Below are 54,311 nucleotides of genomic sequence, written 5' to 3' on the forward strand. Positions count from 1 at the left end.
GCCCGGAATGCGACGGCGATCTCACGGTGCTTCGTGTCATCGGCGGCCGCGCCGGCTGCGAGTACTGGACCATGCGCTGCACCGATTGCGGCGGGATCCATCTCGACATCCTCGAGCCGCGCCTGACGGTCGTGGACGGCGACGGGCCGCTGCCGGCGGCGTGAGGGCGGACAAAGCGCGTGATCAATTGCGGCATCGTTGACATCGACGCCGCGCGATCGATGCTGCGCGAAAATTTGCGAACGGCGCGCCCCGACCGGAGGAGATCAACCTCTCGAGACAATGCTTCCAGAGATTGCAAAGGCTCCAGCGATTCGCTAAAGTTGAGGAATTTCCAGAACGATTGATGCTCCCGGAGGCGACCATGCCGGAGTTTTTTCAGAGCATTCATTTCAACGTCGCGGCTGAGACGGACGAGAGTCTCAAAGGGATCGGCTCCAGGCCGCTGGTCATGCGTGCCGGCCCCGCTCGCGCAGGCGCCCCAACTGCCTTCGACAGCGATGAAGCCGCAGCGCGCTTCTATCTGAGCAACATCTTCGCACGCGATACGAGAGGCAGTGTGCGCGGTCTGACGGCGCCGCAGAACCCGCAGATCGTTCCCGATCTGCAGCTTCGCGATTCCCAGCAATCGCCGTTCAAGAACACGTCCATCGTCAGATTCGTCCAGACGAAATCGTCGATTCCGGTGTTCGGCTCGCGCGCCATCGTCGAACTGGACGACAAGCGCGAGCTGCTCGCCATCGACGCCGAACTCGCGGACGTCGAGGGTGTCGCGTCGATCGCCAATCTGTCGCCGCGGCAGGCGCTGGAGAACATCGCGGAGAAGGCGGCCGTAAAGATCGAGAAACTCGATCGTGTTGCGCCGCCGACGCTGACCTTTTTTCGCGACGAAGACAAAAACAACTGGCATCTCGCGTACTATTTCCTGAACGTTCCCGCGGCGCCACCGACGTTTTTCAAGGGGATAAAATCGTATGGCGGTCACCGATCCATCGCTGCGAGCTCGCCCGAGCTGAATTATCTGATCGACGCGCATGACGGCGCGACACTGATGTACTGGAGCTCGTCGCCGACCCTGGTACGCTGCAAAGGCGAAGATGAAGACGGCCATCTGCGGGAATTTTACGGAGAGCAGGGCCCCGAGGGCACGTTCGTGCTCCTCGACACCTTGCGGCGCGTCAGAACCGTCGATCTGCGCGGCCAGAGCATTCACACCAGCGCCCTGCCGATTAATGCGGTTGCCAACGCCGCGACGGTCTTCGAGAACTGCGAAGCCGCGATCTCCGCCCACTACAATGCGTCGCTCGTTTGCGACTTCCTCAGAACCGTCCTGAGACGCGACGGAATCGACGGCAAGGGAATGGAGCTGGTGTCGTACATCAACTGCACCTCGCCCGCCGACGAACCGCCGCCGGAATGGCACAACGCGGCCTGGTGGAAGCAGCGCATGTGGTATGGCCAGACCAAGGACGGCAGCGGCAAATTGAGGAGCTTCGCGCGGCACCTCGACATCATCGCTCACGAGCTGGCGCACGGCCTCACGGAGTTCACGTCGGATCTGGCTTACTTCCGACAATCCGGCGCGCTGAACGAATCGTTCAGCGACATCTTCGGCATCATCATCAGCAACTGGGATCCGGCCCAGCCCTACAGTGGCGGCGATACCGCGACCTGGACATGGCAGATCGGCCCCGGACTTGGCGACAAAGGCCTCCCGCTCAGAGATTTTGCGGATCCGACCCGCACCGGTGATCCGGCCCATATGGACAATTACGACAACACCACCGATGACAATGGCGGGGTCCACGCCAACAGCAACATCCACAACAAGGCGGCCTACAATTTTCTTGTCGCCAAGGATGCGCAAGGAGCCGGCCTGTTCACGCCACTCGACGTCGCCATCCTCTATTATCAGACGCTCATGCGTCTCGATAAGCTCGCCACGTTCAAACAGACCCTGGATACGCTGCTCAACATCGCCGGTGTTTACTTCGCGGGCGATCCACAGCGCCGCGCGAAGCTGGCCGCTGTGTCTGAAGCCTATTCCGCCGTGGGGATTACTTGAGGGGGAACAGCTTGAACGAGTTGAAACCGGTCAAAATGATCCAAGCCTTGGCGCTGTTCGACGAGAAGACTGCCGGCGACTGCGGCCTGGCGCTGTGGGCCGCGTTTCACGAGGTCGAAGAGTTCTACAAGCGCGCCGGTGCAAGAATCGACTATCAGCGGTACTTCATTGCACCAGTCATGCCCGCCGCTCCGTTTCTTTGGAACATTGCGCATCTCGTCGGAAGATTCATCCCGGGCGGGCAGTTGCAACGCGCGATGGACGTCCTGAGTTCAGACCAGACTCGTCCGCTCAAACTCGACGACCAGCTGGCCTGGGGCACGCGCGGGCGCACCTACGATCAGTCCCAGCTTGCGTTGGCCGTTCGGAACCTGATCGGCCCGGTTGGATCCGACTATCATCTGATGATCGTCACCGACCGGCTCATCACACCGCCTCCAAAATGGCGATACATCATCTGGGAAACGCTCGAGATGGTCAACGCGTCGGTCATCTCGGCCACGCCGCTCGATCCCGACTACTGGCGCGACAAGGATCCGGACCGCGTCTTGACGGTCAAGAAGCGTGCGAGAGCCGCCGTGCTCAACATCACCGGCGGCCTGATCGGTCTCAAGCACTGCGACAACCCTGCTTGTTTCCTGTTCGACGACGTCGATTCAGTGACGGTTCTCGACGAGATGAAGTGCATCGGTCCCGAGCACAATCTGAATGCACTCGATGGATATGGCTTCAACGACCGCCAAAAGGACCCGACCATCATCGAGCCCCCCGCACTTCAACCTGTAGCAAAACGAGTTCTCTGATGCCGAGCGGATTTGCCATCGCCTGGGAGGCCGGCGCCAGTGCGCAAGTAGAACTCTTCAGTCCGGACCTGGATGGTGCGGCAGCCGACAACGACTACCGTTTCAAGTTCTCGCCCCCGATGCGGCGGACGCTGCGTCCACCGATAACGGGACTGCAATTGGGCGATCGCGAACTCGGGCCGATCGTCGACAGGCTCAACAAATTGGGAGAGGCGCTGGACGCGCGGCGACAACCCGACGGCACTGCAGCGGCACCGGCCGCCGCCGGCAACGCCATTCTGGCGAAGGCGCAGGAGGCCGGCACCCTGCTTCACACCCTGATCATCCCATCCGATGTTCAAATGGAGTTGGGCTCGGACAACCTGTTCCTGGAAATTGGCATCGACGAGGCACTGCTTGAATTCCCCTGGGAGCTTCTGCACGACGGGACTGATTTTTTCGGACTGACACATTCGATCGGCCGCTTCGTCAACGTCAGCAAGGCAACGATCCCTAGCCAAAACCGGCCGGAGCCGATCGGCATCAAGCCGCTTTCGATTTTGCTGATCAGCGTGCCGACGCCGCAACCCCGCCAGACGGCAACCGGAAATCTGATCTATCAGACGCTGCCGGGTGCGGTCCAGGAGACGGACGAGATAACGAGGGCCATCACCGCGCTTGGCAGCGACGCCGAACTCGACGTGCTCTCGGGGCGAGGCGCAACATGGACCGCAGTGGCCATGGCCCTGAAGAGCAAGCGCTATCACATCGTTCACTACAGCGGCCACGCCTACTTCGACAATCAGAAGCCCATGAACAGCAGCCTCGTCCTCGACGACGAGGACATGGCGACCGGCGCCATCAAGCAATTCTGCAAGCAGCCGCCTGTGCTGTTCTTCATCAATGGTTGCGAATCGGGAGTCGGTCGCGGCACCGGGAGCGCATGGAAGAACCGCTATGACATTTTTGGATTAGCCCGCGCCTTTCTCGACACCGGCGCCTATCTGCTCGGTAGCCGCCACCAGGTGGGCGACGGCGGCGCCGCAATGTTCGCCAAATCCTTTTACGCGCAAGTGCTGAACGAGAAGCCGATTGGGACCGCCGTGCGCGAAGCGCGGAGGGCCTGCAAGACCGCGGGCGATTTTGTCTGGGCCTCGTATGTCTATTACGGCGACCCCCGGATCAGATTCTGCAAAGTTGGCAATCCGCGGCCGGGCGGCTGACCTCGACCGGACTGGGGCGACCCGGCGCTGCTGCCAACCTGCTGTCAGCAGTCTGGTCCGGAACGTGCCTTCGCCCTTTTCTGAAGGGCGGACTCGTCCCATATTCGCCTCATGGCGAAGAAACCTGCATCCTCCGAAAAATCCGGCAAATCCCCCAAATCCAAGGCACATCGACCCGATGTGCAGCCGATTGGCCCGGCGCTGGCCGAGCTGCTGAACCCCGCGATCAATCGCGGCGATGCCGGGCTTGGATCGGGCACCGGGCTGCAGCCGCCGCCGGACAATTCACGCGACCGCCGCGCCGGAGGCGAGGCCGCCGCACATCGGGCGCGCGCCTCGACGCCGAAGGATTTCCCGGCCGACCGCCCAGCCGGGCTGGAGGAAGCGCCGCAAGCCAATTACGGCACCGCTGCCACGATCCCGACGCTCGATCCGGAACTGGCGCGGCAGCTCGGCCTGCCCACCGAGGAGGACGATGCCGAGGCGCTGGCGCGGCCGCCGCGCAGCAAGATGGAGGCGCTCGGCGTCAAGGCCACGGCCGACGCGCTGGAATCGCTGATCCGCGAGGGCCGGCCCGAGTTCCGGAAGGACGACGGCTCCACGAAGGTGTGGACCCCGCACCGGCCGCCGCGCCCCGAGAAGTCCGAAGGCGGCGTGCGCTTCGAGATCAAGTCGGAATACCAGCCGCGCGGCGACCAGCCGACCGCGATCGCCGAGCTGGTCGAGGGCATCCAGCGCAACGACCGCACCCAGGTGCTGCTCGGCGTCACCGGCTCGGGCAAGACCTACACCATGGCGCAGGTCATCGAGAAGACGCAGCGCCCCGCCATCATCCTGGCGCCGAACAAGACGCTGGCCGCCCAGCTCTATGGCGAGTTCAAGAATTTCTTCCCCAACAACGCCGTCGAGTATTTCGTCTCGTATTACGACTATTACCAGCCCGAAGCCTACGTCCCGCGCACCGACACCTATATCGAGAAGGATTCCTCGATCAACGAGCAGATCGACCGCATGCGCCACTCGGCCACGCGCGCGCTGCTCGAACGCGACGATGTCATCATCGTCGCGTCGGTGTCCTGCATCTACGGTATCGGCTCGGTCGAGACCTACACCGCGATGACCTTCGCGCTGAAGAAGGGCGAGCGCATCGACCAGCGCCAATTGATCGCCGACCTCGTCGCGCTCCAGTACAAGCGCACCCAGGCCGACTTCACCCGCGGCACTTTTCGCGTGCGCGGCGATGTGATCGATATTTTCCCGGCGCACTATGAAGACCGCGCCTGGCGCGTGAATTTGTTCGGCGACACCATCGAGAACATCGAGGAGTTCGATCCGCTCACCGGCCACAAGCAGGACGAGCTCGAATTCATCAAGATGTACGCCAACTCGCACTATGTGACGCCGCGCCCGACGCTGGTGCAGGCGATCAAGTCGATCAAGTCCGAGCTGAAGCAGCGGCTCGACCAGCTCAACAACCAGGGGCGCCTGCTGGAGGCGCAACGGCTGGAGCAGCGCACCACGTTCGATCTCGAGATGATGGAAGCGACGGGAAGCTGCGCCGGCATCGAGAATTATTCGCGCTATCTCACGGGGCGCCTGCCCGGCGAGCCGCCGCCGACGCTGTTCGAATACGTGCCCGACAACGCGCTGGTGTTCGCCGACGAAAGCCACGTCACCGTGCCGCAGATCGGCGGCATGTTCCGCGGCGACTTCCGCCGCAAGGCGACGCTGGCCGAATACGGCTTCCGCCTGCCCTCCTGCATGGACAACCGCCCGCTCCGCTTCGAGGAATGGGACATGATGCGGCCGCAGACAGTCGCGGTGTCGGCGACGCCGAGCGGCTGGGAGCTGAACGAGAGCGGCGGCGTGTTCGTCGAGCAGGTCATCAGGCCGACCGGCTTGATCGATCCGCCCGTCGACATCCGCCCCGCCCGCACCCAGGTCGACGATCTCGTCGGCGAGGTGCGCGCCACGGCGCAGGCCGGCTATCGCTCGCTGATCACGGTGCTGACCAAGCGCATGGCGGAGGACCTCACCGAATACCTGCACGAGCAAGGCATTCGCGTCCGCTACATGCACAGCGATATCGACACGATCGAGCGGATCGAGATCATCCGCGACCTTCGCTTGGGCGCGTTCGACGCGCTGGTCGGCATCAACCTGTTGCGCGAGGGCCTCGACATTCCCGAATGCGCGCTGGTCGCGATCCTCGATGCCGACAAGGAAGGCTTTTTGCGCAGCGAGACCTCGCTGATCCAGACCATCGGCCGCGCCGCGCGCAATGTCGACGGCAAGGTGATCCTCTATGCCGACCAGATGACCGGCTCCATGGAGCGCGCCATCGCGGAGACCAACCGCCGCCGCGAAAAGCAGGTCGAATACAACACCGCCAACGGCATCACGCCTGAAAGCGTGAAGAAGCATATCGGCGACATCCTCAACTCGGTCTACGAGCGCGACCACGTGCTGGTCGAGGTCGGCGGCCACGACATGACCGACGACGTCATCTCGATCGGCCACAATTTCGAGGCCGTGCTCTCCGACCTCGAAACACGCATGCGCGAGGCCGCCGCCGATCTGAACTTCGAGGAGGCCGCGCGCCTGCGCGACGAGGTCAAGCGCCTGCGCGCCACCGAACTCGCCGTGGTCGACGACCCCACCGCCAAGCAGCGCATTGTGGCCGGCAAGGCCGGCGCCTATGCCGGCACCAGGAAATACGGCGATGCCGCCAATCTGCCCGTCAGTGCGATGAAGAGAAAGACGGTGAGCTCCGCGCTGAAAGCCAGCGGCGGCGGCAGCGGCTCGAAGGTGCACAAGCCGCATCTCGACGAGATGCACGGCCCGGAATCGCTGCCCTACCGCGAGAGCCCGAACCTGCCGGCAAAGCCGTTCGGCAGCACGAGCCGGATCATCCAACCGACGGATTCCAGGCAGTCGGGCCCGGAGTTCGGGCCGGCGCCGAAGTCGACGGGCGGCGCGCCGGGGCGGCGGGGTGGGCGGAAGAAGAGGTAGGCGGCGCTAGCAATTCGGGCGAGTTTCGTTAACCTGACACCATGAAACTCGGCTTCCAAGAAGCGCAACTATCTTATACCAGCGGTTCGCAAAGCGCCCGCGCATGGACCGAAGCTTGGGTCAAAGCATGGGCCTACTGCCCGCACTGCGGCAACGCGAAGATGTCGCAGTTTCCGAATAACAGTCCGGTTGCCGATTTCCTCTGTGTGGGCTGCAACGAGGAATTTGAACTCAAGAGCCAGAAAGGTAAATTCGGACCGAAGGTATCGGATGGCGCCTACAAGGCGAAGTGCGAGCGGCTTGCTGCGAGCAACAATCCAAACCTCCTGCTCATGAACTACGACCGTGTGTCGCTTGCGGTCGTAAATCTCTTTATCGTGCCAAAGCATTTCTTCGTTCCCGAGATCATCCAGGAGCGAAAGCCGCTAGCGGCGACGGCGCGGCGCGCGGGCTGGATCGGGTCGAACATCCTGCTCGGCAAGGTGCCGGAATCCGGTAAGATTCACATCGTACAGAACGGGGTAGTCCGGCCGAAGGAGCTGGTGCTGGGCGAATGGCAGAAGACTCTTTTTCTGCGAAGCAAATCTCTTGAGGCTCGAGGTTGGCTGCTGGACGTGCTGAAATGCGTTGAGTCACTCGGCAAGCGCGAGTTCACGCTCGAGGAAGCGTATGCCTTCGACCGACATCTCGGCGATCTTTATCCGGGTAATCAGAACATCAGGCCGAAGATTCGCCAGCAACTTCAGTATTTGCGCGACCGAGGATTTATTGAGTTCGTTTCTCGCGGCAGTTACCGTTTGAAATAGTGAGGTTCGATTTGGCCTGGTTTTTGAATTTCTACCGGTGCGACCGATGCAGGAAGGTATGGACGAATGAATGGTCGTGCACCTGCGACGACGAATGCCCGCACTGCGGTTTTCGCGATATGACTCCGTTCAACAGCGAAGACCTCACGGAGTTGATCGTTGAGGAGGGCGGCAGGTTCGTTGTGTTGCGCTCATCCGAGGAAGCGGAGGACGATCCCAGCTACGAGGAGCTTGGCTGCTTTACCACGCGCGACACGGCGAAAGAATTTCTCCGCTCTCATCAAACGAATTGATTGGCGACAAGTCCGTGGCTATGGATTCCGGGCTCGCCGCTTTGCAGCGCCCCGGAATGACGAGGGAGAGATTTCCCCTCACCCCACACTCGCCGTCACCACGGCCATCACCGACAGCAGCAGCACGATTGCGACCAGTTGGAGCGAAGCGATCGGGTGGGTTCGCCATTCCGTGATCTTGTCCGAAAGCGACAAACTGCCATCGAAGAATGCCGGTTCGTAGAGCGTCTTGAACAGCGCCGGGACGCTCGGCCCCAGTGTGACCGCGACGATCGCGTGAACCAGCGTGGCGAAGGCGACGAAGATGGCGACGCCGGGGTCGCCGACGAGGTCGTGGTTGCCGCACAGCTTGAGCAGCAACGCGGCTGTGGCGAAGGTCGGGAAGCTCTGCAGGATCGCGGTCAGCGCAAAGCCTTCGAGCGCGTTGCGCGGGCGGGACTTTCTCGCGGCGGCGGTGACGGCCATGGCACGTCTCCCTGATGACATGCCGAAGACATTAACGGCAGGGGGGAGACGTCTGATGTGAGATGGCTCACGCCCCATTCCTCCGCGACCGGAACAAGAGGCGTGATGGATTCCGGGTTCGCGCTTCGCGCGCCCCGGAATGACAATGAGCTACAGCTTGCCCTGCCCGTTCGCCTGGCTCTGCTGTTGCTGCTGCTTGTCCTGCTCGTTGGCGCGATGGCGGCCGTAGAGGCAGCCGGCGGCGGCGCCGAGCATGCCGTGATGGCCGGCATAATGGCCGGCGACGCCGCCGACGATGGCGCCCTTGATGCAGCCCTTGGCGTCGGCGGCGGAGGTTGCTCCGAGCATGAGAAGCGCGGCAGTGACGGCGAGAAGCGGGGATTTCATGGATGTCTCCTGCGGTGTCAGCGTCTTAACGACGAGGAGGCGGCCGGGTTCCCGCGCTCGCCACATGGTGAGAGACGTCAGCCGTCATGCGCGCGGCGCCAGATCGTCCGCCCGATTTCGTGCATGCCAAGGTCAGCGCAACCCGGCCTTGCAGGACATGAACCGCCATGCATTGAGGCGCGACCATTTGGCGAATATCCCTGTGTTTCTGCGGATTGATGGACCCGCGCGCCGCGCGATAGCGTTCGTCATCCATGGCCAATGAGGGCGGGAGCGGCATGAGCGTCGAGTCGTTGAACAGGCAACGCACGCTGCATCTGCTCGAGGCTTTTGCACGCGGCGACCTCGAGGCCGCGCTGGCGTGCTGCACCGACGACGTCGACTTCCTCACCCACGCGCCGATCGACGTGCTGCCGCATATGGGCCCGCGCCATGGCAAGGCCGAGCTGCGCGAGCTCTGGCAGACGGTGTGGTCGCGCTACTCCGAGATCCGCTACAAGGCGCCGCACATCGTCGCCGACGGCGACGAGGTCGCGACCTATCTGCACAGCTATTTCACCAAGCGCAGCAATGGCCGCATCGTGCAGTTCGACATGGCGGTGTTCTTCAGCTTCAGGGGCGGACTGGTGGCGCAGATCCGCGAGATCATCGATTCCTACGATCTGGTGCAACAGGTGCTGGAGCGGGAGATCGGGCCCCTGATCGTCGGGGCGGGGGTGGACGAGCAGTAGGGTATCTCCCAAGCGTCGTCCTGGCGAAGGCCAGGACGACACTGAGGATTTGGCGCTGCCGCTGCCCGCGCCCATCCTGGGAACGGCGCGGGGCCGGACCCGGTAAGATTACGGGGTTCTATTGTAAATCTCACACTTTGCGCTCACTTGTGCATTGCAAAAACGTGATTTGAGTTTTTCCAGAAATCCCGTATTTGTTCGTACACAAATGAATTGAGCGGCCCCTCGGCACCTTACTGTGCATGGGGTTGTTTTCCGTTTTTACGCTTCAGTTTCAGGACTGCCCAAAATGACAGAGCACAGCCTCTGGCGTTTCTCGCGCGCGTTGCACCGTGCGATCAACGACCGGCATTTCGAGGATATCGAGACCCTGATCGACGAGGACATCGAATGGGCGATCTACGGCCCGATCGACATGTTTCCGTTCCTGGGTGCGCGTCAGGGCAAGGCAGCCGTGCTGCAGGTCATCCGCCAGCTCGCCGACAATTTCCACGTCCGCCGCTTCGAGCGCGAGAGCATCATGCTGGGTGTCGATTCGGCTTCCTCGATGCTGCGCTATTCGCTCACGGCGCTCGATTCCGACAAGCCGATCTCCTTACGCGTCGCGCAGTTCGCCCAGTTCAGGGCTGACCGGCTGATCAGCATGCGCGTGCTGGTCGACACGTTCGATCTGGTCGAGCAGGCGCTCGGCCGCGCCATTCATCTGCCAAGGATGACCAGCGTCGGCTGAGGGGGACACCAGCGGGCTCCCGCGAGTTCGGGACCGGTCGATTGATGCTCCCATGACACGTGCCGGCCTCCAGCCCCGCCGGTCGCCGTCATGGAGATGCTCGTCACCGGGCGCGCGCCATCTGCGCGCGGCCCGTTGGTTCGTCATTCTGCAGACCCGGCTGCTTCCAAACTGTCGCGGCATGCGCCATAATTTCGCAAAGTTGGGGCCGCATCTACTGCCCGAACTGGGCTCGCGGGCAAGGCAATGGAATTCACGACAGGTTTCGGCTGGACCAGGCTGCCGCTGGCGGCCGCGTTCATTTTGGGTTCGGTGCTGACGGCCGCAGCGCAGATCATTCCGCCCTTCTCCCCGCCCCCCGCCGCAACCACGCCTGACGACGACGAGGCCGAGGTCGCCGAGGCTCCCGACGTCAACGACGCCGACGTGCTCAAGGGCATCGACGTCGACAAGCTCGACTGGAGCCAGCTCGCGATCGACGCGGGCACGCTCAACGACCTCATCGCTGCCAAGAAGCGCGCGCAGGCCGCTGCCGTCAACGGCATGAACTGGTCGTCCAATGCCAACGCGAATGGCTCCTCTGCCGTCACCGTGAAGCAGTCGGTGTCCTCGTTCTGGGACACCCGGATCGGCGCCGACATGACGGTGGCGAAGGAGCCGACCACGATGTCGGAGCTGCTGGCGGAGAAGGCCGAAAATGGCGGCAACCTGCCGCAATCCTCCGGCAGCGCCTGGGCCGCCGCGACCGCGCCGGGCGCAGGCGCGATCTGGGACAAGACTGCGGTCGAGGCCCGCGTCGATCCCGGCAGCGAGCAGAGCAAGCTCGGGGCGTCGCTGACCAAGTCGGTGCCGCTGTCGGGCGACACGTCGCTGACGCTGCAGAACGGCTACAGCGTCAACCAGCAGGGCACCACGGCGCTGCCCGGCGTCGGCGGCCACATCACCCGCAATTACGAGACCGACCAGTCCGCCAAGGTCACGATCACCGACACCGGCACCAGCGTCTCGGCCGGACAGACCCTGTCGACCACCGATGACAAATGGCTGCGCAAGGTCGGCGCCGAGCAGAAGCTGTTCGACAACGTCACCGTCTCCGGCTCGGTCGGCGAAACCTCGCAAGGCGCGATCAACAAGAGCGTGACGGCCGGCTTCAAGAAGAGCTGGTGAGCCTTGTTCAGACTTCCCTAACCATACGCCACGGCAAAGCCCCCGAATGGTCCGCCCTTGCCGCATCTCGGCCCCGTTGCGGTCAAAATCCGACGCACAGATGCATCGGCCTGACACACATCGTCGTGCGGGGGACACTCGCGCTGCGCTCAACGCGAACAGGGGTAATAACGATGAACGCCATGCGTCCGGAAAAGACCGAGACCACCGAGACCGAGACGGTCGACAGCAATCTCGCCGCCGTGACCGAAGTCGAAGCCGGCATCCGCGATTTCGTCCGCAACGACATCGCCTATCTGCGCCGGCCGGCCTCCGCCACGACCACGGATTCGCCGCCGCTCGATCCGAGCGCGGAAGCCACCGTCACCAACGTCAACTCGCTGATCCAGCGCGTCGCCGGCACCTCGCTCGCCGAGATCGAGAATCTGATCTCCGAGCTCGAGAGCCTGCGCGACCTGCTCCATGCCGAAGGCCAGCGCGTCCAGCGCGAGATCTCGGGCTATGCCCAGCTCAGCCAGGCCGCGATGAAGTCGACCCGCATGATCGCCGACAACGTCGCCCAGTGGAAGCGCGCCGCCGACGGCCTGCGGAATAGCTGAGCATTCGAACGAAGCACACCGCCCGCCGCGTCCTGGAAGGGACGCGGCGGTTTTGATTCTGTCGCCACAGCCTCGATGTCATCGCCCGACTTGATCGGGCGATCCAGTATTCGAGAGGCGGCAGTGATAGGATTGAGGCGCCGCGGCGTACTGGATGCCCCGGTCAAGCCGGGCATGACAGCGGTGGGTGTGGCCGCTAGACTAAGGCATGACAGCGCAGGAAGCGGCACGGCCGGAGCGACGCCTTGAACCCGCCGCCCATCCCCGCCGACCAATGCCAGGCGCCCGTGCCGCTGACGGCCGGGCCTTGGGGATGTCTCAGATGGAAAGCATTCGGCCCGATACCACGGACCCGATCCCGCTGCGGCCCGCGCCGAGCCAATTCGGGACCATCATGTTGCGCTTTGTCGGGCTGCTTGCAGTCGCGATCGCGATTTTGGCGTTCGTCTATAGCCGCTGAGGCCGGCGGCCGCGCGCGGAGGCCACTTCGTGGCCCCGCGAAGTCAACAGGCTCTTAACGGCTGGCGTCGACCGTCGAGGCTTCTAGGGTGTAGGCGCCGTCGGCGTAACTCTTCACCACGATACCGGCCACCAGCATCACGGCCAGCGTCGCGGTAGCGAAGATAAATCCGACCAATTTCAGTGCGCCGCGGTCTGCCATCGTTCTCGTCCCCTGTCCTCTGCCCGGTTTGTTCAAATAGACAGCGACAGGTTCATAATTGGTTAGCAACTCGATGGTTCCGCATGCTGCTTCGCAGGGACCAGCCATCTCGGGGAGGCTTATGGCAGTCACCCCGAATCGCGTCCATAGCGCGCGGGCAACACTCGCGCGCTGATTTCGCCGTTCATCCTGGAACTGGCCTAAGCGCTCTTCCGCATCGGCACGAAGGCGCTGGCGGTGATGGAATAGACCTCCTCGCCGCGCTGGTTGGTGCCGGTGGTGCGGGCAGTCAGGATGCCCCAGCCCGGTCGCGAGGCGGAGCTGCGCTTGTCGATGACGATGTTGGAATAGCTGATGGTGTCGCCGGCGAGCACCGGCTTGATCCAGCGCAGGTCGCGAAAGCCCGGCGACGGCCCCCATACCGCGACCTCCTCGCCGCGCTCAACGGCTTCGCGCGCCAGGCGCTGGCCGTCGGCGACAAGCAGGCTCATACAGGCCGAACCGACATGCCAGCCGGAGGCGGCGAGCCCGCCGAACAGCGAGTTCTTGCCCTCGTCCTCGTCGAGGTGAAAGCGCTGCGGATCGAACTTCGCGGCGAAGGTCTTGATCGACTCCGCCGTGAAATCATAGCTGCCGATGTCGCGGCGCTGTCCGATCTCGATCTCTTCGAAGAACCGCATCAGACCGCTCCCGCGCGCCGCTCGATCAGGATCGGCGAGGTCATTTCGCCCAGCGCTTCGCCCTTGGCGTTGCGCACCGTGCATTTGAACTTGACGATGCCGAGGTGCGGCCGGCTCTTCGAGGTGCGCGCCTCGACCACGTCGACATCGAGCATGAGGTCGTCTCCCGGCCTCAGCGGCGAGAGCCAACGTACCTCGTCGACCCCCGGAGATCCCAGCGAGGCGGCGCGGGTAATGAAGCCGTCGGCCATCATCCGCATCATCAGCGAGCAGAGGTGCCAGCCCGAGCCCGACAGGCCACGCAGCATGCTCTTGCTCGCGGCCTCCTCGTCCAGATGCATCGGCTGCGGATCGAACTCGGCGGCAAACGCCAAGATCTCGTCGCGGGTGACATGGCGCGGGCCGAACGTTCCGTAGCGGCCGGGAGGGAAATCTTCGAAGGTCAGGGTCATCTTGGAAAAGCTTTGCGGGAAGGACAGATTGTGGCCGCACTTTGCGGCAATCTCAACCCGCCGGCCCGCATGGCTCGTGCTACATTCGGCGAGTCGGCCTGCCCTCATTGTCGGATCGGCGCGGCCGGGGGCACCATCTGCCCGGGGGAGAGAGATGTTTTCATTCAGCGATCTGTTTCAGTGGGACCGCTTCATCACGCCGACGATCATCAAGACCTTCTACTGGCTGGTGATCGGCGTGATCTGCCTGTTCGGCCTCTCCGGAATCTTCGCCGGCCTCACCGCGATGGCCATCAGCCCGTTTGCCGGTTTCCTGGTCGTGCTGGAATCGATTGCAGGCGTGGTCGTCGGCGTCGTGTTCTCGCGCATCGCCGCGGAATTGATCCTGATCGTGTTCCGCATCAACGAGCATCTCGGCGCGATCAGGGATCAGGGCGGCGGGATTCGGTGATAGCTCTCGTGTCCCGGACGCGGCGCGGCATGAAATGACGCGACGCAGAGCCGGGACCCATGGATCCGCGACCAAGATTCCCGGGCCCCGGCTCTGCAGCGCACCGCAAGGCCTGCGCTGCGTCCGGGGCACGAAATCGCGCTAGGTATCAAACCCAACATGGGCCGCCACTGAGACGGGCGCACCAGCCGCGACGTCGTTCTTCACCGCGTATTTACGTGCGGATGCGAGGCTCGGCGCGAGAGGCGGGCCGCCGCAAGGGTCAGGAGCGAATGTCGTGGGCAAGATCGAGAACCCGGTGCTGCGGGCCGGTGCGCTCCTGTTCTTCGCCTGTGTGCGCGCCTGGCTGACGGTGCGGTACGGCCGCCGGCTCCAACTCGGACCCGGGATCGTGTTCAAGGGTTGGCTGGTGCTCGGTCGCGGCGTCCGGGTGTCGATCGGTGCGAACTGCCGGATCGGCAAGCGCGTGCTCATCACCGGGCATGGTCAGGTGACGGTCGGCAATGACACCTTGCTCAACGGCTGCTGGATCGGCTGCGCGCAGCAGGTCGACATCGGGTCGTCTTGCCTGATCAGCGACTGCGACATCGTCGACACGGACTTTCACAATCTTCCCCCGCGGCTTCGGCACGCGCCTGCGGTTGGGCGGGCCGTCGCCCCGGTGCACATCGGGGACAATGTGTGGGTGGGTGCGCGCTCGATCGTGCTCAAGGGAGTGACGATCGGCGACCACTCGGTCGTGGGCGCCGGAGCGGTGGTGCGTGAGGACGTCGCCTCGCGCGTGGTCGTCGCCGGGAATCCGGCTGTTGTCGTCAAGCATTTCCGCGACGACGAATAAGCAGGCGCGGACGCGGTGGGGCGCGCGGTCAGGCGGCGGAGTGCGGTGAGGTTCGTCATTCCGGGGCGCGCGCAGCGCGAACCCGGAATCTATCGAGCGCCAGAGTGAATCGTGCAATGGATTCCGGGCTCGCGCCAGGAGGCGCGCCCCGGAATGACAGCAAGCTCTTACGTATTGAACCTGAAATGCATCACGTCGCCGTCGGCGACGACGTATTCCTTGCCTTCGAGCCGCAGCTTGCCGGCATCGCGGGCGCCGGCTTCGCCGCCCAGCGCGACGTAGTCGTCATACGCAATCGTCTCGGCGCGGATGAAGCCCTTTTCGAAATCGGTGTGGATCACGCCGGCCGCGCCGGGCGCCTTGGTGCCGCGATGGATGGTCCAGGCGCGCGCTTCCTTCGGTCCTACCGTGAAATAGGTGATGAGCTCGAGCAGCCGGTAGCCGGCGCGGATCAGACGATCGAGACCCGCTTCTTCCAGACCCAGCGTCTCCAGGAAGTCGGCACGCTCCTCACGCGAGATCGTCGCGATCTCGGATTCGATTTTTGCCGAGATGACGACGGCAACCGCGCCCTCCTTGGCCGCCTGCTCTTCGACCGCCTTGGAGAAGGCATTGCCTGATGCAGCCGAGCCCTCCTCGACGTTGCAGACGTAGAGGACCGGCTTCGACGACAGCAGGCCGAGCATCGAGAACGCCCGTTCCTCTTCGGCCTTGCGCTCGACCAGGCGCGCAGGCTTGCCGTCGCGCAGCAGCACCAGCGTGCGGTTGACGAGGTCGAGCTGCTCCTTGGCGTCCTTGTCGTTGCCCTTGGCCTTCTTGGTCAGATTGTCGACGCGTTTCTCGAGGCTGTCGAGGTCGGCGAGCATCAGTTCGGTCTCGATGGTCTCGATGTCGGCAAGCGGCGCGATCTTGCCCTCGACATGGGTGATGTCGGAATCCTCGAAGCAGCGCACGACATGCACGATGGCGTCGACCTCGCGAATGTTGGCGAGGAACTGGTTGCCGAGGCCTTCGCCCTTGGAAGCGCCGCGCACGAGGCCGGCGATGTCGACGAAGGTCAGCCGGGTCGGGATGATCTGCGCCGATTTGGCGATCGCCGCCAGCTTGTCGAGCCGCGGATCGGGCACCGCGACCTCGCCGACATTGGGCTCGATGGTGCAGAACGGATAGTTCGCGGCTTGCGCCGCGGCCGTCTCGGTCAGCGCGTTGAACAAGGTCGACTTGCCGACATTGGGCAATCCGACGATTCCGCATTTGAATCCCATCGTGTCCTCTAACGCAGTGCGTAGGGTGGGTTAGCCGTGCAGATGCCGAAGCGCATCTGCTCGGCGTAACCCACCAATTTTTCTGGTCGTGGCATGGTGGGTTACGCCTTGCACCTTCGCTTGTCGAAGCTTCGGCGGACGTGGTCCGGCTAACCCACCCTACTCCTTGTCGTCCTTGGTCAAAAATCCCTTCGCCTGCATCGCCAGATGCACTCTGTTGGCGAAGGTCGCGTCCGTGCCCTTGGCGATCAGTGCGGCATGCTCGGCCACCGCCTCGCAGAGCGTCGTCACCCAGTCGTTGTCGGCCTTGGCGAAGTCCGACAGCACGTGGCCATGCACGAGCTCCTTGACGCCGGGATGACCGATACCGAGCCTGACACGGCGGTACTCGTTGCCGATATGCGCCGAGATCGAGCGCAGGCCGTTGTGGCCGGCGATGCCGCCGCCGATCTTCACCCGCACCTTGCCCGGCGGCAGTTCGAGCTCGTCGTGAAACACCGTGGTATCAGCAGGCGCGATCTTGAAGAAGCTCGCCGCATCCTGAACGCTGCGGCCGGAGTCGTTCATGTAGGTCGTCGGCTTGAGCAGGATCACGCGCTCCGGTCCGAGCGAGCCTTCCGACGTCTCGCCCTGAAAGCGACGGCGCCATGGTGAAAAACCATGACGCCGCGCGATCTCGTCCACGGCCATGAAGCCGATATTGTGCCGGTTACGTGCGTATTTCGCGCCGGGATTGCCGAGCCCAACAAAGAGTCGCATGACGCGGCGCGCCCCTCGGCCGGCACGCGATCAAAGACCGCGCGCCAGCTGTTCTGAAGGATTACTTCTTCTTGTCGCCGCCGGCCGGAGCCTTGGCAGCAGCGGCCGGAGCAGCAGCACCCGCAGCCGGAGCCGCACCAGCAGCCGGAGCAGCAGCGCCCGCGGCCGGAGCCGCGCCACCGGCAGCCGCCGCAGCTGCGGCCTTCTGCTCTTCAGCGTAGCCTGACGGCGGCACGATGGTGACGAGGGTCGCGTCCTCGCGGGTCAGCGCCTTGACGCCGGCCGGAAGCTTGACGTCCGCCAGATGCAAGGAGTGACCGATTTCCAGCGAGCCGACATCGGCCTCGATGTACTGCGGAATGCTCTCGACACCGCATTCGAGTTCGATGGCGTGGGCGACGATGTTGACCGTGCCGCCGCGCTTCACGCCCGGGGACGTTTCCGCCTTCACGACATGCAGCGGGACGCTGATGCGGATGGTGGCGCCTTCGCCGAGGCGCATGAAATCGACGTGGATCGGGAAGTCCTTGACCGGGTCGAGGTGGTAGTCGCGCGGAATCACGCGGTGCTTCTTGCCCTCGAGATCGATGTCGACCAGCGTGGTCAGGAACCGGCCGGCGAGGATGCGCTGGCGCAGTTCACGATCTTCGATCGAGATCGTGACGGGGGGCTGGTTGTTGCCATAGATCACTCCGGGCACGCGCCCGGCGCGACGCTCAGCCCGGGCGGCCCCCTTGCCGCTCTTCGGACGCGCGGTCGCCTTCAATTCCTTGACGGTCGTCGCCATAGTCTAAGTCCTTGTTTTTGCAAAAGTTAATGGGCCGCAGCGCGGCCCATGGCATGGTTCGCAGCAAGCCTCCAGGGGTGCGGGGGCCGCGAACGTGGCGGGCTTTTACCCGGAAGATGCGGAAATGACAAGGAGAATGGGCTGTTGGCCGCCAGCGGGGTCCTACCCGGCTCTACCCGCCCAGCTTGGCCTCCAGCGCCGCGATGCGCGCCTTCAGGGCTTCGTTCTCCTCGCGCGCCAGGCGGGCCATGTCCTTCACCGCCTCGAACTCCTCGCGCTTGACCAGGTCCATGTCGCGCAGGAATTTTTCGGCCTGGTTGCGCAGCACCGTATCGAACTCCCGCTTGGCGCCCTGGGCAGCTCCGGCGGCGTCGTTCATCAAGCGGCCGATCTCGTCGAAAAACCGGTTGGTGGTCTGGGTCATGTCGGTCTCCTGATCGGTCTCTTGTCAGCCTACGATAAACTTTACGCGAACGCGCAAAAAGACAATGGCAATCCGCGGTGACGGGTTCAAGGGCCGCAGCAGCGGTATCCTTGTCATGCCGCGGTTTCCTTGCAATCGTATTCAACGTCCCTGCATAACCGGGAATCACAAGGCGGAACGCAAGACATGATCGAGCAGCAGATCGCTATTCCCACCAAGGACGGTCACACCGCGACCTTCATCGTCCATCCCGAGCGCGGCGGGCCGTTCCCGGTCATCCTGTTCTACATGGACGCGCCGGCGATCCGCGAGGAGCTGCGCGACATGGCGCGCCGGCTCTCGACCTCGGGCTATTACGTGATGCTGCCGAACCTCTATTACCGCTCCGGCGTCATGGAGCTCGGCGCGCTGCCGGCCGACCCGAATTCGCCGGAGCGCAAGCGCATGTTCCAGCTCATGGCCTCGCTCAACATTCCCATGATCATGGACGACACGCGCGCGCTGCTCACCTATGCCGAGGGCCAGACGGCCGCGAATACGAAAGTCATCGGCGCTGTCGGCTACTGCATGAGCGGCCGCTACGCCGTCAACGCCGCCACGCATTTCCCTGACAGCGTCAAGGCCGCCGCGTCGATTTACGGAACGCATCTGGCAACCAACGAGGACAACAGCCCGCATCTCGCCGCCGGCAAGACCCGGGCCGAGCTCTATTTCGCCTGTGCCGAGAGCGACATCTACGCTCCGCCGGAGGTCATTGCCAAAGTGGCCGACAGCATGAAGGGCGCAAAGGCCGAGGTCGAGATCTATCCCGGCACCCATCACGGCTTCGCCTTCCCCAGGCGTCCGGTCTATGACCGCGACGCCGCCGAGCGGCATTGGGAGCGGCTGCTCGCGCTCTATCGCCGCAATCTCGTGTGAATCTAGAAGGCCTTGATGCTTTTCCTGCTGATCGACTTCCCCAAGTTCAAGCCCATTGCCTTCGAGATCGGTCCGTTCGCGATCCGCTGGTACGCGCTCGGCTACATCTGTGGGATCACGTTTGGCTGGTTCTATGCGCGCTCGCTGTTGAAGAAGCAGCGCCTGTGGGGCGGGCCGGCGCCGATCTCGCTGGTGCAGATCGACGACTTCATCCTGTGGGTGACGCTCGGCATCATCGTCGGCGGACGCACCGGTTACGTGCTGTTCTACAATCTACCCTTCTTCGTCGAGCATCCGGCTGCCATCTTCAAATTGTGGGAAGGCGGCATGTCCTTCCACGGCGGCTTCCTCGGCTGTGTCGTGGCGGTGATGTGGTTCGCCCGAAAGAATGGCATCTCGATCCTGTCGCTCGGCGACATCACTTGCGGCGTTGCGCCGATCGGGATTTTCCTGGTGCGGCTGACCAACTTCATCAATGGCGAGCTGTGGGGCCGCCCAGCCGACCCCGGCCTGCCCTGGGCCATGATTTTCCCGACCGGCGGTGACGTGCCGCGCCATCCGAGCCAGCTTTATGAAGCCGGCATGGAGGGCCTCCTGCTGTTCATCGTGCTCGCGGTGATGATCCGGATGGGTGCCTTGAAGCGGCCGGGGCTGATCCTCGGCAGCTTCATCCTGATCTACGGCCTGACGCGGATCATCGGCGAGCATTTCCGGGAGCCGGACGTCCAACTCGGCTACCTCTGGGGCGGATTAACCATGGGCATGCTGTTGTCGATCCCGATGCTTATTGTCGGCGGCGTACTTATTGTACTGGCGGTGCGGCGCGGTGCGCCGCAGCCGGTCAAGACTGTTCAATAATTCATTTCGAGAAAGCACGCCGTGACTGACCAGTCGCTACTCAACGAGATCAAGGCGCTGATCAAATCCTCAGGCCCCATGCCGGTCTGGCGATACATGGAGACGTGCCTGATGCATCCGCGCTACGGCTATTACGTCTCGCGCGATCCGCTCGGGCGCGAGGGCGACTTCACCACCTCGCCCGAAGTCAGCCAGATGTTCGGCGAGCTCTTGGGGTTATGGACCGCCTCGGTCTGGAAGCAGATGGGCTCGCCGCAATCCCTGCGCCTGATCGAGCTCGGTCCCGGCCGCGGCACCATGATGGCGGACGCATTGCGCGCGCTTCGCGTGCTGCCGCCGCTCTATCAGGGGCTCAGCATTCATCTGGTCGAGGTCAATCCGGTGCTGCGCGAGCGGCAAAGTGCGACATTGTCGAGCGTGCGCAACAGCATCACCTGGCACGACAGCATCGACGACGTGCCTGATGGTCCGAGCGTCATCCTCGCCAACGAATATTTCGACGTGTTGCCGATCCACCAGATGGTGAAGCGCGAAAGCGGCTGGCACGAGCGCGTGATCGAGATCGATCCCAACGGCAAGCTTCAGTTCGGCGCGGCATCCGAGCCGACACCGCGCTTCGACGTGCTGCTGCCGCCTTTGGTGCGGGCGGCGCCTGTCGGTGCGGTGTTCGAATGGCGGCCCGATACCGAGATCATGAAGCTCGCCACCCGCGTGCGCGACCAGGACGGCGCCGCGCTGATCATCGATTACGGCCATCTGCGCAGCGATGCCGGGGACACCTTCCAGGCCATCGCGCGCCACACCTTCACCGATCCCTTGAAGGCGCCGGGCCAGGCCGACGTCACCGCCCATGTCGACTTCCAGGCGCTGGCGCGGGCAGCCGAAGACGTCGGCGCCCGTGTGCACGGGCCGGTGACGCAGGGCGATTTCCTCAAACGCGTCGGCATCGACACCCGCGCGGCCGCGCTGATGCAGAAGGCGACGCCCGAAGTTGCCACCGACATTTCCGTGGCGCTGAAGCGGCTGACCGACTCGGGGCGCAGCGGCATGGGGTCGATGTTCAAGGTGCTCGGCATCTCCGAACCAAGATTGACCGGCCTCGCCGGCCTCAGCGATCTCGAACAGGCCGGAGGCAATTGATGACCCTGACTTCGTCACTGCTGTCGGCAGTGCCCGGCCTGCGCCATTGCTTCTTCACGCGCGAAGGCGGCGTCTCCAGCGGCATCTATTCCGCGCTGAACGGTGGGCTCGGCTCCAACGACGATCAGGCCCTCGTCGCCGAGAACCGCCGTCGCATGGCCGAGCATGTCGGGGTCGCGGCCGACCGTTTCCTCAGCCTGCACCAGATCCACTCGCCCGACGTGCTCATCGCCGACGCGCCGTGGCCGAGCGGCCCGCGGCCGAAGGGCGATGCGATGGTCACCAAAATGCCGGGCATTGCGCTCGGCGTCTCCACAGCCGATTGCGGTCCGGTGCTGTTCGTCGATCCCAATGCGCGAATCATCGGCGGCGCCCATGCCGGCTGGAAAGGTGCGCTGACGGGCGTGCTGGAATCCACTGTCACGGCGATGGAGACGCTCGGGGCCACACGCAGCGGCATCATCGCCGCGATCGGGCCCTTGATCCGCCAGGACAGCTATGAGGTCGGCAACGAGTTCGTGGCGCGCTTCATCGAGGCCGACGCGGAAAATGCGATGTTCTTCATTCCATCGGCGCGCGAGGGCCATGCGATGTTCGACCTGGCCGGCTTCATCCGCAGGCGCCTTGAAGCCGCCGGCATTCTGATGATCGACGACCTTGGTCTGGACACCTACGCCGACGAACGCTTCTTCAGCTATCGCCGCTCCGTGCATCGCAAAGAGCCGGACTATGGGCGGCACATCCATGCGATCGCGCTGGAAGCGTGAACACAACAGAAACCCCGTGTCATTCCGGGGCGATGCGAGGCGTCGGACCCGGAAGGACAGCGGTGATCTGTGTCGTCCCTGCCCTAGACCTTAATCGATTTTAACGATATCGCTGCCCTCAATGAGGGAAGCGTCATCCAACTTGCGCCGTGCGGGCTCGCGCGTGCTGGCGGTCATGCTGCTTGCGGCAGCGACCGCGCTCGCCGGCTGCGCCGGCGGCAACGCGCCCGCCAATTCCTATGCGATGGCAACGCCGAGCGCAGGCTCCGGGGCGACGGTCGCTTTCGAATCCATCGACGGACCGCCGCCGCAGGTGTTCGACCGCATGGTCGGCGTGCTCGACAGCGAATCCAAACTGCGCAGCCTCTCGATCGTTTCCCGCGAGGGGACGGCTGCCTACCGCGTGCGCAGCTATCTCTCCGCCCAAGTGGTGCGCGGCAAGACTGTGATCGCCTGGGTCTGGGACGTCTACGACGCCAACCAGCAGCGGGCGCTGCGCCTCTCCGGTGAGGAACCGACCGCAGCCAAGGGCGGCAAGGATGCGACCCGTGATCCTTGGGCCGCCGCCGATGACCTCGTGCTGCGCAGGATTGCCCAGGCCGGATTCAGCGGACTTTCCAATATGATCAATGGGACTCCGGATGCGCCTGGCTCGGTTCCGAGTCTGCGCGGCCCCGCGGTCGCCAGCGTGACGCCTGAGGCTCCGGCAGGCCAAATGCCGGCCACGGCGCTTGGCTACGCCCAGCAATAACCACCGCGAAACCACGGGCCCAACTATTGGCCAAGCCGTTGGCCCGACTCAGGATTTTCAGAGGGAAAACGTAGCATCCCGGGTTGCCATTGCAGCCTCTCGCCTGATATTTCCTCGCCCGTCGTAACCGTGCTGCCAGTGGGTATTCTCAGATGTTGAACGTCGTATCCAGCAAAGCGCGGGAGGAAGCGTCCATGTCGGCCAAGAACGGCTCCATCAAGCTAGTCGCCGGCAACTCCAATCCGGCCCTCGCCCAGGCCATCGCGCAGGGCCTCAACGTGCCGCTGACCAAAGCGGTGGTCCGGCGCTTCGCCGACATGGAGATCTTCGTCGAGGTCCAGGAGAACATCCGCGGCTCGGATGCCTTCATCATCCAGTCGACCTCGTTTCCGGCGAACGACAATCTGATGGAGCTGCTGATCATCACCGACGCGCTGCGCCGCTCATCGGCACGCCGCATCACCGCAGTGATCCCCTATTTCGGCTATGCCAGGCAGGACCGCCGCTCCGGCTCGCGCACGCCGATCTCGGCCAAGCTCGTCGCCAATCTGATCACCCATGCAGGTGTCGACCGCGTCATGACGCTCGACCTGCATGCCGGCCAGATCCAGGGCTTCTTCGATATCCCGACCGACAATCTGTTCGCTGCCCCCGTGATGGTACGCGACATCCGCGAACGTTTCGACCTCGGCAAGGTGATGGTGGTGTCACCCGACGTCGGCGGCGTGGCCCGCGCCCGCGGCCTCGCCAAGCGCATCAACACCCCGCTGGCGATCGTCGACAAACGCCGCGAACGTCCGGGCGAGTCCGAAGTCATGAACGTGATCGGCGACGTCTCCGGCTACAGCTGCATCCTGGTCGACGACATCGTCGATTCCGGCGGCACATTGGTGAACGCAGCCGATGCGCTGATCGCCAAGGGGGCCAAGGAGGTCTACGCCTACATTACCCACGGCGTGCTCTCCGGCGGCGCGGCGGCCCGTATCGCCGGTTCGAAGCTGAAAGAGCTCGTCATCACCGACTCGATCCTGGCGACTGACGCGGTGACCAAGGCGCCGAACATCCGCACGCTTCCGATCGCCAGCCTGATCTCGGATGCGATCGCGCGCACCGCCGCGGAAGAGTCGGTCTCGAGCCTGTTCGACTGAACACGCTGACTTCGTAGGGTGGGTTAGCCGCGGAGATGCGCAACGCGCATCTGCTCGGCGTAACCCACCACGGTCTATCTCTATCCTCGTAAGCAGAAGTGGGGGTTACGCCAGCGGACTACGCTTCGCGTAGCCGCGGGCTAAAACCCACCCTACGGCACCTCGCGCTGGGGCACATCGCCCAGCACCCCAACGGGTTGTTGCCGGCTGCCGCCCATGACATCATCGTGACACTGAGTCATCCCCGCCTGGATACAAGATGCCGCGCCGGAAATTCGCTTGGGAGAAGCTATCGGACGAGCAGCTGCTCCAGCAGCGCCTCTCCAGCCTGAGGGTTACGGTCGAAGGCACCTGGCTCGAGGATTGCGTTGCTACGCTCCACGAAGAGCTCGAAGAGCGCGGCATCCGGCTGCGGCCGCATACTTGGATCTCGAGTGAATGGTTCAGTCCGGGAGACGTGCCGGGGATCGCCATTCCCTTCTATCTCGCGCATCCCCGCCTGATGAAGCTCGAGAAGAAGATGATGTTCGACGTCGAGGGCGGCACCTGGCGCGAATGCATGGCCATCCTCCGCCATGAGGCCGGCCATGCCATCCAGCATGGCTTCCAATTGCAGCGACGCCGGCGCTGGCAACAGCTGTTCGGGCCGTCGTCGAAACACTATCCACGCTACTACAGGCCCAATCCGGCGAGCCGGCGTTACGTCCAGCACCTGCGGCTCTGGTACGCGCAGAGCCACCCGGACGAGGATTTCGCCGAGACCTTTGCGGTGTGGCTGCGGCCGCGCTCGAACTGGCGGACGCGATATGCCGGCTGGCCGGCGCTGAAGAAGCTCGAATATGTCGACGAGCTAATGAGCGAGATCGCGGGCAAGCGGCCGCTGATCACGACGCGCGAGCGTGTCGATCCCCTCGGCAAGCTCAGCCAGACGCTCGAAGACCACTACAAGAAGAAGCAGGCGTTCTACGCTTTCACGCCACCGAAGACCTACGACCGCGACCTCTCGCGGCTGTTTTCCGCCGATCCACGGCATCATCGCTCGAAACCCGCTTCGAGCCTGATCAGGCGGCATCGCGCCCAGATCAGACAGCTGGTGGCGCGATGGACCGGTGAAAACCAGCTTACGCTCGATGCCGTACTTGATGACATGATCTCCCGCTGCCGCGAGCTCGATTTGCGCGCGGTGGGATCCGAACAGAAGCTCGTTCTCGATTTCACTGTCCTCGTGACCGCCAAGACGATGCACGCCCTGTTCGGCCCGTCTCGGCGCAAATGGATCGCGCTATGAGACGGCTCCGTATTCTCGTGCTGATGCATCCGGACTTCATGCCTCCGGCCTCCTCCGACGGATACACGCCACAGGAAATCAACAACTGGAAAACGGAATACGACGTCGTCAGCACCTTGCGCGCGGCCGGCCATGAGGTCCGTCCGCTCGGCGCGCAGGAAGAGATCAGGCCGATCCGCGAAGCGATCGAGGAGTTCAAGCCGCACGTGGTCTTCACGCTGCTGGAGGAATTCCACTACAACGTGGCCTACGACCAGCACATCGCCAGCTATCTCGAACTGATGAAGGTGCCTTATACCGGCTGCAATCCGCGCGGCCTGATCCTGGCGCGCGGCAAGGACCTGTCCAAGACGCTGGTGCATCACCGTCGCATCGCGGCACCCGCCTTCGCCGTCTTCCCGATGCGCCGCAAGGTGAAACGACCAAAACATCTTGCCCTGCCGCTGATCGTCAAGGCTCTCAACATGGATGGGTCCGTCGGCATCTCGCAGGCCTCAATCGTCGACACCGACGAGAAGCTGGCGGAGCGGGTCGCCTTCATCCACGAGCGGGTGGAGACCGCCGCGATCGCCGAGCAATTCATCGAGGGACGCGAACTCTATGTCGGCGTGCTCGGCAACAACCGGCTGCGCGTGCTGCCGGTCTGGGAACTGAAATTCGGCAGCATGGGCGGGCGCAGCTCGCGGCACATCGCCACCGAAAAGGCCAAGCACGACACGGACTATCAGGAACGCCTAGGCATCGTCGACGGACCGGCGAAGGACCTCGCGCCCGAAGTCACCGCGCGCATCCAGCGCGCCGCGAAACGCATCTATCGGGCGCTTGGCCTCGATGGCTACGCACGCATCGACTTCCGTCTCGCCGCCGACGGCACGCCGTATTTCATCGAAGCCAATCCCAACCCCGAGATCGCAAAGAGCCAGGAATTCGCCACGGCGGCCCAGCACGACGGGCTGAAGTACAAGGATCTGCTGAACAGGATCCTGACGCTCGGCATCAGCCGGGCCAAGGCGGGCGTGTCATTGGGGTGAGCCGGGGCGGCTCGCACCGATATCGCCGGGTGGATTAGCACAGCGTAATCCACCTCTTTCATTTCCGCAGCCGCAGACGTGGTGGATTACGCCGAGCAGATGCGCTTTGCGCATCTGCAGGGCTAGAGACCTACGAGCTAACCTGCCTCGGCCTTCGCGCTCACCACGCCGGCAAACGACTTGAAGAATTCACCCGCAAGCTTCGTCGCGGTCGAGTTGATCAGCCGGGCGCCGAGCTGGGCGAGCTTGCCGCCGATCTGGGCGTCGACATCGTAGTGCAGCACCGTGACATCGGCGCCTTCCGATTCCAGCCGCACGACTGCGCCGCCCTTGGCAAAACCGGCGACGCCGCCGGAGCCCTCGCCGGAGATGCGATAGGAATTGGGCGGATCGAGATCGGACAGGGTCACCTTGCCGCTGAAGGTCGCCTTCACCGGGCCGACCTTGAAGACGACAGTGGCCGTCATCTCGTTCGGCGCTGTCACCTCGAGCGACTGGCAGCCGGGGATGCACTGCTTCAAGACAGCTGGATCGTTCAACGCCGCCCATACCTGCTCGCGTGTGGCGGGGATACGCTGGCTGTCGTTCATCTGCATGATCGGTCACTCTCTGCTTGCTGTTTGAATGGCCGCGCGCTGACTGCGCCGCCGTTCCACGGTGATCTCGGCAAGGATCGACATCGCAATCTCTTCCGGCGTGATGGCGCCGAGATCGAGCCCCGCCGGCGCCTTGAAATCGTCGATCGCCGCAGTGCTGGCGCCTTCCGATATCAGCTTGGCGCGCAGCGAGGCCATCTTGCGGCGGCTGCCGACGAAGGCGTGATAACAGGCCTTGGTTGCGATCGCGGCACGCAAGGCAGCTTCGTCGCCCTTCCCCTGCGTCGAGACCACGACAAAGCGCTTGGCGTCATTGAGCTCGCCGAGCCCGTAGCCATCGATGATCGCATCGGCGTCCGGCGACCCCATGAGCTCCGCGGCGGGTGCGGCCAGCGTGACGTGATAGCCGAGAACGCGTGCCTGTGCCGCAAGCGACAGCGCCACCGGACTTGCTCCGAGAATGACGAGCGAAGGATGCGGCAGCACCGGCTCGACGAAAATGTCCATCGTGCCCTTGCTGGGGCACATGTTGCTGGCGAAGCGGATGCCGTCACGGCTCTCGCCGGCGCTGACGCCGAGTTCGGCCAGCAGGTTTTCCGGCTGCACCGACACCATGCGCGGCTCGCCGTCGGCCAGCGCCTCGCGCGCCGCCTTCAGCACCGCGCCCTTGGCGCAGCCGCCGCCGATCCAACCCGCGACGATGGTGCCGTCGGCCGCGATGATCGCCTTGGCGCCAGCCTTCGCCGCGGTCACCGACACCGTTCGCACCACCGTCGCGAGCACGAAGGCACGCTCGGCGGCCTTCATCTGCGCGACGATATCCAGCACCTCGGCATGAGCGGTCATCGACATGTCCCTCAGAGTTTTGCCAGATAGGGCTCGAGCGCGCGCAAGCTTTGCAGCGAATTCGCGGGCGCATAGAGATCGACGTGTGGCAGCGCCGCCTTGATGCCCCGCGCCTCCGGCGCATAGCCCTCCCACGCCATCATGGGGTTCAGCCAAACGATGCGGCGGCAACGCCGATGCAACGCCGCCATCTCCCGGCCGAGCAACGCGGCGTCACCGGTCTCGTAACCGTCAGACACGATCATGACGCAGCTGCGCGAATGGATGACGCGCGACGCATGCCAGCGGTTGAAGGTCTGCAGGCTCTCGCCGATCCTGGTGCCGCCGCCCGCGCCTTGCGCCATGATCGATAGCCGGTCCAGCGCACGGCTCGCATCGCTCTCCTTCATCGCATCGGAGACGTAAGCGAGGCGCGTGTGGAACAAAAACGCCTCGGCCTCGCGAAACTGATCGAGCACGCCGTGGATGAAGCGCAGGAATACCGATGTGTACATGCTCATCGAGCCCGAGGCATCGAGCAACACGATCAGCCGCAGCGGCTTGTCCTTACGCTGTCGTTTCACCAGGCTGATCGGCACGCCGCCATGGCTGATGTTGCGATGAATGGTGCGGCGGAGATCGAGCCGGTAGCCGCGCCGGCGCGCCAGATCCCGCCGCGTCAGCCGCGTGCGCATGGCCCTCGCGAGCTGCGCGGCGGCTTCGTGCGCCTGGGTGACCTGGTCGGGATCGCTGAGCTTTCGGAAATCGACCTCCGCCAGATTCTCTGCGCGCGAGGCGCCCTCCATGCGACCTTCGCCGGAGCGGCCTTCAGGCACATCGTCGGATGACGGAAGCTGGTCAGTGACGGGCTGGCCGCCGCCCTGCTCGGCCGATTTGTCTTGCAGGCTCTTCAGCGACGGATTGCTGGCGCCCGGCGTCGAACCAATCGTTCGAGACCGCGAGCGTACGCGCTTGCCCAGCCAGAACGCATCGAACAGCCCGTCGAACTTGTCCCAATCGGATTTGCGTGCCGAGAGCAGGTGCTTGAACGCCGCACGCAACAGGCCCGGCTTCGCCGCGTAACCCACCGATATCAGCGTCGCGGCATCCTGCCCCTCGGCCAGCCCGACGCGAAAGCCGGCGTCGCGCAGCGTGCGCAGGAAGGCAGCGAGCCGCGCTGACACGAAGCGCGAGACCTCATTGAGGTCATCATAGTCCGGGCTGGACCCACAGCAGCTCATGCGACCTTCCCCAGCAGGCGCTGCGTCACCTCGGGCGTGACGCGGGCGCGGTCCTCGTGGGTCTTCAAAAGACAAACCAGCGTCTCATGCACGGTCTCCGGCGCATCACGGAGATCGCGAACATCGAGCCCGACGAGCGCCGCCGCCCAATCGAGCGTCTCGGCGACACCGGGGACTTTTCGTAGCTCTTCCTTCCGCACGCCCTCGACCATGCGCGCGATCTGGAGCGACAGCGACGGGCTGGCGCCGGCGAGCCGCGCCAGGATGATGCGGGTCTCGCGGTCGACGTCGGGATAGTCGACATAGTGATAGAGGCAGCGCCGGCGTAGCGCGTCGGAGAGCTCGCGCGTGCCGTTCGAGGTCAGCACGACATGCGGGATCGTGATTGCGGGGATGGTGCCGAGCTCGGGGATCGAGACCTGGAAATCGGACAAAAGCTCCAGCAGGAACGCCTCGAACTCGTCGTCGGCACGGTCGATCTCGTCGATCAGCAGCACCGGCGCCTGCGGCCGACGGATCGCGGCGAGCAAGGGACGCTCCAGCAGGTACTTTTCCGAGAACACCTGGTCCTCGATGCTGTCCGAGCCGCGATGGGCCTGGATCGCCAGCAACTGGCGCTGGTAGTTCCACTCATAGAGCGCGGACGACTGGTCGAGGCCTTCGTAGCATTGCAACCGGATCAGCTCGGTCGCATGCACCTTGGCCAGCGCCTTCGCCACCTCGGTCTTGCCGACGCCCGCCTCGCCCTCGAGCAGCAGCGGACGTCGCAACATCTGCATCAACGAGATCGCGGTCGCGAGGTCCGCATCGGCGATGTAGCCCGATGCGGCCAGCGCTTGCGCGATCTCGTCTCGGCCTTTCATTGTCAGGCCACCGCGCCCAGAGCCTTCGCCGCCTTCCAGTTGCGCCAGAAATCATGCGGCATCTGGATGTGCGTGCTCCCGAGGAACGAGAACGCGTCGTTGACGGCGTTGGAGAAGGCCGGCACGCCGCCGACATTCGGGCTCTCACCGACGCCCTTGGCGCCAATCGGATGATGCGGCGACGGGGTGACGGTGAAGTCGGTCTCCCAATGGGGTGTCTCCACCGCGGTCGGCATGAAGAAATCCATGAACGAGCCGGTGACGACGTTGCCGGTGTCGTCGTAGCGGATCTCCTGGCCCATCGCGATCGCGAAGGCCTCGGTGAGGCCGCCATGCACCTGCCCCTCGATAATCATCGGGTTGATGCGGGTGCCGCAATCGTCGAGCGCGTAGAAGCGCCGGACCTTGTACACACCGGTGTCGACATCGATGTCCATCACGCAGAGATAGGCGCCGAACGGATAGGTCATGTTGGGCGGATCGTAGTAGCTGACCGCCTCCAGCCCCGGCTCCATGCCCGGGGGCACCGAGTTGTAGGCCGCCCAGCAAATATCCTTCATCGACATGAATTTTTCCGGCAGGCCCTTGACCCTGAAACCGTCGATGTCGAATTCGAGATCGTCCTCGTGGACCTCGAGCTTGTAGGCCGCGATCATCTGCGCCTTGGCCTTGATCTTTCGCGCAGCCATGGCGATCGCGGCACCCGCCACCGGCGTCGAGCGCGAACCGTAGGTGCCGAGCCCGTAGGGCGCGGTGTCGGTGTTGCCCTCTTCCACCATGATGTTGTCGGCGGGAATGCCGATCTCGGTCGCGATGATCTGGGCCCAAGTGGTCTCGTGGCCCTGGCCCTGGCTCTTGGTGCCCATGCGCGCGATGCCGGCGCCGGTGGGGTGCATGCGGATCTCGCAGGAGTCGAACATCGCGATGCCCAGGATGTCGCAATTCTTCGACGGCCCGGCACCGACGATCTCGGTGAAGAAGGAGACCCCTAAGCCCATGATCTCGCGGGTCTCGCCCCGCGCGAACGCAGCCCGCTTCTCCGCCTGCTCCTTGCGGAGAGCGGCGTAGCCGGTCGTCTCCATCATCTTGCGCATGGCAGTGTGGTAGTCGCCGGAATCGTATTCCCAGCCCAGCGCCGAGTGATAGGGAAACTGCTCCGGCTTGATGAAGTTCTTGAGCCTCAGTTCAGCCGGGTCCATGTTGAGCTTCTGCGCCAGGATATCCATGGCGCGCTCGATGCAATAGGCCGCCTCCGTGACGCGGAACGAGCAACGGTAGGCGACGCCACCGGGCGCCTTGTTGGTGTAGACGCCGTCCACCGCCAGATGCGCGGTCGGGAAGTCGTAGGAACCGGTGACGATGTTGAAGAAGCCCGCCGGCCATTTCGACGGATCGGCGCAGGCGTCGAACGCGCCGTGATCGGCGAGCACGTGCACGCGAAGGCCCGTGACCTTGCCGTCCTTGGTCGCCGCGATTTCGGTCGTCATGTGATAATCGCGCGCGAACGAGGTCGCGGTGAGGTTCTCGATGCGGTCCTCGACCCATTTCACCGGCTTGCCCGTCACGATGGACGCCACGGCCGCGCAGATGTAGCCGGGATAAGCACCGACCTTGTTGCCGAAACCACCGCCGATGTCGGGCGCGATGACGTGGATCTTCTGCTCCGGCAGCTTTGCGATCAGCGACACCACGGTGCGGATCACATGCGGGGCCTGGAAGGTGCCGTAGATCGTCAGCTCGCCCTTGATCTTGTCGAAGGAACAGACGCACTGGCAGGTTTCCAGCGGCGACGGATGGGTGCGGTGATAGGAGATCATCTCCTTGATCGTCACCTCCGCCTTGTTGAATGCGGAGTCGGTCAACTCCTTGTCGCCCACCGTCCACTCGAAGATGTGATTGTGGTGCTTGCGCGGGCCGTGCGCGCCTGATGTCTTGCCGGCGAGGTCTTCGCGCAGCACCGGCGCGTCCTTATCCATCGACTTGAAGGGATCGACCAGCGGCGGCAGCGGCTCGTATTCGACGATCACCTTGTTGATGCCGTCATCGGCCGCGTAGCGGTCGGTGGCGACGACGAAGGCGACCTCCTGGTTCTGGAACAGCACCTTGCCGTCGGCCAGCACCATTTGCACGTCGCCGGCCAAGGTCGGCATCCAGGCGAGGTTGACGGTCTTCAGCGTCTCGGCGGTGATGACCGCGAGCACCCCAGGCACTTTCAGTGCCTCGCTGTCGTCGATCTTCTTGACGCGCGCATGCGGATGCGGCGAGCGGACGAAGTCGCCATGGAGCATGCCCGGCAGCTTGACGTCGTCGACGTAATTGCCCTTGCCTTGCGTGAAGCGGATATCCTCGACGCGCTTACGCTTGCAGCCCATGCCTTCGAGTGCGGCGGAGCGTTGTTCCCGCGTGGGAGTCATGTCGTTCATTCTGCGGCCTCCCGGAATTCCACGCCGTTGATTTTGGCGCTCGCGTATTGAATGGCTTTGACGATGTTCTGGTAGCCCGTGCATCTGCAGATGTTGCCTGATATGCCCATCCGGATTTCCTGCTCGCTCGGCGAGGGATTTTCTTTCAGCAGCCGATGCGCGCGCATGATCATGCCGGGCGTGCAGAAGCCGCATTGCAGGCCGTGCATCATGCGGAACCCTTCCTGCAGGGCCGACAGCGTGCCGTCGGCATTGGCCATGCCTTCGACCGTGGTGATGTCGCTACCATCAGCCTGCACGGCGAACATGGTGCAGGACTTCACCGACATGCCGTCGATATCGACGGTGCAGGCGCCGCAATGCGTGGTCTCGCAGCCGATATGGGTGCCGGTCATCCCGAGGTTCTCGCGGATGAAATGCACCAGCAGCGTACGCGGCTCGACGAGGCCTTCGACCTCGGCGCCGTTCACCTTCATGGTGACGTGTGTTTTGGCCATTGTTTCCCTCCCCTTACTTCGCTCGGCTGGCGGCGCGCTGCAGCGCCCGCGTCACCATGATGCCGCCGACATGTTTTCGGTATTCGACGGGCCCGCGGGCATCCGCGGCCGGCGCCATGATCGCTTCGGCTGCCGCGGCCGCCTTCTTCAAGGTCGCGGCGTCGAGGCTCGTGCCGATCACGGCCTTGGCCGCGTCAGCGGCCAGCAGCGGCGTCTCGTGGACATTGGTGAGGCCGATCGTGCAGGTCGCGACCTTGCCGCCGGACATGGTCAGCACGACAGCTGCGGCCGCCGTGGCATAGTCGCCGACCTTGCGCTTGAGCTTTTCATAGGCGTAGCCGTGGCCGGCCGCCGGCACGGGGACCGAGACCGAGGTGAGGATCTCGCCCGGCTCGAGCGCGGTGAAATAAGCGCCCTGATAGAAATCGGCCGCCGCGACGTCGCGCCCGCCGCCGGCACCTTCGAGGCGATAGGTGGCGCCCAGCGTCATCATCAGCGCCGGCATGTCGTTGCCGGGATCGCCGTTGGCGACATTGCCGCCGATCGTGCCGCGGTACCGCACCTGCGGATCTGCGATCAAAAGCGCCGCCTCGTGCAGGATCGGCATCGCCTTGGCGACGTCCTCGGAGGCCAGCAGTTCGTGCTGGGTGGTCATCGCACCGATGACGAGATTGTTGCCGGAGCGGCTGATGCCCTTGAGGGCGGCGATGCCGTGCAGGTCGATCAGATGGGTGGGGCTGGCGAGCCGAAGCTTCATCATCGGCACCAGGCTGTGCCCGCCGGCCAGCGGCCGCGCATCCTCTCCGAGGTCGGATAGAAGTTTGACGGCGTCGGCGACACTGGCCGGCCGGTGATAGCTGAATGAGCCCGGGATCATCATCTCCTCCCCTGATCGTCTCTGCGCGTGACGGCGCGGACATTGGGGGGACGGTCTCTCCGGACCGGACGGCCCGCAATCATTCGGGCACAAAGAGGGGCTTTTTGCACGAATTGCGGATAAGGACGCACGAATTGCGTCAGGGGAAACGACCTATGGCGTCGCTAAGCCTGCCGCCGGTTCGCCAGCCCCAGCCTTGCCTTGACCTCGGCGATCTTGGCGCGGCTGACCGGCACCCGGTGCGGCGACGGGCCGTCGAGCTCGAGCACGGCGCCGTCGCCCTCTTTCCGGACCAGGGCGACGTGGGGAATCGCGACGATATGGCTGCGGTGCACCCGCAGGAACAGCGAGGGATCGAGCTGCGCCTCGGCCTCCGAGATCGACCACGGGCACATCCGCTCGCGCGTGCCGTCGTGAACGCGGGTATAGTGCGCGTCGGCGCGGACGCTGCGAACGTTCGCAGTGTCGATGAAGTGGGTGCCGTCGGCACTTTCGACCGGCAGCCGGGGAACCGGCGCGCGCAATGGCTGACCGAGGCCGCCGAGCGGGGCGACGGGTCGTGGTGATGTGGCGGGCACGGCAATCGGTTCGGCCGGTGCAACCGGCGGAGCAACCGGATCGGCGGCAGCGGAGGCCGAGGTCTGCCGCCGCTGATCGGGAACGAGCGAAAGCAGGAAGCCTGCTGCGATGACGAAGCACAGCACCGCGACAATGATCGACAGGATTTGCTGCGACGCGGCAAGGCCGACGCCGGCATGGTGGTGCGCGGCACCCGTCAGCGGCTCAAAATGCATGCCCATCATCGCAGTGTAGTGCATGCCTGACACCGCGACGCCGAAGACGATCGAGCTGACGATCAGGCGCACGCCCTCCTGCTGCGCCAGAAACGCGCGCAGGCCGCCATAGGCGGTGACGATGGCGACCAGAATCGAGAGCAGCACCATCGAGGGGTCGTGCACGATGCCGAACGAGCCGGCCAACCCATGAATGCCGACATAATGCATGCTGGCGATGCCGACGCCGAGCAGCACGGCCGACGAGGCCACGCGCTTCAGCGTCGGCTCGCCGATCGAGACGAAGAAAAGCGAGATGCCGACCACCAACGCGCAGATCAGGAAAGAGATGATGGTGGGGAGGACCAGATAGACCGTATCTGGCGGCAGCGGTGCCGCCAACATGCCGACGAAATGCATGGTCCAGATGCCGACGGCCAGAAATGCGGCCGCGCCCGCGAGCAGAACGCGGTTACTGACGCCGGGCGTGTTGCGGATGCGAGCGGCAAGCGCAAAGCCGGTATAGCCACCCAGACTCGCGATCGCCACCGAGAGCGCGACGAGAAAGGGATCGTGTCCTTCGAACATGATCTTGTCGGCCGCCCGTCTCCACGGCACGGCCTCCTCCCGCCGCCGACTTTATAGGGACGGCGGCGGGATTGACAATCAGCGGCGTGTGAAGGCGCCTCTCACGCAATTCCCGCCGCGACCTGGCCGCGCAGGCGCTCCAGGCCGAGCAGCGTCTCGGCACAGGCGGCCGCGACCTCGACGCCCTTGATCGCAAAGTGCCTGCGGAAGAAATCGTAATGCACTTCGGTCTCGTGGAATTGCTGCGGCGTCAACACGGCGGAAAACACCGGCACCTCGGTGCGGAGCTGCACGTCCATCAGCGCCTTGATCACGGTGTCGGCGACGAATTCGTGGCGATAGATGCCACCGTCAACGACCAGGCCAGCCGCAACGATCGCGGTGTATCGCCGCGTCTTGGCGAGGACCTGCGCGTGCAACGGGATCTCGAACGAGCCCGGCACCTCGAACACATCGACATGAGTGAGATGGCGCGCCTCGGCTTCTTTCATGAAGGCGATGCGGGCTTCCGCGACCACGTCACGGTGCCAGCAGGCCTGCACGAAGGCCACCCGCTGCGGTTTTGCAAAACGCGGATGCTCGGTCGCCGTTGGAACCGGCGGCTTGGTTTGGGAAGTGTCTGTCTGGGGATCTTGCAACATCTGATTCATGGCTTTCCTTCAAGGGACCAGAATCAGGGCACACGGAACGACAAACAGCCGCATCTTGCGATGCGTCTGCCACCGACCGTTCTCTTTCATCCGGACTTTAACCGTCGGCTTCGGAGTTGCACCGAATCTGCTGACCCTTCCCGTCAGTCAAAGACTTCTGGGAAGGCGCTCGCGGGCTTAGGCCTTTCGGCCCTTACCGCCGGTGGGGACTTTCACCCCGCCCTGAGAACATCGGCCGCCCGGGATTGAGCGACCTGAACGGAAATATGGCGCCGGTCCGGGGCCGCAAGCAAGCCTGTTCCGCAGCAAAAACCGCATGGTCCCATGCCGCCAGGGCGGTGCGGCCCTCGCACGGCGGAATTAACGATTGGATTCCGGTTTGTTCTCAATCGTTAACAATTGTGGCCGAGATGAGCTGTGGACGAACGAGTCATGGCTTGTGGACGGACTCGCGACCCAGTTGCGCAGATTCCGCAAATCACATCAGTTGATCCGCGACAAGCCCGCGCTGATCCCGGGACCTCAACAGCGACTCTCAGGGGTCGCCTTGAGCGAAATTGAGGGAGCGCGCGCCGGACCAACCGCGTGCGTATCAAAGACAACAAGAAGGCAAGAGGTCGAGACGGCATGTCCCTGCTCGAAGGTACCATCGATTCCCGAAATCACCCGCTTGCGGTGGTCGAGGATATCGCTGCCAGCAACAACTGGCCGTTCGAACGCTCCGGCGAGGACGAGCTGACCATTGTCTCGAAGGGACAATGGACCGACTACCAGATCTCCTTCACCTGGATGGGTGAGATCGAGGCGCTGCATCTGGCCTGCGCTTTCGACATGAAGATTCCGGCCGCGCGGCGGGGCGAGGTGCAGAAGCTCGTTGCCGCGGTCAACGAGCAATTGTGGATCGGCCATTTCGACCTCTGGACCAACACCGGCATGATCATGCACCGTCAGGCCCTGGTGCTGCCGGGTGGCCTCACCGCCTCGACCGCGCAATGCGAAGCCATGCTCGCCGGCGCGATCCATGCCTGCGAGCGCTACTACCCGGCGTTCCAGTTCGTGGTGTGGGCAGGCAAGACCACCGCACAAGCCATGGACGCGGCGATGTTCGATACGGTGGGCGAGGCGTAGGGCTGCCCCTAATGTGGTGAGGGACGGACAACTCGTTCCTCATCGTCGTCCTGGCGAAGGCCAGGACCCATACCGCGTGATTTCTCCGTTTTGCGCGACGCTTGTTGCTCTGCCCTCCATCTACTAGAACCAGCCGGGGCAATGGGTCCTGGCTTTCGCCAGGACGACGGCGGATTTTGTGGCAACAACGATGGCAAACAGCACTCTCCAAAACATCACCGGCACCATCCTGCTTGCCGGCGCCGGCAAGATGGGCGGCGCGATGCTGACCGGGTGGCTGGCCGGCGGGCTCGATCCGCGCCGTGTCGCCGTGGTCGATCCGCACATCTCGCCCGATATCTCTGCGCTGGCCGCCAGGGGCGTTGCGCTCAATCCCGACGTGATGGCGGCAGGCTTTGTCGAAACGCTGGTCGTTGCCGTGAAGCCACAGATGTTTCGCGAGGCCGGCGCGACGCTGAAACCGTTCGTCTCGGACAAGACGTTGGTGCTCTCGATCATGGCGGGAACCACGATCGCCGCGCTCGAGGAGGTCTGTGGCGGCGCCGTGGTGCGCGCGATGCCGAACACGCCGGCTGCGATCGGCCGCGGCATCACGGTCGCAGTCGCCGCGAAGAACGCCAGCGCCGCGCAGCGCACGGTCGCCGACGCACTGCTGCGCGCCACCGGCCCGGTCGAGTGGGTCGAGAACGAAGGCCTGATGGATGCGGTGACCGCCGTGTCGGGCTCGGGCCCGGCCTATGTGTTCCTGCTCGCCGAAGAGCTCGCGCGCGCCGGCGTGGAAGCGGGATTGCCCGAAGCACTCGCGACCAAGCTTGCGCGCGAGACGGTCGCGGGCTCCGGCGAGCTGCTGCACCAGTCGGATCTTCCCTCCGCCACGCTGCGCCAGAACGTCACCTCGCCCGGCGGCACCACCGCAGCAGCGCTTGGTGTGCTGATGGGCGAGCCGGGCCTGCGCGATCTGATGATCCGCGCGATCGCGGCGGCGACGAAGCGGTCGAAAGAGCTTGCGAAGTAACCAGGTGCCCAGGGTGGGTTAGGCGAAGCCGTGACCCACCTCTCCTATTTTCCGCGGAGGTAGAAGCGGTGGATTACGCCTTCGGCTAATTCACCCTACGGCATCGCGCCCTTGGCTATGCGCCCAGCCGCTTGTTGAACATCTCGACATTGACGAGACCGCGCGCATGGCGGCCTTCGCCGAGCTTGCGCGTGCCTTCGAACGCTTCGACCTCGAAGCGGATGACGCGGCGCTCGACGGCGATTACTTTCGCCGTGGTTCGTACCGTCGCGCCAACCAAAGCTGCCGCGAGATGGCGAATATCAACCTCGGTACCAACAGTGACCCAGCCCGGCTGCAGCGCGATGCGGATCGCATCGCCCGACGTCATCTCCATTTCGAGGATCATCATCGGGGTCGCGTAGACCATGGGCATGCCGGGCACGAAATGCCCGACCGTACGCTCGGCCGGCACCACCAGCGTGCGCTCGGCGCTCATACCGATCTTGATGAAATCGCGTGCGTCCATGGGGGCCAACCTCGTCGTCCTGGACAAGCGAGCAAAGCGAGCGCCGATCCAGGACCCATTACCCCGACTGCTTGTCGTTCGCGCGGTCTAAACCACGACTGCCGCAACAACTGCCGCTTGGGGTAATGGGTCCTGGCTTTCGCCAGGACGACAGTTGCGTTTGCAGTTACAGCCTTACTTATTTCTTCGCCGCCGCGCGCTCCACGAACGTCTTGCCGCCCTTCATCTTGTGGCGGAGTGGGGCTTCGTTGATCTGGATGACGACGGCATCGGCGTCGACGCCGAGATTCTTCACCAGTGCCTGCGTGATGTCGCGCATCATGCCGGCCTTCTGCTCGTCGGTGCGGCCTTCGGCCATGCTGACGGTGATCTCAGGCATTGTCTTCTCCCTGCTGCTGTCGCCATGGCCGGGCTTGTCCCGGCCATCCACGTTCGCTCCCATCAAACAGGACGTGGATGCCCCGGACAAGCCCGCGCATGACAGCGTTAGCGAATGGCTAGCCCCAGCTCACGTCATGGCGCGCGAGGACCTCGCGGACTTTGGCAACGAGATCGGCCTCGCTGCAGGAGAATTGGGCGGGGCGCGTCTCCCGCCATTCCTGGTTGGAGGCGATCGCGGCGGCGGCCTTGGCGCCTTCGATGAGATCCTTGATCTGGAGCTCACCGCGGGCCTTTTCATCCGAGCCCTGGATGATCACGCAAGGCGAGTTGCGGCGATCGGCATATTTGAGCTGGTTGCCCATGTTCTTGGGATTGCCGAGATAAAGCTCGGCGCGGATGCCCGCGCTGCGCAAGTTGGCAACCATCTTCTGGTAGTCGGCGACGCGGTCGCGGTCGAACACGGTGACGACGACGGGGCCAACTTCTCGCCGCGTATCAAGCTTGCCGAGCAAAGTCAGCGCTGCCTGGAGCCGCGACACGCCAATCGAGAAACCGGTCGCCGGCACCGGCTCGCCGCGGAAGCGGGAGACGAGACCATCATAACGACCGCCGCCACCGACCGAGCCGAAGCGCACCGGACGGCCCTTCTCGTCCTTGGTGTCGAGCAGCAGTTCGACCTCGTAGACGGGACCTGTGTAATATTCGAGACCGCGCACGACGGAGGGGTCGATCTTGATGCGGTCCGCACCGTAACCCGACGCGGTCACGAGCTTGGCGATCTCTTCGAGCTCGCTGACGCCGGCCTGACCGACTTCACTCTTGGCAAGGTAGGTTTCCGCAGCCGCAATGGCTTCTTTCCAATCCTCGCGCGGCCTGGTGATGGCCAGAACGACGTCAGCCTCCGCCGCGCTGAGGTTGGCGCCCTTGGTGAAGTCGCCCTTGCCTTCCTCGCCGCCGTCCCATCGTCCGGGGCCGAGTAGCTTGCGCACTTCGTCAGCGGAAAATTTGTCGAGCTTGTCGATCGCGCGCAGCACGATCAGCCGGCGGCCTGCATTCTCCTCACCCGCGAGCCCGATGGCTTCGAGAACGCCGTCGAGCACCTTGCGGTTATTGACCTTCACGACGTACTGGCCGCGCGCAACGCCCAGCGCTTCCATCGTATCCGCCGCCATCATGCAGATCTCGGCATCCGCCGCCGGCGTCGCCGAACCGACCGTGTCGGCGTCGAATTGCATGAACTGGCGGAAACGGCCGGGGCCGGGCTTCTCGTTGCGGAAGACGTAGCCGACGCGGTAGCTGCGATAGGGCAGGACGAGACCGTCGGTGCCGTAGCGCTCGCCGACGTAACGCGCCAGCGGCGCGGTCAGGTCGTAGCGCAAGCTGATCCACTGCTCGTCATCGTCCTGGAACGAGAACACGCCCTCGTTCGGGCGATCCTGGTCGGGCAGGAACTTGCCGAGCGCGTCGGTGTATTCCATCGCCGGCGTCTCCACCGGCTCGAAACCGTAGAGCTCGTAGACGGCGCGGATCTTCTCGACCATCTCGCGCGTCGCCCGGATCGCTGAGGGGTCGCGATCCTCGAGCCCGCGCGGCAGCCGCGCCTTCAGTTTCTGGGGTTTTTTGGGTTTTTCGGCCATGCGGGCGTTTACCAGCCGACGCGCGATGCGGCAACTGCCGCCTGATGGCGTTCCCCGGATGCTGCGCAGCGCGCCGCATCTTGGCGGCGTGGTGCGCTGCTGATCCGGGGGCCCGGCAACTTGCATTCCGGGTCCCGGCTCACGCTTCGCGCGTCCGGGACAGGAGAGATCAAAACACCTTGCGGATCCAGTTGTGCGGATCGTTGGTGCGGCCGTACTGGATGTCGACGAGCTGCTTGCGCAGGCCCATGGCAACGGGGCCGGCGACGCCGCCCGAGATCTCGAAGTCGCCGCTCACCGAGCGCACCTTGCCGATCGGCGAGATCACGGCGGCGGTGCCGCAGGCGAACGCTTCCTTCAGTCGGCCCGAGGCCGCATCCTTGCGCCACTGGTCGAGCGAGTACGGCTCCTCGCGCACGGTCTTTCCAGCGTCGCGGGCGAGCGCGATGATGGAGTCGCGGGTGATGCCGGGCAGGATGGTGCCGAGCGGCGGTGTCGAGAGCGAGCCGTCGTCGAACACGAAGAACACGTTCATGCCGCCGAGCTCCTCGATGTAGCGGCGCTCGACCGCATCGAGGAACACGACCTGATCGCAGCCATGCTGGATCGCCTCGGCCTGCGCCCGCAGGCTCGCCGCGTAATTGCCGCCGCATTTGACGGCGCCAGTGCCCCCGACGGCAGCGCGCGTGTAATTCTCCGAGACCCAGATCGAGACAGGCGCGGGGCCGCCCTTGAAGTAGGAACCAACGGGCGAAGCGATCACCGCAAAGATGTATTCAGACGAGGGCTTGACGCCGAGGAAGGTCTCGCTCGCGATCATGAAGGGCCGCAGGTAAAGGCTGCCCTCGCCGCCCGGCATCCAGGCACGATCGATGCGCACGACCTGCTCGACCGCCTCGATGAAGACGTCCTCCGGCAATTGCGCCATCGCCATGCGATCGGCGGAATCCTTGAAGCGGCGTGCATTGGCATCGGGCCGGAACAGGTTCACGCCGCCGTCGTCACGCTTGTAGGCCTTCAGACCTTCGAAAATCTCCTGGGCGTAGTGCAGGACCGCGCCGGCCGGATCGATCTGGAAGTTGGCGCGCGCCTCGATCTTCGCCTCGTACCAGCCGCCCTTGGCCTGGTTGTAGCGAACGATCGCCATGTGATCGGTGAAGACGCGTCCGAAACCGGGGTCCACCAGCTTGGCGACGCGGTCCTTCTCGGGCGTTGGATTGGTTGCGGGCTGGATGTCGAATTTCATGCTCATGTCCTTGCCTCCCGCTGCCGGTGGCGGCGCTGTTTCTCGCGCCCCCCTGCCCGTTTTCGGGCCGGCTGGCTTGATGTGGTTTCTGGCCGAACCACCGCCAGCCTTGTTACGGCCGGTTTCCGTGGCCAGCATGTCCTCGGCAGGACATGCTTTTGCGGAAGGCGGAAGTCCAGTATGTTTTGCCGAAATGCCGCTCGACAATCGCACGGTAGATCTGATCCGGCCGTCGCCGCCTGTCCGGCTTCTCTCCGGCCGCTGTCAGAAAGCCACCCGATGCGAAACGATCTAAAATTTCGTACGGGCTGATCGTTTTGTAACATTGAACCCAAGATACGTCAATATGCCTGACATAAATTTCGCAACTCCCTCTCAAGACGTTGCCGAGCCGCGGCCGGCAGCAGGTGAAGGAGGCAATTTGCGCTGGGATATCATCGAGCTGCTGTTCTTCGCCTATCGCGACTTCGTCGGGGATCCCGACCAGGAGCTGGAGGCTTTCGGCTTCGGCCGCGCTCATCACCGGGTCATGCATTTCGTCTACCGCTATCCGGGCCTGAAGGTCGCCGACCTGCTCGACGTGCTCCGGATTACCAAGCAATCGCTCGGCCGGGTGCTCAAGCAACTGCTGGACGAGGGCTATATCGTGCAGAAGACCGGTGACAATGATCGGCGCCAGCGCCTGCTCTACGCCACGCCCAAGGGCGAGGCGCTGGTGCAGAAGCTCGCCGGCCTTCAGACCACGCGGATCACCAAGGCGCTTGCCGAGATGGCACCTGATGATGCCGAGACGGTCAAGCGCTTCCTGCGCGCAATGATCGACCGCGACGATCCGGACAAGGTGCTGGAGACGATCTTCGCCACCAATCAAGCCTCGAAGGAGTGACGGTGCCGCTCGCTGCCACGCTCGCCCGCCCGCCGGCGCAACCCGCCGACGACGCCCCGCATCTGCTGCTGGTCGACGACGACCGCCGCATCCGCGATCTGCTCTCGCGGTTTCTCGCGGCCGAAGGTTATCGCGTCACCACCGCCGCCAGCGCGGGCGATGCTCGCGCGAAACTGCTCGGACTGCATTTCGACCTGCTGATCCTCGACGTGATGATGCCCGGCGAAACCGGCTTCGATCTCGCCCGCTTCATCCGCACATCCTCCTCGGTGCCGATCTTGATGCTGACCGCGCGCCATGAGGCCGAGGCCCGCATCGAGGGCCTGCAGATCGGCGCCGACGATTATGTCGCAAAGCCGTTCGAGCCGCGCGAGCTGGCGCTGCGCATCAACAACATCCTCAAGCGCGCCGCACCGCCGGTCCAGGCCGCCGCGGTGGAGAAGATCGCGTTCGGCCCGTACGTCTATCACCTGGATCGCGGCGAGTTGCGCCAGGGCGAGGAGGTCATTCACCTCACCGACCGCGAGCGCGAGATGCTGCGCATTCTTTCGGAGACGCCGGGCGAGACCGTGCCGCGCAGCGCGCTGACGGGCAACGGTAGCGTCAACGAGCGCGCCGTTGACGTGCAGATCAACCGTCTCAGGCGCAAGATCGAGACCGATCCCGCCAATCCGCTGTTCCTGCAAGCCGTGCGCGGCATCGGCTACCGGCTGGTAGCCTCGCCATAGACCAGTGAAGCGCGCTAGATGAGCACGATCGACACCGGCCTGACGCTGCTGAAAAGTGCAGCCGGGCGCGTCTCTGCCGTCAATGGCTGGATGGGCAATGCGTTCAAGGGCTGGATGCCGACCGGCCTGTATGCGCGCGCATTGCTGATCATGATCGTGCCGATGGTGATCCTGCAATCGGTCGTCGCCTTCGTGTTCATGGAGCGGCACTGGAACACGGTGACGCGCCGGCTGTCGGCTGCGGTGGTGCAGGACATCGCCGCGCTGATCGACGTCTACAAGGGCTATCCGCAGGACAAGGATCGCGACCAGATCCGCCGCATCGCGCAGCAACGTCTCGGCCTCGTGGTGGACTTCCTGCCGGCCGGCGACATGCCGCCGCCGGGACCAAAACCGTTCTTCTCGCTGCTCGACCAGACGCTGTCGGTGCAGCTCGGCCGCCAGATCGGACGCTCGTTCTGGATCGATACGGTCGGTCGTTCCAACCTCGTCGAGATCCGCATCCAGCTCGACGATGCCGTGATGCGGGTGTTCGCACAGCGCAGCGCGGCTTACGCCTCGAACTCGGAGATTTTCCTGTTCTGGATGGTCGGCACGTCCTCGATCCTGCTGATCGTGTCGGTGCTGTTCCTGCGCAACCAGATCAAGCCGATCCTGCGGCTTGCGGACGCTGCGGAAAGTTTCGGCAAGGGCCGCGAGGCACCGAACTTCAGGCCGCGGGGCGCGCGCGAGGTGCGGCGCGCGGCGGGCGCCTTCCTCGAGATGAAGTCGCGCATCGAACGTGCGATGGAGCAGCGCACCGCGATGCTCGCGGGCGTCAGCCACGATCTGCGCACCATCCTGACCCGCTTCAAGCTCGAGCTGGAGCTGATCGGCGACAGTCCCGAGCTCGAGGGCATGCGCAAGGACGTCGACGAGATGTCGATGATGCTGGAGGATTACCTCGCCTTTGCCCGCGGCGATTCCGGCGAGCAGTCGCAACCGACCGACATGGCGCAGGCGCTCGAAGAATTGCGCAGCGACGCAGAACGCCACGGCCACATCGCGACCGTGACATTCACCGGGCTGCCCGTGGTGACGGTGAAGCCGGCCTCGTTCAAGCGCTGCCTCGCCAACCTCGTCACCAATGCCGCGCGCTACGGCAAGGCGATCGCCATCTCCGGCCAGCGCGACCACCGCTATCTGATCGTCACGGTGGACGACGACGGCCCCGGCATTCCCTCCCATTTGCGCGAGGAAGTATTCAAGCCATTCCTGCGGCTCGACAACGCCCGCAACCAGGACGAAGGCGGCACAGGCCTCGGGCTCGCCATCGCGCGCGACATCGCCCGTTCGCATGGCGGCGACATCACGCTCGGTGACAGCCCGATGGGCGGGTTACGCGCGAGCGTGCGGATACCGGTGTAGCTGTTCTTCACCTCTCCCCGTAAGAACGGGGCGAGGGAGCCCACCGACTTCCGTGCGACGACTGCACCTCTATTTCGGCAGCAGTGCCTTCAGCTTGTCGACGTCGCGCACGTTCATCTTGAAGCCGCCGGGCATCACGATGTCGCCGGGCTTCTGGTCCGGCTTGCAGGCGCCGAGCCATTTCGCTTCCAGCGTCATGGTGGTGTCGCGCCCCGCGGTGCCGGCGGCGCCGCCCTGGGCATGCGAGGAGGTCTTCACGGTGTAGGCCGAGTTGAAATCGCCTGATATCTCGGCATGCGAGGTCGTGGACATGCCGGCGACACTGCATTCGGAGTCGCTGACATAGCCGGTGGCCGTCTTCTTGACGTCCTGCTTGGAGCAGACTTGCTTGGCCATCGGCGAGATGTTGTTGCTCATCTCCTTGTCGACGGCCTCGTCGGTGCAATGCTGCATGGTCATCTCCGGCATCGCCGAGCCTGATCTGACCATCTTCATTTCCCAGAGACCGGCCCTGCGCACCGGCAGATCGTCGGCAAGGGCGCCACGCGCCGACAACACGAGGCAAACGGCTGATCCGAGCAAAGCGAGCTTGCGCGTCATGCGAGACTCCCGGCTGAGATGGCCAAGCTTTTTCTTCGGCGTGACCTTGTCGGCGTTCCGAAACGCCTCAATAGAGCGTGCGGATCGGCCGGTCGGCGGCGCCATAGGGCACCCAGCGGCAGGAAAACGAGATGTAGCCGCCTTCATAGGCCTGCACCGCGAGGAATTTCACCACCTTGCCGTAGCGCGCGCAATGATCGACCGCGACCTGACGCGCATCGACCTGCGTCGCCATCGAATAGGCGATGATGCCGCCGGTGTCGTTGCCCTTGAAGGGCGGCACCGGCAGGATATCGGCGCGCGCCGACTGGCTCGCCATCATCCCCGAGACAACCAGGCCGGCAAGAAGGCCCGCGGCCGCAATGATTCGCATTCCCGTCACTCCGATTGGTTGGCGCCAGCTTACGGTGCCGGCGCGGCGGTGAAAAGAACGGAAGGCCTCCCGGATGCGACGTTGTGATCAACTCCTGGCCGAGTGTTGCCGCGCTGCACTTGACCTCCTCCGGCCTTCGCGGCACCGTCCGACCCTCGCAGATCATGCTGTCTGGATTGCCCATGCGCGCCCCCTCCCTGAAATCGCTCCGCTTTGCCGCCGTTCTCGGCCTGACGTTCGGGGCGCTGTCGTTCGGCGAAGCCAAGGCAGCCAATCCGCTGGAGCTGAACTTCTGGCTGAGCGGGCCGCGTTACGATGGCAATGTCGCCGAATGCGACAAGGCGCTGCCGACGATTGCGACCCAGTTCGAGGAGAAGGAAGGTTCGTTCTGGAATTCGCCGTTGAAGATCACAGGCTTCGCGGCGGTTCACGAGACTGCCTTCCGCCCCTGGGCATCGGACAACATTCCGCGCCGCTACTGCACCGGCGAGGCCATGCTGACTGACGGCAAGGTGCGCCGCGTGCACTTCTCGATCATCGAGGATGGCGGCTTTGCCGGCTACGGCCAGGGCGTCGAATGGTGCGTGGTCGGGCTCGACCGCAACTGGGCCTACAATCCGTCCTGCCGCGCCGCCAAGCCCTGAACGGAAAAGCCCTGAGCCGAAGCGTCTGATTCGGCCCGACCAAGCAACTGGGCATCGGTTGCTTGAATTTTGTTCTTGAAATGTTCTTGTTGGCTGCTAGGCTGATTGCACAGTCTGGTTGAGGGGCGTCGCCATGTTTGATTTTAGATTGCAGTCATTCTCCCGTCTCGTGATCTCGCTGACCCTTGTCTCGCTGACCCTTGCCGCCGGACTGACCTCGCTGGCCGGCGGCGCAAAGGCGCAGGACAAGCGGCAGAACGCGCCCGGCGAATTCGATTACTATGTGCTGTCACTGTCGTGGTCGCCGTCCTTCTGCGAGGAAGTAGCAGAGCGCGGTCGCAGCGGCGGGCGCTCCAACATCCAGTGCGAGGGACGGCCCTATTCCTTTGTGGTGCACGGGCTATGGCCGCAATATGAGAGCGGCTTTCCGGAATATTGCCAGCGGCCCTCACCGCGGCTGAGTCGCAACATCGTCTCCTCGATGCTCGATTTGATGCCGGCGCCGGGCCTGATCTTCAACGAGTGGGACAAGCATGGCACCTGCTCCGGGCTCGACGGCCGCAACTATTTCGAGACGATCCGCAAAGCGCGCGCTGCGATCAAGATTCCGGCCGAATATCTTGACCTGTCGGAGACCAAGACCGTGGCGCCGGGCGACGTCGAAGAAGCTTTCATCAAGGCCAATCCCGGCCTGAGCAACGGAGCCGTCTCGGTGACCTGCAACCGGACCCGGCTTTCCGAGGTCCGCATCTGCCTCAGCAAGGACCTGCAATTCCGCGCCTGCGAGGAGCTCGAACGCCGCAGCTGCCGCCGCGACCAGGTGACGATGCCGCCAATCAGGGGCGGTTAGCCCCGTCATTGCGAGCGCAGCGAAGCAATCTAGACCGTCTCCGCGGAACGATTCTGGATTGCTTCGCTGCGCTCGCAATGACAAGGGGTGAGATCACACCCGACAACGTGGTCCGCCCCATGAACTACCGTCATGCCTTTCACGCCGGCAACTTTGCCGATGTCATCAAGCACATCGTGCTGACGCGCATCCTTACTTATTTGCAGGACAAGCCGGCCGCCTTCCGGGTTCTCGACACCCATGCGGGTGCTGGCCTGTACGATCTCGACAGCGACGAAGCGCGCCGCAGCGGCGAGTGGCTGACCGGAATCGCGCGACTGATGCAGGCGCGCCTCTCGAACGAGACAGTGGCGCTGACCAAGCCCTATTTGGACATCGTTCGCGCCTTCAATCCGAAGGGCGAGCTCAAAGTCTATCCGGGCTCGCCTCTGATCGCCCGCGGCCTGATGCGGCCACAGGACCGGCTCGTGGCCTGCGAACTGGAACCGAAGGCGCGCAAGGCGCTGATCGACGTGCTGCGGCGGGACGAGCAGGCGCGCGTCGTCGATCTCGACGGCTGGATGGCGCTGCCGGCTTTCGTGCCGCCGAAGGAGCGGCGCGGGCTCGTGCTGATCGACCCGCCCTTCGAGGCGAAGGACGAGTTCGAAAGGCTGGGTGAAGCCTTCTCCACGGCCTTCGCGAAATGGCCGACCGGTATCTATGTAATCTGGTACCCCGCCAAATCCAGGCGCGCCACCGACACGCTGGCGCAACTCGTGGCGCGCACGGCAGCCGCAGCAAAGACTCCGGGCAAATGTCTCCGCCTCGAATTCAGCGTCGCGCCGCAGCTTGATGGCGCGGCCCTCACCTCGACCGGACTTCTGATCGTCAATCCGCCCTACACGCTGCAGAGCGAGCTCAAGACAATCCTGCCCGAGCTGGAAATGCCGCTCGGCCAAGGTGGAGCTGCCAGATTCCGATTGGAGGTGCCAAAGGCCTAAACCGCCGGCATTCTTGGGAAAAATATGCAGTAGCGGTAGTCAATCTGCAAAGAACCGTATTATGCTGTTTCCGTGACTGGCTTTACGTTCCGCTTCCGCGAATGGTTGCGGCGGAGTGAAGGCCTAAGAAAGATCCCGTCGGACCGAAGGGTCCGCCCAAGGATGGCCAGCTCTCCCGGGCTTCGTAATGCCCGGTCATGTCGCGGCGCGCGTCTGCGTTGCGACGGAGGAGCAATGAGGGGGAGTTTCCCGATGGCCAATACGGGAACGGTCAAGTTCTTCAACGGCGAGCGCGGCTACGGCTTTATCAAGCCGGACGATGGCGGTCGCGATGTCTTCGTTCACATCACTGCAGTGGAGCGGGCGGGACTGAAGGACCTTGCCGAAGGACAGCGTATCACATTCGAAGTCGAACCGGACAAGAAGGGGAAGGGGCCGAAGGCGGTCAATCTCGTGATCCTTTCGTAGCGGACCTGCCCCAAAAGACCTGACAAAAAAAGTCCCGGCCGCGCGCGGCCGGGAGGCTATGGTCCGGTATTTTCTTATTTCGCTATCAGAAGTGATAGTTCACGCCTGCGCGGACGACGCTGGCGCTATAGCCGTTTGACACGCCCGTAATTGCGAACTGGCTCGACGACAGATCGACGTAAAGATATTCGAGCTTCACGCTCCAGTTTGGCGCAAGGCCGACTTCCGCGCCGACGCCGGCGGTCCAGCCGGCCGTGGTGTGCGACTCGGTCCAGCCGAAAGTCTGCGCGCGCAACTCGCCGAAGGCGAGGCCCGCGGTGCCATAGACCAACACGTTGCTGATGGCGTAGCCGGCGCGGCCGCGCAGCGTGCCGAACCAGGGATTGGAGAACTTCCACGGCGCGAAGGTGTCATCGGCACCGGCGGCCTGGATGTCGCCCTCGACGCCGAAGACCCAGGGGCCATTCTGGAAATTGTAGCCCGCCTGCGCGCCGCCGACGAAGCCGGAGGGCTTTGCGGGATTGTTGCTCACCGAGCCCCATTCATAACCGAGATTGGCACCGAGATACGGGCCGGCCCAGCTATAGGCATTGAGCGGCTGATTGACCGTATAGGGCGCCCGCTGCCCGTAATTGAGATCGGCGGCCTCTGCCGAAGCCGTCCAGCCGGCTGCAACCAACATGGTCGCGCCCACAACCAGCCTCTTCATTCCACACTCCAACGCAACTGCCGTAACTGGACGCGCTGCCCGCACCGCCGCGCGAGGGCACAACCGCATGGTTACGGAACCACCACTTTTTCGCGTAAGATTTATCGAGAGTTTTAAGTTAAAGGGCTGTTAAGACCCGTTACCGCGCTGTTAACAGACTTAAGGAAGCGTTACCGGGAACTGCATGCGCCATCCTGTGCGTGCGGCACGGCCGGAACTTCAAATCGGTCTCCCCAGCGCCTAAATTCGCACCATGGTTCACGATTCCCCCGACAAGCCGGGCGAGGCACGCGCGCGCAAAGCGCCGCAAGCCGCGACAGACGCCCCGCCCCAGGAAGCGGTGCTGCCGGACCTCGATCCCGCCACCGGCGGCGACGACGAGGACGACGCGCGGCTGCCCGATATTCTGGAAGAGAGCGGCGCGATCGGCGACGAGCCGCTGGCGTCGGGTCACGAGGCGATCGAACGCGCGGTCCGGCTCGCGCCCACCTCGCCCGGCGTCTATCGCATGCTCAGTGCGAATGCCGACGTGCTCTATGTCGGCAAGGCCAAGAACGTCAAAAAGCGCCTGTCGAACTACGCACGCCAGAGCGCGCCGCTGCCGGCGCGCATCCTGCGCATGATCGCAGCCACGGTGACTGTGGAGATCGTCTCGACCACGACCGAGACCGAAGCGCTGCTGCTGGAAGCCAATCTGATCAAGCAGCTGCGGCCGCGCTTCAACGTGCAGCTGCGCGACGACAAGTCGTTTCCCTATATCCTGATCACCGGAGACCATTGGGCACCGCAGATCATCAAGCATCGCGGCGCGCAGACCCGCCCCGGGCGCTATTTCGGCCCGTTCGCCTCCGCCGGTGCGGTCAACCGCACCATTACGGCCTTGCAGCGCGCGTTCCTGATCCGCTCCTGCACGGATTCCTTCTTCGAGAGCCGCACCCGGCCCTGCCTGCTCTACCAGATCCGCCGCTGCGCCGGCCCCTGCACCCGCGAGATCGATTTCGGCGGCTACGCGACGCTGGTGCGCGAAGCGACCGACTTCCTGTCCGGCAAGAGCCATGCGGTGAAGCAGGAGCTTGCCGCCGAGATGGAGAAAGCCTCGGGCGAGCTCGAATTCGAGAGCGCGGCGCTCTATCGTGATCGCCTCGCCGCGCTGTCGGCCATCCAGTCGCAGCAGGGCATCAATCCGCGCACAGTGGAAGAGGCCGACGTGTTCGCCATCCACCAGGAGGGCGGTTTCTCCTGCGTCGAAGTGTTCTTCTTCCGCACCGGCCAGAACTGGGGCAACCGCGCTTATTTTCCGCGGGCGGAGAAGACCTATACGCCCGAGGAGGTGCTCGGGTCCTTCCTCGCCCAGTTCTACGACGACAAGCCGCCGCCGAAGACCATCCTGCTCTCGCACGAGATCGAGGAGAGCGACCTGCTCGCCGACGCGCTGTCGGTCAAGGCGGGCCACAAGATCGAGGTGACAGCGCCCAAGCGCGGCGAGAAGAAGGAGCTCGTGACCCACGCGCTGACCAATGCGCGCGAGGCGCTCGGCCGCAAGCTCGCGGATACTGCTACCCAGAGCCGGCTGCTCGACGCCATGGCGTCGACGCTGAACCTGCCGCATGCGCCCAAGCGCATCGAGGTTTACGACAACAGCCATATCCAGGGCACCAACGCGGTCGGCGCGATGATCGTCGCCGGCCCGGATGGCTTCGTCAAAAATCAATACCGCAAGTTCAACATCAAATCGGAAGGGATCACGCCGGGCGACGACTTCGCCATGATGCGCGAGGTGCTGGAGCGCCGCTTCAAGCGCCTGATCAACCCGCCCGAGGAGAGCGCGAACAAAACCAAGGACGATGATTTCCCGCAATGGCCCGACCTCGTCATCATCGACGGCGGCCGCGGCCAGCTCAACGCCGTCCGGGAGATCTTTGCCAATCTTGGCCTGACTCAGGTCTCCTTGATGTCGGTCGCCAAGGGCCCGGACCGGGACGCCGGCCGCGAGACCCTGTTCATGCCGGAGCGCGAGGCGATCAAGCTGGAGCCGCGCGACCCCGTGCTCTATTTCATCCAGCGCCTGCGGGACGAGGCCCACCGCTTCGTCATCGGCTCGCACCGCAAGCTGCGCAAGAAGGACATCCGCGAGGCCGGTTTGCAGGAGATTCCGGGCATCGGCCCGTCGCGCAAACGGGCCTTGCTGCACCATTTCGGAACCCTGAAGGAGATCGAACGGGCCTCGATCGCCGATCTCGGCAAGGTTCCTGGGGTGAGCGCCGAGAGCGCCCGCAGGATATTCGACTATTTCCATCCCCAGCCGGGGTGAACTAAAGGGGCGGTAGTCATATGGTCGTCGCATCCTGTACCCCAATTGGGACGGACGGTTGACCTTCAGGCTCGAGCGGTATTGGTAGGACGGATGAACATCGCCACGACACGAGGGACGACCAGCCGCGCGATGTCCCTCCCGAACATCCTGACCTATGGCCGGATCGCCGCGATCCCGGTCGTGGTCGGATGCATCTACGCGCAGTCGATCATGGACTATCCGTTGTGGCTGCGCTGGGTCGCGGTCGCGATCTTCATCGGCGCCGCGGTCACCGATTATCTCGACGGCTATTACGCCCGCATCTGGAATCAGCAATCGGCGTTCGGCCGGATGCTCGACCCGATCGCCGACAAGCTGCTGGTCGCCTCGTGCCTGCTGATGTTGGCCGCCGACGGCATCATCCATGGCTGGTCGCTGTGGGCCGCCATCGTGATCCTGTGCCGCGAAATCCTGGTCTCGGGCCTGCGCGAATATCTGGCGGCGTTGCGCGTCAGCGTCCCCGTGACCAAGCTCGCCAAGTGGAAGACCACCGTTCAGCTCGTCGCCATCGGCTTCCTGCTCGCCGGTCCCGCCGGCGACGAGGTCGTCCCCGTGGTCTCGCTGATCGGCCTCGTCCTGCTGTGGGCCTCGGCGATCCTGACGATGTACACCGGCTACGACTATTTCCGCGCCGGCATCCACCACCTCATCAAGGAGGATGAGGGATGAAGGTGAAGTATTTCGCCTGGGTGCGCGAGCGCGTCGGCAAGGCCGAGGAATTCATCGAGCCGCCCGCGACCGTGCGCACCGTCGAGGAGCTGATTGCCTGGCTGTCCGGCCGGGGCGAGGCCTACGCCTATGCCTTCGAAAAGCCGAAGGTGATCCGGACCGCGATCGACCACGCCCATGTCAAGGCGGACGCCGCGATCGCGGGCGCCCGCGAGATCGCGTTCTTCCCGCCGATGACGGGCGGCTAGGCCATGACCTCCGCGACCACCACCACCTGCCCCGTCGCCATTCGCATCCAGGAAGACGATTTCGACATCGCGCGCGAGATTGCGGTCCTGACCAAAAGCCGCACCGACATCGGTGCGGTCGTCAGCTTCTCCGGCATCTGCCGCGCAGACGAGGACAGTTCGAAGATCGCAGCGCTGACGCTCGAACATTACCCCGGCATGGCGGAAGAAGAGATCAAGCGCCACGTCGACGAGGCCATGTCGCGCTGGCCGCTCAACGGTGTCACGGTCATCCATCGCGTCGGGCGGTTCGAGCCCGGCCAGAACATCGTGCTGGTTGTTACCGCCTCGCAGCATCGCCGCGCGGCGTTCGAGGCGGCCGAATTCCTGATGGATTATCTCAAGACCAGCGCCCCATTCTGGAAGAAGGAAGAGAGCGCCACCGGCACCGGCTGGGTCGAGGCCCATGCCCGTGACGACGAGGCCGCTGCACGCTGGACCAAATCCTGATGGCAAAAGCATCCAAGGCGCCTGCGCGTAGCCGCGCCGCGCCAAAACTCGCGAAGGTCGGCCGTGGCGAGCTGCTGACGCTGCTCGACTACGTCCGCTATGCGGTCAGCCGCTTCAACGACGCGAAACTCGCCTTCGCCCATGGCACGACCGATCCGGTCGCCGAGGCCGCCTTCCTGGTCTGCGAGGCCCTGCATCTGCATCCCGACCAGTTCGAGAGCTTTGCCCAAGCCCGCATCACCGCGGCGGAAGGCGAGAGTCTGCTCGATCTCATCCACCGGCGCGTCACCACGCGCAAACCGGCTGCCTACCTCGTCAACAAGATCTACATGCGCGGCCTGCCGTTCTATGTCGACGAGCGCGTCATCGTTCCGCGCTCCTTCATCGGCGAGCTCCTGGATTCGCATTTCGGCGGCGACGGCGAGGTGGGCTCGCTGATCGACGATCCCGCCGCCGTCGAGCGCGTGCTCGACCTCTGCACCGGATCGGGGTGTCTTGCGATCCTCGCTGCGTATCACTTCCCGAACGCAGTGGTCGATGCGGTCGACATCTCGAAGGGCGCGCTTGAAGTTGCCGCCCGCAATGTCGGCGACCATGGCCTCGATGAGCGGATCACGCTCCATCGCGGCGATCTGTTCGCGCCGCTTGGCGAGGCCAGATACGATCTGATCATCACCAACCCGCCATATGTCGACGCGGAAGGCATGGCGGCGTTGCCGCCGGAATGCCGGGCCGAGCCGAAGCTCGCCTTCGACGGCGGCGTCGACGGTCTCGACGTCGTCAGGCGCATCCTGCGCGATGCGCCCGATCATTTGACGCCGGATGGCGGCTTGATCTGCGAGATCGGCCGGGGCCGCGAGCTGGTCGACGAGGCCTTTCCGGAACTCCCCCTGCTCTGGCTCGATACCGAGGATTCCGAGGGCGAGGTGTTCTGGATCGCGGCCGCCGATCTCGGCTGATCGCGCGCACGCCGCGGAACAAGTCAAATTCCGCAACGTTCATCTCCCGACGAAATTCTCGCTCTCGGAGGATGTCCGCATGCTCGCGCCATCGGGCGAATTGCTGCGCGCCGGCATGGCGCTGAAACTCAACCATCTCAAGCGCGCCGCGCGTTCTTACTTGCGTGATCGCGCCAGCCAGACCACTGGGCGGGCCAAGTCCTATGCGGTTGCGGCGGGATT

The 54,311-nt window shown here is 64.2% G+C and carries 61 protein-coding genes and 1 riboswitch (2 of these 62 only partly in view); of the genes, 36 read left to right on the forward strand and 25 right to left on the reverse strand.

Annotated features, from left to right (window positions below):
- The 6 genes from XH91_RS29730 to XH91_RS29750 form a co-directional block, all read left to right on the forward strand.
- Nucleotides 1-164, forward strand: partial view of a hypothetical protein gene (locus XH91_RS29730; protein ID WP_128953892.1) — the 3' portion only. Its footprint begins 67 nt before the window's first position; only the last 164 of its 231 coding nucleotides appear in the window; the start codon falls outside the window, past its left edge; the stop codon is at nt 162-164.
- A gap of 182 nt (nt 165-346) precedes the next feature.
- Entirely contained in the window at nt 347-2,065 is a 1,719-nt protein-coding gene (locus XH91_RS29735) for a M4 family metallopeptidase (RefSeq protein ID WP_128953893.1), read from the forward strand.
- A gap of 11 nt (nt 2,066-2,076) precedes the next feature.
- The gene (locus XH91_RS39080; RefSeq protein ID WP_164933649.1) at nt 2,077-2,868 is read left to right on the forward strand and encodes a zinc metalloprotease; all 792 of its coding nucleotides are present in this window, start codon (nt 2,077-2,079) and stop codon (nt 2,866-2,868) included.
- Nucleotides 2,868-4,070, forward strand: a complete 1,203-nt coding sequence (locus XH91_RS29740) for a CHAT domain-containing protein (RefSeq protein WP_164933650.1) — start codon at nt 2,868-2,870, stop codon at nt 4,068-4,070. The genes XH91_RS39080 and XH91_RS29740 overlap by 1 nt, the downstream gene beginning before the upstream one ends.
- A 111-nt stretch (nt 4,071-4,181) precedes the next feature.
- The gene (gene uvrB, locus XH91_RS29745) at nt 4,182-7,082 is read left to right on the forward strand and encodes an excinuclease ABC subunit UvrB (RefSeq protein ID WP_128953895.1); all 2,901 of its coding nucleotides are present in this window, start codon (nt 4,182-4,184) and stop codon (nt 7,080-7,082) included.
- 41 nt (nt 7,083-7,123) lie between these two features.
- Complete coding sequence (locus XH91_RS29750; RefSeq protein ID WP_128953896.1) at nt 7,124-7,888, forward strand: DpnI domain-containing protein; 765 nt, start codon at nt 7,124-7,126, stop codon at nt 7,886-7,888.
- A 371-nt stretch (nt 7,889-8,259) separates the two neighbouring features.
- Here the strand turns inward: XH91_RS29750 and XH91_RS29760 are convergent, their stop codons facing one another.
- Nucleotides 8,260-8,646, reverse strand: coding sequence for a hypothetical protein (locus XH91_RS29760; protein ID WP_128953898.1), 387 nt, complete (start codon nt 8,644-8,646; stop codon nt 8,260-8,262).
- A 150-nt stretch (nt 8,647-8,796) separates the two neighbouring features.
- Nucleotides 8,797-9,033: a hypothetical protein gene (locus tag XH91_RS29765; protein WP_128953899.1), complete on the reverse strand. Its 237-nt coding sequence runs from the start codon at nt 9,031-9,033 to the stop codon at nt 8,797-8,799.
- A 278-nt stretch (nt 9,034-9,311) separates the two neighbouring features.
- Here XH91_RS29765 and XH91_RS29770 point away from each other — a divergent pair, with 278 nt between their 5' ends.
- From XH91_RS29770 to XH91_RS39085, 5 genes are all read left to right on the forward strand, one after another.
- Complete coding sequence (locus XH91_RS29770; protein ID WP_128953900.1) at nt 9,312-9,764, forward strand: nuclear transport factor 2 family protein; 453 nt, start codon at nt 9,312-9,314, stop codon at nt 9,762-9,764.
- A gap of 289 nt (nt 9,765-10,053) precedes the next feature.
- Nucleotides 10,054-10,494 carry a nuclear transport factor 2 family protein gene (locus tag XH91_RS29775; RefSeq protein ID WP_128953901.1) on the forward strand — a complete coding sequence of 147 codons (441 nt, stop codon included), beginning with the start codon at nt 10,054-10,056 and terminating at the stop codon, nt 10,492-10,494.
- 246 nt (nt 10,495-10,740) lie between these two features.
- Nucleotides 10,741-11,661, forward strand: coding sequence for a hypothetical protein (locus tag XH91_RS29780; RefSeq protein ID WP_128953902.1), 921 nt, complete (start codon nt 10,741-10,743; stop codon nt 11,659-11,661).
- Between the two features lie 173 nt (nt 11,662-11,834).
- Nucleotides 11,835-12,260, forward strand: coding sequence for a hypothetical protein (locus tag XH91_RS29785; protein WP_128953903.1), 426 nt, complete (start codon nt 11,835-11,837; stop codon nt 12,258-12,260).
- Nucleotides 12,261-12,582: 322 nt separating this feature from the next.
- Nucleotides 12,583-12,720: a hypothetical protein gene (locus tag XH91_RS39085; RefSeq protein WP_164933651.1), complete on the forward strand. Its 138-nt coding sequence runs from the start codon at nt 12,583-12,585 to the stop codon at nt 12,718-12,720.
- Between the two features lie 54 nt (nt 12,721-12,774).
- On the opposite strand, the gene XH91_RS39090 is transcribed toward XH91_RS39085, so the two are convergent.
- The 3 genes from XH91_RS39090 to XH91_RS29795 form a co-directional block, all read right to left on the reverse strand.
- Complete coding sequence (locus tag XH91_RS39090; protein ID WP_164933652.1) at nt 12,775-12,921, reverse strand: hypothetical protein; 147 nt, start codon at nt 12,919-12,921, stop codon at nt 12,775-12,777.
- Between the two features lie 200 nt (nt 12,922-13,121).
- The gene (locus tag XH91_RS29790) at nt 13,122-13,601 is read right to left on the reverse strand and encodes a MaoC family dehydratase (protein ID WP_128953904.1); all 480 of its coding nucleotides are present in this window, start codon (nt 13,599-13,601) and stop codon (nt 13,122-13,124) included.
- Nucleotides 13,601-14,053 (reverse strand): MaoC family dehydratase, encoded by a 453-nt coding sequence (locus tag XH91_RS29795; protein WP_128953905.1) that lies wholly within the window; start codon nt 14,051-14,053, stop codon nt 13,601-13,603. The genes XH91_RS29790 and XH91_RS29795 overlap by 1 nt, the downstream gene beginning before the upstream one ends.
- 154 nt (nt 14,054-14,207) lie before the next feature.
- On the opposite strand from XH91_RS29795, the gene XH91_RS29800 reads away from it, so the two are divergent.
- Entirely contained in the window at nt 14,208-14,504 is a 297-nt protein-coding gene (locus XH91_RS29800) for a DUF4282 domain-containing protein (RefSeq protein WP_128953906.1), read from the forward strand.
- A 277-nt stretch (nt 14,505-14,781) separates the two neighbouring features.
- Nucleotides 14,782-15,342 carry an acyltransferase gene (locus XH91_RS39930; RefSeq protein ID WP_128953907.1) on the forward strand — a complete coding sequence of 187 codons (561 nt, stop codon included), beginning with the start codon at nt 14,782-14,784 and terminating at the stop codon, nt 15,340-15,342.
- Between the two features lie 167 nt (nt 15,343-15,509).
- Here the strand turns inward: XH91_RS39930 and ychF are convergent, their stop codons facing one another.
- From ychF to XH91_RS29825, 4 genes are all read right to left on the reverse strand, one after another.
- Nucleotides 15,510-16,607: a redox-regulated ATPase YchF gene (gene ychF / locus XH91_RS29810; RefSeq protein WP_128953908.1), complete on the reverse strand. Its 1,098-nt coding sequence runs from the start codon at nt 16,605-16,607 to the stop codon at nt 15,510-15,512.
- A 159-nt stretch (nt 16,608-16,766) separates the two neighbouring features.
- Nucleotides 16,767-17,366 carry an aminoacyl-tRNA hydrolase gene (pth, locus tag XH91_RS29815; protein ID WP_128953909.1) on the reverse strand — a complete coding sequence of 200 codons (600 nt, stop codon included), beginning with the start codon at nt 17,364-17,366 and terminating at the stop codon, nt 16,767-16,769.
- Nucleotides 17,367-17,427: 61 nt separating this feature from the next.
- Nucleotides 17,428-18,153 (reverse strand): 50S ribosomal protein L25/general stress protein Ctc, encoded by a 726-nt coding sequence (locus XH91_RS29820; protein WP_128953910.1) that lies wholly within the window; start codon nt 18,151-18,153, stop codon nt 17,428-17,430.
- Between the two features lie 172 nt (nt 18,154-18,325).
- Nucleotides 18,326-18,577, reverse strand: coding sequence for an accessory factor UbiK family protein (locus tag XH91_RS29825; RefSeq protein WP_128953911.1), 252 nt, complete (start codon nt 18,575-18,577; stop codon nt 18,326-18,328).
- A 186-nt stretch (nt 18,578-18,763) separates the two neighbouring features.
- On the opposite strand from XH91_RS29825, the gene XH91_RS29830 reads away from it, so the two are divergent.
- The 8 genes from XH91_RS29830 (at nt 18,764) to XH91_RS29865 (ending at nt 26,478) form a co-directional block, all read left to right on the forward strand.
- Nucleotides 18,764-19,495 (forward strand): dienelactone hydrolase family protein, encoded by a 732-nt coding sequence (locus XH91_RS29830; RefSeq protein ID WP_128953912.1) that lies wholly within the window; start codon nt 18,764-18,766, stop codon nt 19,493-19,495.
- 15 nt (nt 19,496-19,510) lie between these two features.
- Nucleotides 19,511-20,353 (forward strand): prolipoprotein diacylglyceryl transferase, encoded by an 843-nt coding sequence (gene lgt / locus XH91_RS29835; RefSeq protein ID WP_164933653.1) that lies wholly within the window; start codon nt 19,511-19,513, stop codon nt 20,351-20,353.
- Nucleotides 20,354-20,374: 21 nt separating this feature from the next.
- Nucleotides 20,375-21,493: a class I SAM-dependent methyltransferase gene (locus XH91_RS29840; RefSeq protein WP_128953914.1), complete on the forward strand. Its 1,119-nt coding sequence runs from the start codon at nt 20,375-20,377 to the stop codon at nt 21,491-21,493.
- On the forward strand, nt 21,493-22,260 hold the full coding sequence (pgeF, locus tag XH91_RS29845; RefSeq protein ID WP_128953915.1) for a peptidoglycan editing factor PgeF: 768 nt from the start codon (nt 21,493-21,495) through the stop codon (nt 22,258-22,260). Before XH91_RS29840 ends, pgeF begins: the two co-directional genes overlap by 1 nt.
- A 121-nt stretch (nt 22,261-22,381) precedes the next feature.
- On the forward strand, nt 22,382-23,011 hold the full coding sequence (locus XH91_RS29850; protein ID WP_128953916.1) for a hypothetical protein: 630 nt from the start codon (nt 22,382-22,384) through the stop codon (nt 23,009-23,011).
- 194 nt (nt 23,012-23,205) lie between these two features.
- Nucleotides 23,206-24,159, forward strand: coding sequence for a ribose-phosphate pyrophosphokinase (locus XH91_RS29855; RefSeq protein WP_164933654.1), 954 nt, complete (start codon nt 23,206-23,208; stop codon nt 24,157-24,159).
- A 259-nt stretch (nt 24,160-24,418) separates the two neighbouring features.
- The gene (locus XH91_RS29860) at nt 24,419-25,447 is read left to right on the forward strand and encodes a putative zinc-binding metallopeptidase (RefSeq protein WP_128953918.1); all 1,029 of its coding nucleotides are present in this window, start codon (nt 24,419-24,421) and stop codon (nt 25,445-25,447) included.
- A complete protein-coding gene (locus tag XH91_RS29865) occupies nt 25,444-26,478 on the forward strand; it encodes a D-alanine--D-alanine ligase family protein (RefSeq protein ID WP_164933655.1) in 1,035 nt (344 codons plus the stop codon). Before XH91_RS29860 ends, XH91_RS29865 begins: the two co-directional genes overlap by 4 nt.
- 137 nt (nt 26,479-26,615) lie before the next feature.
- On the opposite strand, the gene XH91_RS29870 is transcribed toward XH91_RS29865, so the two are convergent.
- From XH91_RS29870 to XH91_RS29910, 9 genes are all read right to left on the reverse strand, one after another.
- Entirely contained in the window at nt 26,616-27,074 is a 459-nt protein-coding gene (locus tag XH91_RS29870; RefSeq protein ID WP_128953920.1) for an SRPBCC family protein, read from the reverse strand.
- A gap of 6 nt (nt 27,075-27,080) precedes the next feature.
- On the reverse strand, nt 27,081-27,920 hold the full coding sequence (locus XH91_RS29875) for an XdhC family protein (protein ID WP_128953921.1): 840 nt from the start codon (nt 27,918-27,920) through the stop codon (nt 27,081-27,083).
- Nucleotides 27,921-27,931: 11 nt separating this feature from the next.
- Nucleotides 27,932-29,140, reverse strand: a complete 1,209-nt coding sequence (locus tag XH91_RS29880; RefSeq protein WP_128953922.1) for a vWA domain-containing protein — start codon at nt 29,138-29,140, stop codon at nt 27,932-27,934.
- Nucleotides 29,137-30,003 (reverse strand): AAA family ATPase, encoded by an 867-nt coding sequence (locus tag XH91_RS29885; protein WP_128953923.1) that lies wholly within the window; start codon nt 30,001-30,003, stop codon nt 29,137-29,139. Before XH91_RS29885 ends, XH91_RS29880 begins: the two co-directional genes overlap by 4 nt.
- Nucleotides 30,004-30,005: 2 nt before the next feature.
- Nucleotides 30,006-32,426, reverse strand: a complete 2,421-nt coding sequence (locus tag XH91_RS29890) for an aerobic carbon-monoxide dehydrogenase large subunit (RefSeq protein ID WP_128953924.1) — start codon at nt 32,424-32,426, stop codon at nt 30,006-30,008.
- Entirely contained in the window at nt 32,423-32,923 is a 501-nt protein-coding gene (locus tag XH91_RS29895; RefSeq protein WP_128953925.1) for a (2Fe-2S)-binding protein, read from the reverse strand. The genes XH91_RS29890 and XH91_RS29895 overlap by 4 nt, the downstream gene beginning before the upstream one ends.
- A 13-nt stretch (nt 32,924-32,936) precedes the next feature.
- Nucleotides 32,937-33,800: an FAD binding domain-containing protein gene (locus tag XH91_RS29900; protein WP_128953926.1), complete on the reverse strand. Its 864-nt coding sequence runs from the start codon at nt 33,798-33,800 to the stop codon at nt 32,937-32,939.
- Between the two features lie 164 nt (nt 33,801-33,964).
- Nucleotides 33,965-35,161 (reverse strand): MHYT domain-containing protein, encoded by a 1,197-nt coding sequence (locus XH91_RS29905; RefSeq protein ID WP_128955044.1) that lies wholly within the window; start codon nt 35,159-35,161, stop codon nt 33,965-33,967.
- A gap of 101 nt (nt 35,162-35,262) precedes the next feature.
- Nucleotides 35,263-35,811, reverse strand: coding sequence for a 6,7-dimethyl-8-ribityllumazine synthase (locus XH91_RS29910; protein WP_128953927.1), 549 nt, complete (start codon nt 35,809-35,811; stop codon nt 35,263-35,265).
- Between the two features lie 74 nt (nt 35,812-35,885).
- A riboswitch (FMN riboswitch) is annotated at nt 35,886-36,045 on the reverse strand.
- Nucleotides 36,046-36,438: 393 nt separating this feature from the next.
- Here XH91_RS29910 and XH91_RS29915 point away from each other — a divergent pair.
- Entirely contained in the window at nt 36,439-36,939 is a 501-nt protein-coding gene (locus tag XH91_RS29915; protein WP_128953928.1) for a type III secretion system chaperone family protein, read from the forward strand.
- Nucleotides 36,940-37,129: 190 nt separating this feature from the next.
- A complete protein-coding gene (gene proC, locus XH91_RS29920; RefSeq protein ID WP_128953929.1) occupies nt 37,130-37,954 on the forward strand; it encodes a pyrroline-5-carboxylate reductase in 825 nt (274 codons plus the stop codon).
- A 115-nt stretch (nt 37,955-38,069) separates the two neighbouring features.
- Here proC and XH91_RS29925 read toward each other — a convergent pair whose 3' ends face one another.
- From XH91_RS29925 to XH91_RS29940, 4 genes are all read right to left on the reverse strand, one after another.
- Nucleotides 38,070-38,462, reverse strand: coding sequence for a thioesterase family protein (locus XH91_RS29925; RefSeq protein WP_128953930.1), 393 nt, complete (start codon nt 38,460-38,462; stop codon nt 38,070-38,072).
- A 178-nt stretch (nt 38,463-38,640) separates the two neighbouring features.
- Nucleotides 38,641-38,841: a tautomerase family protein gene (locus XH91_RS29930; protein ID WP_038971153.1), complete on the reverse strand. Its 201-nt coding sequence runs from the start codon at nt 38,839-38,841 to the stop codon at nt 38,641-38,643.
- Between the two features lie 118 nt (nt 38,842-38,959).
- Nucleotides 38,960-40,480 carry a histidine--tRNA ligase gene (gene hisS / locus XH91_RS29935; protein WP_128953932.1) on the reverse strand — a complete coding sequence of 507 codons (1,521 nt, stop codon included), beginning with the start codon at nt 40,478-40,480 and terminating at the stop codon, nt 38,960-38,962.
- A gap of 169 nt (nt 40,481-40,649) precedes the next feature.
- On the reverse strand, nt 40,650-41,732 hold the full coding sequence (locus XH91_RS29940) for a branched-chain amino acid aminotransferase (protein ID WP_128953933.1): 1,083 nt from the start codon (nt 41,730-41,732) through the stop codon (nt 40,650-40,652).
- Nucleotides 41,733-42,072: 340 nt separating this feature from the next.
- Between XH91_RS29940 and XH91_RS29945 the strand changes: the two genes are divergently transcribed.
- Genes XH91_RS29945 through XH91_RS29955 form a run of 3 tightly spaced genes read left to right on the forward strand, consistent with a single transcriptional unit; the run spans nt 42,073 to nt 44,747 of the window.
- On the forward strand, nt 42,073-42,612 hold the full coding sequence (locus tag XH91_RS29945) for a MarR family winged helix-turn-helix transcriptional regulator (protein WP_128953934.1): 540 nt from the start codon (nt 42,073-42,075) through the stop codon (nt 42,610-42,612).
- Nucleotides 42,609-43,340: a response regulator gene (locus XH91_RS29950; protein ID WP_128953935.1), complete on the forward strand. Its 732-nt coding sequence runs from the start codon at nt 42,609-42,611 to the stop codon at nt 43,338-43,340. Before XH91_RS29945 ends, XH91_RS29950 begins: the two co-directional genes overlap by 4 nt.
- 18 nt (nt 43,341-43,358) lie before the next feature.
- Nucleotides 43,359-44,747 carry an ATP-binding protein gene (locus XH91_RS29955; protein WP_128953936.1) on the forward strand — a complete coding sequence of 463 codons (1,389 nt, stop codon included), beginning with the start codon at nt 43,359-43,361 and terminating at the stop codon, nt 44,745-44,747.
- A gap of 69 nt (nt 44,748-44,816) precedes the next feature.
- Here the strand turns inward: XH91_RS29955 and XH91_RS29960 are convergent, their stop codons facing one another.
- Both XH91_RS29960 and XH91_RS29965 read right to left on the reverse strand, forming a co-directional pair.
- A complete protein-coding gene (locus tag XH91_RS29960) occupies nt 44,817-45,347 on the reverse strand; it encodes a DUF3617 domain-containing protein (RefSeq protein ID WP_128953937.1) in 531 nt (176 codons plus the stop codon).
- 67 nt (nt 45,348-45,414) lie between these two features.
- Nucleotides 45,415-45,720, reverse strand: a complete 306-nt coding sequence (locus tag XH91_RS29965) for a hypothetical protein (RefSeq protein WP_128953938.1) — start codon at nt 45,718-45,720, stop codon at nt 45,415-45,417.
- A 182-nt stretch (nt 45,721-45,902) separates the two neighbouring features.
- Here XH91_RS29965 and XH91_RS29970 point away from each other — a divergent pair, with 182 nt between their 5' ends.
- The 4 genes from XH91_RS29970 to XH91_RS29985 all read left to right on the forward strand — a co-directional run bounded on the left by XH91_RS29970 (nt 45,903) and on the right by XH91_RS29985 (nt 48,662).
- Entirely contained in the window at nt 45,903-46,364 is a 462-nt protein-coding gene (locus XH91_RS29970; protein WP_128953939.1) for a hypothetical protein, read from the forward strand.
- Between the two features lie 133 nt (nt 46,365-46,497).
- Nucleotides 46,498-47,214 carry a ribonuclease T2 family protein gene (locus XH91_RS29975; protein WP_128953940.1) on the forward strand — a complete coding sequence of 239 codons (717 nt, stop codon included), beginning with the start codon at nt 46,498-46,500 and terminating at the stop codon, nt 47,212-47,214.
- Nucleotides 47,215-47,333: 119 nt separating this feature from the next.
- Complete coding sequence (locus XH91_RS29980) at nt 47,334-48,194, forward strand: 23S rRNA (adenine(2030)-N(6))-methyltransferase RlmJ (RefSeq protein ID WP_128953941.1); 861 nt, start codon at nt 47,334-47,336, stop codon at nt 48,192-48,194.
- 252 nt (nt 48,195-48,446) lie between these two features.
- Entirely contained in the window at nt 48,447-48,662 is a 216-nt protein-coding gene (locus tag XH91_RS29985) for a cold-shock protein (protein WP_027534220.1), read from the forward strand.
- Between the two features lie 85 nt (nt 48,663-48,747).
- Here the strand turns inward: XH91_RS29985 and XH91_RS29990 are convergent, their stop codons facing one another.
- The gene (locus tag XH91_RS29990) at nt 48,748-49,371 is read right to left on the reverse strand and encodes an outer membrane protein (RefSeq protein WP_128953942.1); all 624 of its coding nucleotides are present in this window, start codon (nt 49,369-49,371) and stop codon (nt 48,748-48,750) included.
- Between the two features lie 253 nt (nt 49,372-49,624).
- On the opposite strand from XH91_RS29990, the gene uvrC reads away from it, so the two are divergent.
- The 6 genes from uvrC to XH91_RS30020 all read left to right on the forward strand — a co-directional run.
- On the forward strand, nt 49,625-51,682 hold the full coding sequence (uvrC, locus tag XH91_RS29995; RefSeq protein ID WP_128953943.1) for an excinuclease ABC subunit UvrC: 2,058 nt from the start codon (nt 49,625-49,627) through the stop codon (nt 51,680-51,682).
- Between the two features lie 93 nt (nt 51,683-51,775).
- Nucleotides 51,776-52,393, forward strand: a complete 618-nt coding sequence (gene pgsA / locus XH91_RS30000; protein ID WP_128953944.1) for a CDP-diacylglycerol--glycerol-3-phosphate 3-phosphatidyltransferase — start codon at nt 51,776-51,778, stop codon at nt 52,391-52,393.
- Nucleotides 52,390-52,641, forward strand: coding sequence for a molybdopterin converting factor subunit 1 (gene moaD, locus XH91_RS30005; RefSeq protein WP_128953945.1), 252 nt, complete (start codon nt 52,390-52,392; stop codon nt 52,639-52,641). Before pgsA ends, moaD begins: the two co-directional genes overlap by 4 nt.
- 3 nt (nt 52,642-52,644) lie before the next feature.
- Nucleotides 52,645-53,130, forward strand: a complete 486-nt coding sequence (locus tag XH91_RS30010) for a molybdenum cofactor biosynthesis protein MoaE (RefSeq protein WP_128953946.1) — start codon at nt 52,645-52,647, stop codon at nt 53,128-53,130.
- Complete coding sequence (prmB, locus tag XH91_RS30015) at nt 53,130-54,089, forward strand: 50S ribosomal protein L3 N(5)-glutamine methyltransferase (protein ID WP_128953947.1); 960 nt, start codon at nt 53,130-53,132, stop codon at nt 54,087-54,089. Before XH91_RS30010 ends, prmB begins: the two co-directional genes overlap by 1 nt.
- A 79-nt stretch (nt 54,090-54,168) precedes the next feature.
- Nucleotides 54,169-54,311, forward strand: the start of a protein-coding gene (locus XH91_RS30020) for a phage holin family protein (RefSeq protein WP_128953948.1). The gene runs 445 nt beyond the window's last position; 143 of the gene's 588 nt are visible here — the first part of the coding sequence; the start codon lies at nt 54,169-54,171; the stop codon falls past the right edge of the window.

Origin of the sequence: Bradyrhizobium guangzhouense, from assembly GCF_004114955.1 — a bacterium.
Taxonomy (GTDB): Bacteria; Pseudomonadota; Alphaproteobacteria; order Rhizobiales; family Xanthobacteraceae; genus Bradyrhizobium; species Bradyrhizobium guangzhouense.

Excerpts from the sequence above, each read along its gene's own strand:
- XH91_RS29800 (WP_128953906.1), top strand. The coding sequence starts at position 14,208 with ATGTTTTCATTCAGCGATCTGTTTCAGTGGGACCGCTTCATCACGCCG.
- XH91_RS29910 (WP_128953927.1), bottom strand. The coding sequence starts at position 35,811 with ATGAATCAGATGTTGCAAGATCCCCAGACAGACACTTCCCAAACCAAG.
- XH91_RS29740 (WP_164933650.1), top strand. The coding sequence starts at position 2,868 with ATGCCGAGCGGATTTGCCATCGCCTGGGAGGCCGGCGCCAGTGCGCAA.
- XH91_RS29735 (WP_128953893.1), top strand. The coding sequence starts at position 347 with ATGCTCCCGGAGGCGACCATGCCGGAGTTTTTTCAGAGCATTCATTTC.
- XH91_RS30010 (WP_128953946.1), top strand. The coding sequence starts at position 52,645 with ATGACCTCCGCGACCACCACCACCTGCCCCGTCGCCATTCGCATCCAG.
- XH91_RS29960 (WP_128953937.1), bottom strand. The coding sequence starts at position 45,347 with ATGACGCGCAAGCTCGCTTTGCTCGGATCAGCCGTTTGCCTCGTGTTG.
- XH91_RS29820 (WP_128953910.1), bottom strand. The coding sequence starts at position 18,153 with ATGGCGACGACCGTCAAGGAATTGAAGGCGACCGCGCGTCCGAAGAGC.
- XH91_RS29770 (WP_128953900.1), top strand. The coding sequence starts at position 9,312 with ATGAGCGTCGAGTCGTTGAACAGGCAACGCACGCTGCATCTGCTCGAG.
- XH91_RS29890 (WP_128953924.1), bottom strand. The coding sequence starts at position 32,426 with ATGAACGACATGACTCCCACGCGGGAACAACGCTCCGCCGCACTCGAA.
- proC (WP_128953929.1), top strand. The coding sequence starts at position 37,130 with ATGGCAAACAGCACTCTCCAAAACATCACCGGCACCATCCTGCTTGCC.
- XH91_RS29860 (WP_128953918.1), top strand. The coding sequence starts at position 24,419 with ATGCCGCGCCGGAAATTCGCTTGGGAGAAGCTATCGGACGAGCAGCTG.
- XH91_RS29975 (WP_128953940.1), top strand. The coding sequence starts at position 46,498 with ATGTTTGATTTTAGATTGCAGTCATTCTCCCGTCTCGTGATCTCGCTG.
- uvrB (WP_128953895.1), top strand. The coding sequence starts at position 4,182 with ATGGCGAAGAAACCTGCATCCTCCGAAAAATCCGGCAAATCCCCCAAA.
- prmB (WP_128953947.1), top strand. The coding sequence starts at position 53,130 with ATGGCAAAAGCATCCAAGGCGCCTGCGCGTAGCCGCGCCGCGCCAAAA.
- XH91_RS29875 (WP_128953921.1), bottom strand. The coding sequence starts at position 27,920 with ATGACCGCTCATGCCGAGGTGCTGGATATCGTCGCGCAGATGAAGGCC.
- XH91_RS29955 (WP_128953936.1), top strand. The coding sequence starts at position 43,359 with ATGAGCACGATCGACACCGGCCTGACGCTGCTGAAAAGTGCAGCCGGG.
- XH91_RS29905 (WP_128955044.1), bottom strand. The coding sequence starts at position 35,161 with ATGTTCGAAGGACACGATCCCTTTCTCGTCGCGCTCTCGGTGGCGATC.
- XH91_RS29990 (WP_128953942.1), bottom strand. The coding sequence starts at position 49,371 with ATGAAGAGGCTGGTTGTGGGCGCGACCATGTTGGTTGCAGCCGGCTGG.
- XH91_RS29940 (WP_128953933.1), bottom strand. The coding sequence starts at position 41,732 with ATGAGCATGAAATTCGACATCCAGCCCGCAACCAATCCAACGCCCGAG.
- XH91_RS29980 (WP_128953941.1), top strand. The coding sequence starts at position 47,334 with ATGAACTACCGTCATGCCTTTCACGCCGGCAACTTTGCCGATGTCATC.
- XH91_RS29795 (WP_128953905.1), bottom strand. The coding sequence starts at position 14,053 with ATGACCCTGACCTTCGAAGATTTCCCTCCCGGCCGCTACGGAACGTTC.
- uvrC (WP_128953943.1), top strand. The coding sequence starts at position 49,625 with ATGGTTCACGATTCCCCCGACAAGCCGGGCGAGGCACGCGCGCGCAAA.
- lgt (WP_164933653.1), top strand. The coding sequence starts at position 19,511 with ATGCTTTTCCTGCTGATCGACTTCCCCAAGTTCAAGCCCATTGCCTTC.
- ychF (WP_128953908.1), bottom strand. The coding sequence starts at position 16,607 with ATGGGATTCAAATGCGGAATCGTCGGATTGCCCAATGTCGGCAAGTCG.
- XH91_RS29855 (WP_164933654.1), top strand. The coding sequence starts at position 23,206 with ATGTCGGCCAAGAACGGCTCCATCAAGCTAGTCGCCGGCAACTCCAAT.
- XH91_RS29780 (WP_128953902.1), top strand. The coding sequence starts at position 10,741 with ATGGAATTCACGACAGGTTTCGGCTGGACCAGGCTGCCGCTGGCGGCC.
- XH91_RS29760 (WP_128953898.1), bottom strand. The coding sequence starts at position 8,646 with ATGGCCGTCACCGCCGCCGCGAGAAAGTCCCGCCCGCGCAACGCGCTC.
- hisS (WP_128953932.1), bottom strand. The coding sequence starts at position 40,480 with ATGGCCGAAAAACCCAAAAAACCCCAGAAACTGAAGGCGCGGCTGCCG.
- XH91_RS29865 (WP_164933655.1), top strand. The coding sequence starts at position 25,444 with ATGAGACGGCTCCGTATTCTCGTGCTGATGCATCCGGACTTCATGCCT.
- XH91_RS29985 (WP_027534220.1), top strand. The coding sequence starts at position 48,447 with ATGGCCAATACGGGAACGGTCAAGTTCTTCAACGGCGAGCGCGGCTAC.
- XH91_RS29945 (WP_128953934.1), top strand. The coding sequence starts at position 42,073 with ATGCCTGACATAAATTTCGCAACTCCCTCTCAAGACGTTGCCGAGCCG.
- pgsA (WP_128953944.1), top strand. The coding sequence starts at position 51,776 with ATGAACATCGCCACGACACGAGGGACGACCAGCCGCGCGATGTCCCTC.
- XH91_RS29965 (WP_128953938.1), bottom strand. The coding sequence starts at position 45,720 with ATGCGAATCATTGCGGCCGCGGGCCTTCTTGCCGGCCTGGTTGTCTCG.
- XH91_RS29915 (WP_128953928.1), top strand. The coding sequence starts at position 36,439 with ATGTCCCTGCTCGAAGGTACCATCGATTCCCGAAATCACCCGCTTGCG.
- XH91_RS29970 (WP_128953939.1), top strand. The coding sequence starts at position 45,903 with ATGCGCGCCCCCTCCCTGAAATCGCTCCGCTTTGCCGCCGTTCTCGGC.
- pth (WP_128953909.1), bottom strand. The coding sequence starts at position 17,366 with ATGCGACTCTTTGTTGGGCTCGGCAATCCCGGCGCGAAATACGCACGT.
- XH91_RS29830 (WP_128953912.1), top strand. The coding sequence starts at position 18,764 with ATGATCGAGCAGCAGATCGCTATTCCCACCAAGGACGGTCACACCGCG.
- XH91_RS29750 (WP_128953896.1), top strand. The coding sequence starts at position 7,124 with ATGAAACTCGGCTTCCAAGAAGCGCAACTATCTTATACCAGCGGTTCG.
- XH91_RS29790 (WP_128953904.1), bottom strand. The coding sequence starts at position 13,601 with ATGCGGTTCTTCGAAGAGATCGAGATCGGACAGCGCCGCGACATCGGC.
- XH91_RS29765 (WP_128953899.1), bottom strand. The coding sequence starts at position 9,033 with ATGAAATCCCCGCTTCTCGCCGTCACTGCCGCGCTTCTCATGCTCGGA.
- moaD (WP_128953945.1), top strand. The coding sequence starts at position 52,390 with ATGAAGGTGAAGTATTTCGCCTGGGTGCGCGAGCGCGTCGGCAAGGCC.
- XH91_RS29925 (WP_128953930.1), bottom strand. The coding sequence starts at position 38,462 with ATGGACGCACGCGATTTCATCAAGATCGGTATGAGCGCCGAGCGCACG.
- XH91_RS29850 (WP_128953916.1), top strand. The coding sequence starts at position 22,382 with ATGAGGGAAGCGTCATCCAACTTGCGCCGTGCGGGCTCGCGCGTGCTG.
- XH91_RS29870 (WP_128953920.1), bottom strand. The coding sequence starts at position 27,074 with ATGCAGATGAACGACAGCCAGCGTATCCCCGCCACACGCGAGCAGGTA.
- XH91_RS29900 (WP_128953926.1), bottom strand. The coding sequence starts at position 33,800 with ATGATCCCGGGCTCATTCAGCTATCACCGGCCGGCCAGTGTCGCCGAC.
- XH91_RS29930 (WP_038971153.1), bottom strand. The coding sequence starts at position 38,841 with ATGCCTGAGATCACCGTCAGCATGGCCGAAGGCCGCACCGACGAGCAG.
- pgeF (WP_128953915.1), top strand. The coding sequence starts at position 21,493 with ATGACCCTGACTTCGTCACTGCTGTCGGCAGTGCCCGGCCTGCGCCAT.
- XH91_RS39085 (WP_164933651.1), top strand. The coding sequence starts at position 12,583 with ATGGAAAGCATTCGGCCCGATACCACGGACCCGATCCCGCTGCGGCCC.
- XH91_RS29895 (WP_128953925.1), bottom strand. The coding sequence starts at position 32,923 with ATGGCCAAAACACACGTCACCATGAAGGTGAACGGCGCCGAGGTCGAA.
- XH91_RS39090 (WP_164933652.1), bottom strand. The coding sequence starts at position 12,921 with ATGGCAGACCGCGGCGCACTGAAATTGGTCGGATTTATCTTCGCTACC.
- XH91_RS29885 (WP_128953923.1), bottom strand. The coding sequence starts at position 30,003 with ATGAAAGGCCGAGACGAGATCGCGCAAGCGCTGGCCGCATCGGGCTAC.
- XH91_RS29775 (WP_128953901.1), top strand. The coding sequence starts at position 10,054 with ATGACAGAGCACAGCCTCTGGCGTTTCTCGCGCGCGTTGCACCGTGCG.
- XH91_RS29825 (WP_128953911.1), bottom strand. The coding sequence starts at position 18,577 with ATGACCCAGACCACCAACCGGTTTTTCGACGAGATCGGCCGCTTGATG.
- XH91_RS29785 (WP_128953903.1), top strand. The coding sequence starts at position 11,835 with ATGAACGCCATGCGTCCGGAAAAGACCGAGACCACCGAGACCGAGACG.
- XH91_RS29880 (WP_128953922.1), bottom strand. The coding sequence starts at position 29,140 with ATGAGCTGCTGTGGGTCCAGCCCGGACTATGATGACCTCAATGAGGTC.